At 62.4% G+C, this 52,378-nt stretch carries 52 protein-coding genes and 1 tRNA gene; 45 read left to right on the top strand and 8 right to left on the bottom strand.

Features of this window, described 5'->3' with window-relative positions:
• The 3 genes from EBS11_RS19715 to EBS11_RS19705 all read right to left on the bottom strand — a co-directional run.
• On the bottom strand, positions 1 to 1,630 hold a 1,630-nt coding region (locus EBS11_RS19715; RefSeq protein WP_290605564.1), incomplete at its 3' end, for a DUF3106 domain-containing protein.
• Between the two features lie 2 nt (positions 1,631 to 1,632).
• Positions 1,633 to 2,037, bottom strand: coding sequence for a DUF3619 family protein (locus EBS11_RS19710; RefSeq protein ID WP_290605563.1), 405 nt, complete (start codon positions 2,035 to 2,037; stop codon positions 1,633 to 1,635).
• The gene (locus EBS11_RS19705; protein ID WP_290605561.1) at positions 2,034 to 2,603 is read right to left on the bottom strand and encodes an RNA polymerase sigma factor; all 570 of its coding nucleotides are present in this window, start codon (positions 2,601 to 2,603) and stop codon (positions 2,034 to 2,036) included. Before EBS11_RS19705 ends, EBS11_RS19710 begins: the two co-directional genes overlap by 4 nt.
• Positions 2,604 to 3,099: 496 nt before the next feature.
• Here EBS11_RS19705 and EBS11_RS19700 point away from each other — a divergent pair, with 496 nt between their 5' ends.
• From EBS11_RS19700 to EBS11_RS19660, 9 genes are all read left to right on the top strand, one after another.
• Positions 3,100 to 4,851, top strand: a complete 1,752-nt coding sequence (locus EBS11_RS19700) for an acetolactate synthase 3 catalytic subunit (RefSeq protein WP_290605559.1) — start codon at positions 3,100 to 3,102, stop codon at positions 4,849 to 4,851.
• 2 nt (positions 4,852 to 4,853) lie between these two features.
• Positions 4,854 to 5,345: an acetolactate synthase small subunit gene (gene ilvN, locus EBS11_RS19695; RefSeq protein ID WP_010399754.1), complete on the top strand. Its 492-nt coding sequence runs from the start codon at positions 4,854 to 4,856 to the stop codon at positions 5,343 to 5,345.
• 74 nt (positions 5,346 to 5,419) lie between these two features.
• Entirely contained in the window at positions 5,420 to 6,436 is a 1,017-nt protein-coding gene (gene ilvC / locus EBS11_RS19690; protein ID WP_086136408.1) for a ketol-acid reductoisomerase, read from the top strand.
• 427 nt (positions 6,437 to 6,863) lie between these two features.
• Complete coding sequence (locus EBS11_RS19685) at positions 6,864 to 7,685, top strand: alpha/beta hydrolase (protein WP_290605571.1); 822 nt, start codon at positions 6,864 to 6,866, stop codon at positions 7,683 to 7,685.
• Between the two features lie 223 nt (positions 7,686 to 7,908).
• Entirely contained in the window at positions 7,909 to 9,147 is a 1,239-nt protein-coding gene (locus EBS11_RS19680; protein ID WP_290605556.1) for an MFS transporter, read from the top strand.
• 207 nt (positions 9,148 to 9,354) lie between these two features.
• Entirely contained in the window at positions 9,355 to 10,110 is a 756-nt protein-coding gene (locus tag EBS11_RS19675) for an SIMPL domain-containing protein (RefSeq protein ID WP_290605555.1), read from the top strand.
• 172 nt (positions 10,111 to 10,282) lie between these two features.
• Entirely contained in the window at positions 10,283 to 11,038 is a 756-nt protein-coding gene (locus tag EBS11_RS19670; protein WP_290605553.1) for an SIMPL domain-containing protein, read from the top strand.
• A gap of 156 nt (positions 11,039 to 11,194) precedes the next feature.
• Positions 11,195 to 12,046, top strand: a complete 852-nt coding sequence (gene pssA / locus EBS11_RS19665; protein ID WP_290605551.1) for a CDP-diacylglycerol--serine O-phosphatidyltransferase — start codon at positions 11,195 to 11,197, stop codon at positions 12,044 to 12,046.
• A 47-nt stretch (positions 12,047 to 12,093) separates the two neighbouring features.
• A complete protein-coding gene (locus EBS11_RS19660) occupies positions 12,094 to 13,638 on the top strand; it encodes a 2-isopropylmalate synthase (RefSeq protein WP_290605549.1) in 1,545 nt (514 codons plus the stop codon).
• A 91-nt stretch (positions 13,639 to 13,729) separates the two neighbouring features.
• On the opposite strand, the gene bamE is transcribed toward EBS11_RS19660, so the two are convergent.
• Complete coding sequence (gene bamE / locus EBS11_RS19655; RefSeq protein WP_290605547.1) at positions 13,730 to 14,227, bottom strand: outer membrane protein assembly factor BamE; 498 nt, start codon at positions 14,225 to 14,227, stop codon at positions 13,730 to 13,732.
• Positions 14,228 to 14,411: 184 nt separating this feature from the next.
• On the opposite strand from bamE, the gene rpsO reads away from it, so the two are divergent.
• From rpsO to EBS11_RS19485, 34 genes are all read left to right on the top strand, one after another.
• Positions 14,412 to 14,681: a 30S ribosomal protein S15 gene (gene rpsO, locus EBS11_RS19650; protein WP_010399743.1), complete on the top strand. Its 270-nt coding sequence runs from the start codon at positions 14,412 to 14,414 to the stop codon at positions 14,679 to 14,681.
• A 233-nt stretch (positions 14,682 to 14,914) separates the two neighbouring features.
• Positions 14,915 to 17,032 carry a polyribonucleotide nucleotidyltransferase gene (gene pnp, locus EBS11_RS19645; protein WP_290605544.1) on the top strand — a complete coding sequence of 706 codons (2,118 nt, stop codon included), beginning with the start codon at positions 14,915 to 14,917 and terminating at the stop codon, positions 17,030 to 17,032.
• Between the two features lie 204 nt (positions 17,033 to 17,236).
• Entirely contained in the window at positions 17,237 to 17,911 is a 675-nt protein-coding gene (locus tag EBS11_RS19640) for a hypothetical protein (RefSeq protein ID WP_290605542.1), read from the top strand.
• Between the two features lie 8 nt (positions 17,912 to 17,919).
• On the top strand, positions 17,920 to 18,219 hold the full coding sequence (locus EBS11_RS19635) for a hypothetical protein (RefSeq protein WP_290605540.1): 300 nt from the start codon (positions 17,920 to 17,922) through the stop codon (positions 18,217 to 18,219).
• A 116-nt stretch (positions 18,220 to 18,335) separates the two neighbouring features.
• Complete coding sequence (locus tag EBS11_RS19630) at positions 18,336 to 20,288, top strand: methyl-accepting chemotaxis protein (protein ID WP_290605539.1); 1,953 nt, start codon at positions 18,336 to 18,338, stop codon at positions 20,286 to 20,288.
• A 151-nt stretch (positions 20,289 to 20,439) separates the two neighbouring features.
• The gene (locus tag EBS11_RS19625) at positions 20,440 to 20,655 is read left to right on the top strand and encodes a hypothetical protein (protein ID WP_290605538.1); all 216 of its coding nucleotides are present in this window, start codon (positions 20,440 to 20,442) and stop codon (positions 20,653 to 20,655) included.
• 177 nt (positions 20,656 to 20,832) lie between these two features.
• Positions 20,833 to 21,594 (top strand): DUF2807 domain-containing protein, encoded by a 762-nt coding sequence (locus tag EBS11_RS19620; protein WP_290605537.1) that lies wholly within the window; start codon positions 20,833 to 20,835, stop codon positions 21,592 to 21,594.
• Between the two features lie 65 nt (positions 21,595 to 21,659).
• Positions 21,660 to 22,268, top strand: a complete 609-nt coding sequence (locus EBS11_RS19615) for a tetratricopeptide repeat protein (protein WP_290605569.1) — start codon at positions 21,660 to 21,662, stop codon at positions 22,266 to 22,268.
• Positions 22,269 to 22,338: 70 nt separating this feature from the next.
• Entirely contained in the window at positions 22,339 to 23,319 is a 981-nt protein-coding gene (locus EBS11_RS19610; RefSeq protein WP_290605535.1) for an NAD(P)H-quinone oxidoreductase, read from the top strand.
• Between the two features lie 72 nt (positions 23,320 to 23,391).
• The gene (tpiA, locus tag EBS11_RS19605; protein ID WP_290605533.1) at positions 23,392 to 24,141 is read left to right on the top strand and encodes a triose-phosphate isomerase; all 750 of its coding nucleotides are present in this window, start codon (positions 23,392 to 23,394) and stop codon (positions 24,139 to 24,141) included.
• Positions 24,142 to 24,169: 28 nt separating this feature from the next.
• A complete protein-coding gene (secG, locus tag EBS11_RS19600) occupies positions 24,170 to 24,571 on the top strand; it encodes a preprotein translocase subunit SecG (RefSeq protein WP_035820525.1) in 402 nt (133 codons plus the stop codon).
• Positions 24,572 to 24,762: 191 nt separating this feature from the next.
• Positions 24,763 to 24,847: transfer RNA gene (locus EBS11_RS19595), tRNA-Leu, on the top strand.
• Between the two features lie 177 nt (positions 24,848 to 25,024).
• Complete coding sequence (locus EBS11_RS19590; protein WP_092796969.1) at positions 25,025 to 25,384, top strand: NADH-quinone oxidoreductase subunit A; 360 nt, start codon at positions 25,025 to 25,027, stop codon at positions 25,382 to 25,384.
• Positions 25,385 to 25,387: 3 nt separating this feature from the next.
• Complete coding sequence (locus EBS11_RS19585) at positions 25,388 to 25,864, top strand: NADH-quinone oxidoreductase subunit B (protein WP_010399733.1); 477 nt, start codon at positions 25,388 to 25,390, stop codon at positions 25,862 to 25,864.
• Positions 25,865 to 25,881: 17 nt separating this feature from the next.
• Complete coding sequence (locus tag EBS11_RS19580) at positions 25,882 to 26,475, top strand: NADH-quinone oxidoreductase subunit C (RefSeq protein WP_290605529.1); 594 nt, start codon at positions 25,882 to 25,884, stop codon at positions 26,473 to 26,475.
• On the top strand, positions 26,475 to 27,728 hold the full coding sequence (locus EBS11_RS19575; RefSeq protein WP_010399731.1) for an NADH-quinone oxidoreductase subunit D: 1,254 nt from the start codon (positions 26,475 to 26,477) through the stop codon (positions 27,726 to 27,728). Before EBS11_RS19580 ends, EBS11_RS19575 begins: the two co-directional genes overlap by 1 nt.
• A gap of 12 nt (positions 27,729 to 27,740) precedes the next feature.
• Positions 27,741 to 28,220 carry an NADH-quinone oxidoreductase subunit NuoE gene (nuoE, locus tag EBS11_RS19570; protein WP_034779513.1) on the top strand — a complete coding sequence of 160 codons (480 nt, stop codon included), beginning with the start codon at positions 27,741 to 27,743 and terminating at the stop codon, positions 28,218 to 28,220.
• Entirely contained in the window at positions 28,217 to 29,512 is a 1,296-nt protein-coding gene (gene nuoF / locus EBS11_RS19565) for an NADH-quinone oxidoreductase subunit NuoF (RefSeq protein WP_010399729.1), read from the top strand. Before nuoE ends, nuoF begins: the two co-directional genes overlap by 4 nt.
• A gap of 22 nt (positions 29,513 to 29,534) precedes the next feature.
• Positions 29,535 to 31,868 carry an NADH-quinone oxidoreductase subunit NuoG gene (nuoG, locus tag EBS11_RS19560; RefSeq protein ID WP_290605525.1) on the top strand — a complete coding sequence of 778 codons (2,334 nt, stop codon included), beginning with the start codon at positions 29,535 to 29,537 and terminating at the stop codon, positions 31,866 to 31,868.
• Positions 31,868 to 32,950: an NADH-quinone oxidoreductase subunit NuoH gene (gene nuoH, locus EBS11_RS19555; protein WP_290605524.1), complete on the top strand. Its 1,083-nt coding sequence runs from the start codon at positions 31,868 to 31,870 to the stop codon at positions 32,948 to 32,950. Before nuoG ends, nuoH begins: the two co-directional genes overlap by 1 nt.
• A gap of 14 nt (positions 32,951 to 32,964) precedes the next feature.
• The gene (gene nuoI, locus EBS11_RS19550) at positions 32,965 to 33,453 is read left to right on the top strand and encodes an NADH-quinone oxidoreductase subunit NuoI (RefSeq protein ID WP_010399726.1); all 489 of its coding nucleotides are present in this window, start codon (positions 32,965 to 32,967) and stop codon (positions 33,451 to 33,453) included.
• Positions 33,454 to 33,519: 66 nt separating this feature from the next.
• Positions 33,520 to 34,152 carry an NADH-quinone oxidoreductase subunit J gene (locus EBS11_RS19545; protein ID WP_076567084.1) on the top strand — a complete coding sequence of 211 codons (633 nt, stop codon included), beginning with the start codon at positions 33,520 to 33,522 and terminating at the stop codon, positions 34,150 to 34,152.
• Positions 34,149 to 34,457: an NADH-quinone oxidoreductase subunit NuoK gene (gene nuoK, locus EBS11_RS19540; protein WP_290605520.1), complete on the top strand. Its 309-nt coding sequence runs from the start codon at positions 34,149 to 34,151 to the stop codon at positions 34,455 to 34,457. Before EBS11_RS19545 ends, nuoK begins: the two co-directional genes overlap by 4 nt.
• Before the next feature lie 46 nt (positions 34,458 to 34,503).
• A complete protein-coding gene (gene nuoL, locus EBS11_RS19535; RefSeq protein WP_290605518.1) occupies positions 34,504 to 36,603 on the top strand; it encodes an NADH-quinone oxidoreductase subunit L in 2,100 nt (699 codons plus the stop codon).
• Between the two features lie 29 nt (positions 36,604 to 36,632).
• Positions 36,633 to 38,132 (top strand): NADH-quinone oxidoreductase subunit M, encoded by a 1,500-nt coding sequence (locus EBS11_RS19530; RefSeq protein WP_290605516.1) that lies wholly within the window; start codon positions 36,633 to 36,635, stop codon positions 38,130 to 38,132.
• Positions 38,133 to 38,148: 16 nt separating this feature from the next.
• Positions 38,149 to 39,651, top strand: a complete 1,503-nt coding sequence (gene nuoN / locus EBS11_RS19525; protein ID WP_290605514.1) for an NADH-quinone oxidoreductase subunit NuoN — start codon at positions 38,149 to 38,151, stop codon at positions 39,649 to 39,651.
• Between the two features lie 3 nt (positions 39,652 to 39,654).
• On the top strand, positions 39,655 to 39,978 hold the full coding sequence (locus tag EBS11_RS19520; protein ID WP_290605513.1) for a DUF2818 family protein: 324 nt from the start codon (positions 39,655 to 39,657) through the stop codon (positions 39,976 to 39,978).
• A 175-nt stretch (positions 39,979 to 40,153) separates the two neighbouring features.
• Positions 40,154 to 40,711: an NUDIX hydrolase gene (locus EBS11_RS19515; RefSeq protein ID WP_290605511.1), complete on the top strand. Its 558-nt coding sequence runs from the start codon at positions 40,154 to 40,156 to the stop codon at positions 40,709 to 40,711.
• Positions 40,711 to 41,415, top strand: coding sequence for a hypothetical protein (locus EBS11_RS19510; protein ID WP_365955775.1), 705 nt, complete (start codon positions 40,711 to 40,713; stop codon positions 41,413 to 41,415). Before EBS11_RS19515 ends, EBS11_RS19510 begins: the two co-directional genes overlap by 1 nt.
• A 12-nt stretch (positions 41,416 to 41,427) precedes the next feature.
• Complete coding sequence (ispD, locus tag EBS11_RS19505) at positions 41,428 to 42,153, top strand: 2-C-methyl-D-erythritol 4-phosphate cytidylyltransferase (protein WP_290605509.1); 726 nt, start codon at positions 41,428 to 41,430, stop codon at positions 42,151 to 42,153.
• Positions 42,150 to 42,653 (top strand): 2-C-methyl-D-erythritol 2,4-cyclodiphosphate synthase, encoded by a 504-nt coding sequence (gene ispF / locus EBS11_RS19500; RefSeq protein ID WP_290605507.1) that lies wholly within the window; start codon positions 42,150 to 42,152, stop codon positions 42,651 to 42,653. The genes ispD and ispF overlap by 4 nt, the downstream gene beginning before the upstream one ends.
• Positions 42,654 to 42,822: 169 nt before the next feature.
• The gene (locus tag EBS11_RS19495) at positions 42,823 to 44,862 is read left to right on the top strand and encodes a hypothetical protein (RefSeq protein ID WP_290605506.1); all 2,040 of its coding nucleotides are present in this window, start codon (positions 42,823 to 42,825) and stop codon (positions 44,860 to 44,862) included.
• A 114-nt stretch (positions 44,863 to 44,976) separates the two neighbouring features.
• Positions 44,977 to 46,152, top strand: a complete 1,176-nt coding sequence (locus tag EBS11_RS19490; protein WP_290605504.1) for a PQQ-dependent sugar dehydrogenase — start codon at positions 44,977 to 44,979, stop codon at positions 46,150 to 46,152.
• 58 nt (positions 46,153 to 46,210) lie between these two features.
• Positions 46,211 to 46,513 carry a hypothetical protein gene (locus EBS11_RS19485; protein ID WP_290605502.1) on the top strand — a complete coding sequence of 101 codons (303 nt, stop codon included), beginning with the start codon at positions 46,211 to 46,213 and terminating at the stop codon, positions 46,511 to 46,513.
• A gap of 13 nt (positions 46,514 to 46,526) precedes the next feature.
• On the opposite strand, the gene EBS11_RS19480 is transcribed toward EBS11_RS19485, so the two are convergent.
• On the bottom strand, positions 46,527 to 47,762 hold the full coding sequence (locus EBS11_RS19480; protein WP_290605500.1) for an MFS transporter: 1,236 nt from the start codon (positions 47,760 to 47,762) through the stop codon (positions 46,527 to 46,529).
• Between the two features lie 96 nt (positions 47,763 to 47,858).
• On the opposite strand from EBS11_RS19480, the gene EBS11_RS19475 reads away from it, so the two are divergent.
• On the top strand, positions 47,859 to 48,479 hold the full coding sequence (locus EBS11_RS19475; protein WP_290605498.1) for a TetR/AcrR family transcriptional regulator: 621 nt from the start codon (positions 47,859 to 47,861) through the stop codon (positions 48,477 to 48,479).
• Between the two features lie 18 nt (positions 48,480 to 48,497).
• On the opposite strand, the gene EBS11_RS19470 is transcribed toward EBS11_RS19475, so the two are convergent.
• A complete protein-coding gene (locus EBS11_RS19470; protein ID WP_290605496.1) occupies positions 48,498 to 48,827 on the bottom strand; it encodes an MmcQ/YjbR family DNA-binding protein in 330 nt (109 codons plus the stop codon).
• Between the two features lie 523 nt (positions 48,828 to 49,350).
• On the opposite strand from EBS11_RS19470, the gene EBS11_RS19465 reads away from it, so the two are divergent.
• Positions 49,351 to 50,007: a CCXG family PEP-CTERM protein gene (locus EBS11_RS19465; RefSeq protein ID WP_290605494.1), complete on the top strand. Its 657-nt coding sequence runs from the start codon at positions 49,351 to 49,353 to the stop codon at positions 50,005 to 50,007.
• Positions 50,008 to 50,104: 97 nt separating this feature from the next.
• On the opposite strand, the gene EBS11_RS19460 is transcribed toward EBS11_RS19465, so the two are convergent.
• Positions 50,105 to 51,094 (bottom strand): FHA domain-containing protein, encoded by a 990-nt coding sequence (locus EBS11_RS19460; RefSeq protein WP_290605493.1) that lies wholly within the window; start codon positions 51,092 to 51,094, stop codon positions 50,105 to 50,107.
• Positions 51,091 to 52,378 (bottom strand): serine protease (locus tag EBS11_RS19455; RefSeq protein WP_290605491.1); only part of this gene is annotated, 1,288 nt, incomplete at its 5' end. The genes EBS11_RS19455 and EBS11_RS19460, both read right to left, overlap by 4 nt.

Genomic DNA, 52,378 nt, shown 5'->3' with positions numbered 1-52,378 from the left:
CCTTGATCACGGGCACCACCAGGCCGTTGGGCGTGTCGGCCGCAAAACCGATGTGGTAGTACTGCTTGTAGATCAGCGCATCGCCGTCCAGCGAGCTGTTGAACTCGGGGAACTTCTTGAGCGCAGCCACGCAGGCCTTGATGCCCGACTTCTCGTTCTCTTTATTGGTAGAGACGCGGAAAGCTTCGAGGTCGGTGATGTCGGCGTCGTCGTGGTTGGTGACGGCCGGAATCATGACCGCATTGCGCAACAGGTTGGCACCGCTGATCTTCTTGATGCGGGACAGCTCCTTGCGCTCAATCGGGCCGAACTTGGCAAAGTCCACCTTGGGCCAAGGGATCAAGCCCAAGCCGGTGCCATCATTGCTGCCGGAAGCCTTGGCTTGCGCCGCAATGGCCAGCGTTTGCACTGCACCGCTCATCACGGAACGGGTGAAGCCTTGCACGTCCGCCTCGGTGATACGGCCCTTGGGACCGGAACCCTTGACTTCGTTCAAAGGCACACCCAGTTCGCGGGCGAACTTGCGCACAGAAGGCGATGCATGGGGCAAACCGAGCGTGGTGCCACCGGGCGCGTGGGCTGGCACAGCCAATGCAGCAGGCGCTGCCACGGCAGCAGCCACAGGTGCCGGAGCTGCAACGGGAGCAGCAGGTGCGGCAGCGACCGCTGCGGGGGCCGCAGCTGGCGCTGGTGCGGCACCAGCCACACCTTCCAGAATCACCACCAAGTCACCGATGTTCACGGTGTCACCCAGCTTGACCTTGATTTCCTTCACCACACCGGCGGTGCTGGAAGGAATCTCCATGGAAGCCTTGTCCGACTCCACGGTGATCAGGCTCTGCTCCACCTTCACGGTGTCGCCGACCTTGACCAGCAGTTCGATGACAGCCACGTCCTTGAAGTCGCCGATGTCAGGGACGCGCACTTCCACCGGGCCGGATACAGCAGGCGCCGCTGCCGGTGCGGGCGCCAGGGCAGGCGCAGCCACGGCGGCAGGCGGAGTGGCGGCGACGGGCGTGGCGGGTGCCATGGTCACGGCCGGCTTGCTCGTGTTGGAATTGATCGCCGGCACTTTTTCCAGCGGTTTTTTCGGCACCAGTTCCGTTGCGAGTTTTTTCTTTTGATCTTCCGGCAACTGCTGGTACTGCTCCCATTGCAACGTTTTTTGACCTGGATCAATCTTCTTCGCGCGCGCGTAGTTTTCGCGCACGAGGCGGCGTTGCTCCGGCGTCAGCTTGATCCACTCGCGCATGCGTTCGTGCACGCGGGTCTGCTCGTCCGGCGTCATGGAGGCAAAGCGGTTGGCGATATCGAGCCATTTCTGCTTGCGCAGGGGTTCGAGCTTGTTCCATTCGCCCGCCAGCGGCTGCAGGGCTGCCTGCTGCGCGCGCGACAGCTTGTTCCAGGACGGGTTGTCGCTGGCCTTGGGCGGCATGCCGCCCTTGCCCGCCGTGCGGGGCGAACCGGGCTTGGCGGCCGGGGCCGGAGCTGCCGCGGCGGCGGGCGCCGCCGTCACGGGCGGGGCGGCGGGAGCGGCATGTTCGCCCATCCAGGCGGCGCCGGCCAGGGCGCAGGCGCCCAGGCCGATGCCGGCGGCGAACCAGCCAGTGCGTTTGCTGATGCGCGCCATGCTTATTGCTCGCGTTTCGTCAGGTAGGCGTTGAAGCCATGGTCCATATAGGCTGACAGCGGCAATTCGTCCGACAGCACGGCAGCGTCGATTTCTGCCAGTTCGGCAATATGTTGTTCCTGCTCAAACTGATAGATGCCCACCATGCCGCCGACCAGCAGTACCAGCGGGATGATCACGCTCATGCGGCCCAGCCACGACAATGGCTGCGAGAAGAACTGGCTGGCGATGCCGGCGAAGACGTTTTCGCGCGCGGCCACGGCGACGGGCGCATCGGCCTTCTTGCGCGACAGGGCCAGCTTGCGTGCCGCTGCCAGGCGATCGGTGGCCGAGGCGGGCAGGTCGTCGAGTTTTTCGTTCAGTGCATGGCGCACTTTGTAAGCGAAATTGAGATCGTCGGTATTCATAATTTTATTCCCTTGGCTTTCAGCGATTCGGCGAGCGTGTGGGTAGCTCTGGAGCAATGTGTTTTCACGCTACCTTCGGAGCAACCCATCGCCTCCGCTGTTTCAGCCACATCCATGTCCTGCCAATAACGCATGAGGAAGGCTTCGCGTTGACGCGCCGGCAGTTTTTGTACCTCTTCATCAATCAAATCAAGGATTTGCGCGCGTTCGACCTGATCGGCCGAAGATTCTGCGGCGCTGCTGCCCTGTTCCGATTCATAAGTATCAAGTAATTCAAAATCTTCATGCTCGTCGCCCGCGGGTTTCATGCCGGAAAACAGGCTGACCCAGGTATTGCGGACTTTTTCACGGCGGAAATAGTCGAGTATGGTGTTCTGCAAGATGCGCTGAAACAGCATCGGCAGTTCGGCGGCCGGCTTGTCGCCGTATTTCTCGGCCAGCTTGATCATCGCATCCTGCACGATGTCGAGCGCCGATTCATCCTTGCGGACCGCGTAGGCGGCTTGCTTGAAAGCGCGCCGCTCGACATTTTCTAGAAAGTCGGATAATTCTTTGTCTGTTGCCATGCGGTATGGGGTGATCTAGCGGCTGCGGGTGCGGTGGGCGAAATGGGGCGGGTATGCTTTTTGCAACCCTGAGCATGCTAGCAAAAAATGTGCGTTTCCGCATGGTTTTTGCACCGCGTGTGAGCAAAAAGGGCTTTTGATTGACATTTTCCTTGACCATAATGGTGCGACGCGATAACGTATGGGACGCTTTGAACACCCCAAAGCCCTATGGTCAGGTCGCGACCGGCACACAACGCCATCCCGCGGCAAGACGCGCTTTCATTTGTAGGCAGTTTGTTCTAACCCGCGCCACAAGCGCGAGCGGTTCGTCCAGGCGCCACAGAAACTCCGGCCAAACGAGTTGCGTTAAGCGTTGTTTTGTAAGGTATCTATGGGTGCCCAAAGAAATGCCGTGACCGCATGAAAAGGGAAGCAGGAGCACTGTCGCGCACAGCGAACTTCGTCAGGAAAGAACATCCGATCAATCTCCAATGGACCTTGAAAGGAATGTTTCATGAATACCGAAGCTAGGGGACCTGCAACAGGTTCCGCAACAGGACCGATCACGGGCGCAGAAATTGTCGTGCGCTGTCTGGCTGAAGAGGGCGTCGAGCACGTCTTTGGATACCCGGGCGGAGCCGTACTCTACATCTACGACGCCATCTTCCAGCAAAACAAATTCCAGCATATCCTCGTACGCCACGAGCAGGCCGCGATCCACGCCGCCGATGCCTATTCGCGCAGCTCGAACAAGGTCGGCGTCGCCATCGTCACGTCCGGTCCGGGCGTCACGAATGCCGTCACGGGCCTGTCGACCGCCTACATGGACTCGATTCCCATGGTGGTGATCTCCGGCCAGGTGCCAAGCCACGCCATCGGCCAGGATGCGTTCCAGGAATGCGACACGGTCGGCATCACTCGCCCCGTCGTCAAGCACAACTTCCTCGTCAAGGACGTCAAGGACCTGGCGGCGACGATCAAGAAAGCTTTCTTCATCGCCCGCACCGGCCGTCCGGGACCCGTGCTGGTGGATATCCCCAAGGATATCAGCATGCACAAATGCCATTTCGACTATCCTAAGGAAGTCGAGATGCGTTCCTACCGTCCCGTCGACAAGGGCCACTCGGGCCAGATCCGCAAGGCCGTGCAGCTGCTGCTGCAAGCCGAACGTCCGATGATCTACACGGGCGGCGGCGTCATCCTGGCGCATGCGGCTCCCGAGCTGAACAAGCTGGTCGACCGCCTCGGTTTCCCGTGCACCAACACCTTGATGGGACTGGGCGGCTACCGCGCCTCGAGCGAGCAGTATGTCGGCATGCCCGGCATGCATGGCACCTATGAAGCGAACATGGCGATGCAGAACTGCGACGTGCTGATCGCCATCGGCGCCCGTTTCGATGACCGCGTGATCGGCAACCCGAAACATTTCGCCTCGCATCCGCGCAAGATCATCCACGTGGACATCGACCCCTCGTCGATCTCCAAGCGTGTGAAAGTCGATATTCCCATCGTCGGTAACGTCAAGGACGTGCTGATCGAGTTCCTCGCGCAGCTCGACGCGGCCGAAGCCAAGCCGAACGTCAACGCACTCTCGAACTGGTGGAAGCAGATCGCCGAATGGCGTGGCCGCGAATGCCTGAAATACCCGACGTCCGACCTCGTCATCAAGCCGCAGGCGGTGGTGGAAAAGGTATTCCAGATCACCAAGGGCGACGCCTTCATCACCTCCGACGTGGGCCAGCACCAGATGTGGGCCGCACAATATTATGGTTTCGACAAGCCGCGCCGCTGGATCAATTCCGGCGGCCTGGGCACCATGGGTGTCGGCTTGCCGTATGCCATGGGCGTGCAGATGGCCAATCCGGACGCCACCGTGGCCTGCATCACGGGCGAAGGCTCGATCCAGATGTGCATCCAGGAGCTCGCCACGTGCAAGCAGTATCACCTGACGCCGAAGATCATCATGCTCAACAACCGTTTCCTCGGCATGGTGCGCCAGTGGCAGGAGATCGATTACGGTTCGCGCTATTCCGAGTCGTACATGGATTCGCTGCCCGACTTCGAGAAGCTGGCCGAAGCGTATGGCCACGTGGGCATGAAAATTGAAAAACCGGGCGACGTCGACGGCGCCCTGAAAGAGGCGTTTGGCATGAAAGACAGGCTGGTATTCATGAACTTCATTACTGACCAGGCCGAGAACGTGTGGCCAATGGTGAAAGCCGGCAAGGGCCTGTCCGAAATGATGCTCGGCTCGGAGGACCTGTAATCATGCGCCATATTATTTCTGTCTTGCTGGAAAACGAAGCGGGCGCCCTGTCGCGCGTGGTGGGCCTGTTCTCGGCACGCGGCTACAACATCGAAACACTGACCGTGGCGCCGACGGAAGACTCGACCCTGTCGCGCATGACCATCGTCACCAGCGGCTCGGACGACATCATCGAGCAGATCACCAAGCACCTCAACCGTCTGATTGAAGTGGTGAAGGTGGTGGACCTGACCGAAGGCCAGCATATCGAACGCGAGTTGATGCTGATCAAGGTCCGTGCCGTGGGCAAGGAGCGCGAGGAAATGAAGCGCACCGCCGACATCTTCCGTGGCCGCATCATCGATGTCACCGAAAAGACGTACACGATCGAGCTGACCGGCAACAAGGTCAAGCTGGACGCGTTCATCGATTCGATCGACCGCGCCGCCATCCTGGAAACCGTCCGTACGGGCGGTTCCGGCATCGGCCGCGGCGAACGCATCCTCAAAGTATAAAAATATAAGCAGCTCTACGCGGCCCTGGCGCCGCATTTAAAACAACAACGCATCATCAAATTATAGGAAATACCATGAAAGTTTTTTACGACAAAGACGCTGACCTCTCCTTGATCAAAGGCAAAAACGTGGCCATCATCGGCTACGGCTCGCAAGGCCACGCGCACGCGCAAAACCTGAACGATTCGGGCGTCAACGTCACCGTCGGCCTGCGCAAGGGCGGCGCTTCGTGGACCAAGGTCGAGCAAGCGGGCCTGAAAGTGGCGGAAGTGAACGATGCCGTGAAAGCGGCCGACGTCATCATGATCCTGTTGCCAGATGAAAACATCGCCCAGGTCTACAACGAAAACATCGCCCCGTTCGCCAAGCAGGGCGCCGTGCTGGCCTTCGCCCACGGCTTCAACGTGCATTATGGCCAAGTCGTGCCACGCGCCGACCTGGACGTGATCATGGTTGCGCCGAAAGCCCCGGGCCACACCGTGCGCGCCACCTACACCCAGGGCGGCGGCGTGCCCCACCTGATCGCCGTGTACCAGGACAAGTCGGGCATCGCCCGCGATATCGCCCTGTCGTACGCCTCGGCCAACGGCGGCGGCCGTGCCGGCATCATCGAAACGAACTTCCGCGAAGAAACCGAAACGGACTTGTTCGGCGAACAGGCCGTGCTGTGCGGCGGCGCCGTGGAACTGATCAAGGCCGGCTTCGAAACCCTGACGGAAGCGGGCTACGCGCCGGAAATGGCCTACTTCGAGTGCTTGCACGAACTGAAGCTGATCGTCGACCTGATCTATGAAGGCGGCATCGCCAACATGAACTACTCGATCTCGAACAACGCCGAATACGGCGAATACGTGACCGGTCCGAAAGTCGTCACCTCGGCCACCAAGGATGCGATGCGTCAATGCCTGAAAGACATCCAGACGGGCGAATACGCGAAGAGCTTCATCCTGGAAAACAAGGCAGGCGCACCGACCCTGATCTCGCGCCGCCGCCTGACGGCCGAGCACCAGATCGAAGAAGTGGGCGCGAAACTGCGCGCCATGATGCCTTGGATCGCCAAGAACAAGATGGTCGACCAGTCGAAGAACTAAAAATCTGCGGCGCGGCGCGATTTGCGGCCTGCGATGCCTGCTGTACCAAAGTACAGCAGCGCTTCCTGGTCACAAGGCGTCGCCGCTCGTTACGATTTTTATGTGGCAGCTTTGCCTGCCCATCATATGCAAGCCAGGTTTCCATAACGGAACCTGGCTTTTTTGTTGCAGGCGGCCGCTTCCGGCGTGCCGCGCATTGATATATATTGGATTTTTATCAATGCTGCGCGATAGCACCGCGTGGCGGTGTTACCCTGATGACTGCCGGTTTCGGCACCATCTTGATCAGGAGGCGCACGTGTACACGATAGCCCTGGCTTCGCTCCCGGCTCGTCTGCTGGGCCTGTTTCTGAGCACCGTACTGACCTTGTTTTCCTTTGGCAATGCGCAGGCGGGCGTGCCCGCCTATCCCAAGACCTTCAAGACCATGGACATCGCCACCGCCGACGGCGTGATCCACGTGCGCGTGGGTGGTTCCGGCCCGGCCGTGCTGTTGCTGCACGGTTTTGGCGATACGGGCGACATGTGGGCGCCGCTGGCGGCGGCACTGGCCGGCGAGCACACGGTAGTGGTGCCCGACTTGCGCGGCATGGGCCTGTCCTCGCGTCCTGCCGGCGGCTACGACAAGCGCACGCAGGCGGCCGACATGCGTGCCGTGCTCGACAAGCTGGGCATCGACCGTGCCGACGTGGTGGGGCACGATATCGGCACCATGGTGGCGTACGCGTATGCGGCCCGCTATCCGGACAAGACGGAACGGCTGGTGGTCATGGATGCGCCCTTGCCCGGCATTCCGCCGTGGGAACAGATCGTGCGCAGTCCGCAGCTATGGCATTTCTCGTTTGGCGGCCCCGATGCCGAGCGCCTGGTGACAGGGCGCGAACGCATCTACCTGGACCGCTTCTGGAATGAATTCGCCGGCACGCCGGCCAGAATCGACGAGGAAACGCGGCGCCATTACGCCAGCCTGTATGCGCGCAAGGGCGCCATGCATGCGGCCTTCGCGCAATTTCTGGCGATACCGCAAGATGCCGACGACAATCTGCGCTCGATGGCGAGCAAGCTGACCATGCCCGTGCTGGCGATCGGCGGCGCCAAGTCCTTCGGCGCCAACGAGGCGGTGGTCATGCGCAATGCCGCCAGCAACGTGACGGAGCTGGTCATCCCCGATGCGGGACACTGGCTGATGGAAGAGCAGCCGGCGGCAACGGTCAACGCCGTCCAGGCCTTCCTGCGGCGCGGCAAATAGGGCGCGGCCGCGGCGGTACCGGAAACCAGGTTTCGCACGCAAACCTGGTTTTTTCTTGCCCGCACGCTTTTCGTCCGCCTCCTATATAATCCCGCCCTTCCTTTGCAGTTTCACATGGACTGCATCTGTTTCGGTATCTGCCGACCGCAACGCGCATCACCGCTTTCGTAGCACGCCAGGCGCTGTTTTTTACTGAGCCGCCTGCGCCACCAGAAGGACTCCTATGACTGACCGTTTTACCGCCACAGTGCCGCCATCGGCCGCTGTTGCAGCGCCCATTCCTCAACGCCTTCCCGTCCTGGCCTTGCTGGCCCTGGCCATGACGAGTTTTATCGCCATCCTGACGGAAACCTTGCCGGCCGGCCTGCTGCCGCAGATCGCCCAGGGCCTGGGCATTTCCGAAGTCATGACGGGCCAGCTCGTGACCGTCTACGCCATCGGTTCCATCCTGACGGCCATTCCCCTCACGGCGCTGACGAGCGGCTGGCGCCGGCGCAACGTGCTGCTGCTGGCCATCGGCGGCTTCCTGGTGTTCAATACGGTGACGGCCCTGTCGCCGCATTACCTCCTTACCCTCGTTTCCCGTTTCCTGGCCGGCATGGCCGCCGGGCTGGCCTGGGGGCTGATGGCCGGCTATGCGCGCCGCATGGTGTCCGTGGAACAGCAGGGCAGGGCGATGGCCATTGCCATGATCGGCACGCCGCTGGCCCTGTCGCTGGGCGTGCCCCTGGGTACCCTGATGGGTGGCGTGCTGGGCTGGCGCAGCATCTTCGGCATCATGTCGGGACTGGCCGTGGTGCTGATCGCCTGGGTATTGCTGGCCGTGCCCGACTATCCGGGGCAAAAGAATGGCGAGCGCCTTTCCATCCGGCAAGTGTTCATGACGCCGGGCGTGCGGCCCATCCTGGCCGTCATCGTGGCGTGGATGCTGGCGCATAACATTTTATATACCTATATCGCGCCTTTCCTGGCCCCGTCCGGCCTGCGTCCGCGCGTCGACCTCGTGCTGCTCGTGTATGGCGTCGGATCGCTGGCCGGCATCTGGCTGGTCAGCCAGCTGATCGACCGCTGGCTGCGTACCCTGGTGCTGGGCTGCATCGCCGCGTTTGCCCTCGTGGTGGTGGCGCTGGGGCTGGCCATGGAGTCGCCGGCCGTCATCTATGCCAGCATGGCCATCTGGGGCATCACCTTTGGCGGCGCGGGCACCCTGCTGCAGACGGCGTCGGCGGACGCGGCCGGCGACGGCATGGACGTGGCGCAGGCCATGGTGGCGACCATCTGGAACGTGGCCATCGCGGGCGGCGGCCTGGCGGGCGGCATGCTGCTCGATGGCTATGGCGCAGCGTCCTTTCCGTGGGCCATGCTGGCCCTGCTGCTGGTGGCGCTGGCCATCGCCTGGCGCGCACGCCGCTACAGTTTCAAGCCGGGCCGCCGCAGCGGCGGCGTGGTCGCGGGACATTGATATCAATGTTATATAAAATAACGTTGTTATTAAAATGTGAGCAGATGTGACTGGCTGGCGCATTTTGTGACGATTTGTTAATTTGCGCCACGGGAATTTGTGAGGCGTTAGAATCTACACAGTTTGACAAGTTTCTCAAGCGAACGAGGCGGCGCATGCCGCCCCCTTCCTTGCTGTCAGCCATATTAACCACCTAGGAGTACCCCCATGACCGTGATGAAATCCGTCCTTGTTGCCGCCGCAGCCACCGTTGCCCTGAGCGCTCAAGCCCAAACCTTGCCGACCACCGGCACCCTGGTGGTCGTTCCCGCGTTTGGCGAAGTCAAGCATGTCAATGACCAGGTCGTCGCCACCCTGGCCGTCGAAGAACAGGACAAGGACAAGGCTGCCGCCGCGTCGAGAGTCAACCAGAAGATGAACAAGGGCATCGCCATCGTCAAGCAGGCAGACCCGAATGCCGCACTGAAATCGTATGGCTACTACACCTATCCCGTGTACCCGGAAGAGCGTCCGCTGCCGGCCGGCGCCGTGGCCAAGCCCCGCCTGCCGACGGCCTGGCGCGTGGGCCAGTACCTGGAAGTGACGACGGCCAACCTGACGGCCTTGCCGAAAACCGTGTCCGCTGCGCAAGGCGTGCTGACCCTGAACGGCTTGAACTTCGGCCTGAAGCCGGAAACCATCCGCAAGCTCGACGATGAGCGCATCGCCGCCACGTATAAAAACCTCAATGAACGCGTGGCCGCCATCGCCAAGGCCATGGGCCGCAACGTGTCGGAGGCCGTGCTCGATACGGTGGACTTCGAAGGTTCGGGCAACTATGCCAACGAAAGCCGTCCTGCCGCCGCCCCCATGATGATGCGCAGCGCCAAGATGTCGGACGACAGCGCCGTCGCCGAACCGAGCTTCGAACCGGGCGAAACGACGCTCGACATGCGTGTCGTCGGCAAGGTGAAATTCAAGTAATGCCCGTGTGACCTTTCCCGCGCGCCGCTCCATGCGGCCGCGGCGGCGCGGTGCCGTGATCCTTGCGACATAGCAAACTTCCCCGCGCTAGAATACCCAGCTAAAAAGCCATGCCGCTGCCGCTTGTACCGGGCGCGGCATGCGTTTCGTAAAAATTCCCTAGGAGAAATAAATGACCGTCATGAAATCGATGCTGGCTGCGGCCGTCGCGACCCTTGCCCTGAGCGCCCAGGCCCAAGCCTTGCCCACGTCCGGCACCCTCGTGGTGGTGCCGGCGAACGGCGAAGTGGTGCATGCGAACGACCAGGTGACCGTCACCCTGGCCATCGAAGAGCAGGACAAGGACAAGGCCGCCGCCGCCTCGCGCGTGAACCAGAAGATGAACCAGGGCGTGGCCATCGTCAAGAAGGCCGACCCGCAAGCCGTGCTCAAGACCCAGGGCTACTACACGTATGCCGTCTACCCGGAAACGGCACCCTTGCCGCCAGGCAGCGTCGCCAAGCCGCGCGTGCCGACGGGCTGGCGCGTAGGCCAGTACCTGCAGGTAACGACGACCAATCTGGCCGCCTTGCCGAAAACGGTATCGGCCGCGCAAGGCGTGCTGACCCTGAACCGCCTCAATTTCGGCCTGGCGCCCGCCACCATCCGCAAGCTCGACGATGAACGCATCGCTGCCGCCTACCGGAACCTGAACGAGCGCGTGGCGGCCATCGCCGGCGCCATGGGCCGAAGCGTCAATGACGCCGTCATCGATACCATCGATTTCGAAGGGTCGGGCAACTATGCACAGCGCGTCAACGTGACCGGCGCGCGCGCCATGAGCGCCGATACGATGGCGTATGGCGGCAGCCAGGTGGCCGAACCGAGCTTCGAGCCGGGCGAAACCACCTTGAACATGGGGCTGGTGGCAAAAATCAAGTTCAAGTGATCCTGTGAATGGCCTCAACGTTGCCAAGCTTGCTCCATCGCACTTTTCTTTGGCGGTGGCTCCTCTATAATGGCAACAGCGGCGGGCGCATGACGTAGTCGCCATGCGCCCGCCATCTGGCACCGATACCCCGCAGTACACAAGATATGGAACAACATGGCAAACTTCCCCCGTCGTAGAGGCAAGAACGGCACCCCCGCAGCATCCAAAGCTTCCCGCTTCAGCAAATTCGTGCGCCAGCCGGTGGCCGATGGCGCGGGCAAGAAAACCTTGCGCCGCCGCGGCATCTATCTGTTGCCGAATGCCTTCACGACGGCAGCCCTGTTCTGCGGCTTCTACGCCATCGTCATGGCCATGAACCAGAAATTCGAACACGCGGCCTGGGCCATCTTCATCGCCATGATCCTCGACGGCCTCGACGGCCGCATCGCGCGCCTGACGAATACGCAGAGCGAATTCGGCGCCCAGTACGACAGCCTGTCCGACATGGTGTCCTTTGGCGCCGCGCCGGCGCTGGTGATCTATGAATGGTCGCTGCGCGGCATGGGCAAGCTGGGCTGGCTGGCCGCCTTCGTCTACTGCGCCGGCGCCGCCCTGCGCCTGGCCCGCTTCAACACGAACATCGCCGTCGTCGACAAGCGCTTCTTCCAGGGCTTGCCCAGCCCGGCGGCGGCGGCCATGGTGGCCGGCTTCATCCTGCTGATGAACGACCTCGAATTCGCCGGCAACCAGCTGGCCTGGGTATCGTGGACGATCGCCCTGTTCGCGGGCCTGACCATGGTCACCAACGTGCCGTTCTACAGCTTCAAGGATGTCAATTTCCGCAAGTCCGTGCCCTTCATCGTCGTATTCCTGCTGGCACTGTTCTTTGCGCTCATTTCCATCGACCCGCCGAAAGTGCTGTTCCCCATCTTTGTGACCTATGGCCTGTCCGGCTATGCCGTGTTCTTCTGGCGCATGGCGAAGGGCAAGCCCGTCAGCATCATCCAGACGGACCCGGAGCACTGACAACCCCCGGGCCGGTAGCCACTTCTTTCCACCAGCGAGGAGCAGCCATGACAAACAGCAACCGGCTCATCATTTTTGACACCACCCTGCGCGACGGCGAGCAATCGCCGGGCGCTTCCATGACGCGCGAGGAAAAGCTGCGCATCGCCCGGCAGCTCGAGCGCATGAAGGTCGACGTGATCGAGGCGGGCTTCGCCGCCGCCTCGCAGGGCGACTTCGAGTCGATCCGGGCGATCGCCGGCGCCGTGCGCGAATCGACCATCTGCTCGCTGTCGCGCGCCAACGACCGCGACATCGCCCGCGCCGCCGAAGCCCTGCAGCCGGCCGAACGCAAGCGCATCCACACTTTCATCGCCACCTCGCCCCTGCACATGCAGATGAAGCTGCGCATGACGCCCGAGCAAGTTCTATTGCAGGCGCAGAACGCCGTGCGCTACGCGCGCCAGTTCACGGACGATATCGAATTCAGCCCCGAAGACGGCAGCCGCTCCGACGAGGATTTCCTGTGCCGCGTGCTCGAAGCCGTCATCGCCGAGGGCGCCACCACCATCAACTTCCCCGACACGGTGGGCTACGCCGTGCCCGAGATCTTCGGCAATACCATCAAGCGCTTGCGCGAACGCATCCCGAATGCGGATAAAGCCATCTGGTCTGTCCATTGTCATAACGACCTGGGCCTGGCCGTGGCCAATTCCCTGGCCGGCGCCATGATCGGCGGCGCGCGGCAGATCGAGTGCACCATCAATGGCCTGGGCGAGCGGGCCGGCAACACGGCGCTGGAAGAAGTGGTGATGGCCCTGCGCACGCGCGCCGCCTATTACAACCTGACGGTGGGCATCGATACGACGCAAATCGTGGCGGCATCCAAGATGGTGTCGCAGATCACGGGCTTTGCCGTGCAGCCGAACAAGGCCGTCGTCGGGGCGAATGCCTTCGCGCACGCGTCCGGCATCCACCAGGACGGCATATTAAAGGCGCGGGAAACGTATGAAATCATGCGCGCCGAGGACGTGGGCTGGACGGCGAACAAGATCGTGCTGGGAAAACTCTCGGGCCGCAACGCCTTCAAGCAGCGCCTGCACGAGCTGGGCATCGCCCTGGAATCGGAGGCGGAAGTGAACGCCGCCTTCATCCGCTTCAAGGAGCTGGCCGACCGCAAATCCGAGATTTTCGACGAGGACATCATGGCCCTCGTCAGCGAGGAACAGCAGGCGCAGGAGAGTGAGCACTACCGTTTTATTTCACTGACGCAGCAGTCGACGACGGGCGCCGTGCCGCGCGCCCGCGTGGAGTTTCTCGTCGGCGGCGCGCAGCGCAGCTGCGAAGGGGAGGGCGACGGCCCCGTCGATGCCACCGTCAATGCCATCGAAAGCGCGGCCGCCAGCGGTGCGGAACTGGTCTTGTTCTCCGTCAATGCCATCAGCACGGGCACGCAGTCGCAGGGCGAAGTGACGATGCGCCTGTCGCGCGACGGACGCATCGTCAACGGCGTGGGCGCCGACCCGGACATCATCGTCGCCTCGGCCAAGGCGTATCTGTCGGCGCTCAACAAGCTGCACGCGAAGGATGAGCGCATCGACCCGCAGCCGTAGACGCGCCGCCGGATTCAAGCCAGGTGCTCCTCGGCCGCAAATCGCTGCCGCCCGCTACGGTGTCGTCATGCGCCGCTGCGCCGGTCATATGTCAGCGGAAGAAGCGCCGCTCCTCCTTGTCCGGGTCGGGCCCGTTGAGCATCATGCGCACGATGCCGTCCTGGTCGAAATGCACGTGCATCATGGAATTCCAGACGCCCGATTCCTTGTAGCGGTAGGACCAGACCTGCAGTTTCGGGATGGCCAGGTAGGACTTTTCCGCCGGGCGGCCCAGGAGGTGCAGCACGTCCTGCTGCGTCGAGACGCCCACCTTGATGCGTGCAAAGCCCGGCGCGTCGAGCACTTGCTCGTAAGAAATTAACTTCTCGTCGGGGCCGAAGCGGGCCATGTAGGTGGCCTGGCCATACGGCCCCGTGGCGTATTCCAGTTCCGTTCCCGTGGGTAGCTGGTAGACATTCGTCGGGCGGCCCAGGCGCGCCTCCACGGCGGCGCGCGATTCGCCCGGCAGCGGCGGCGGGACGTTCCAGCTGGCGCAGCCGGCCAGCAAGGTCAGCAGCAGTGGTGTTGCTAATTTGAGCATGTTTTTCATGTTTATCCTCCTGAAATGCAGGAAAATCCTATCATGCGCCGAGAAAAGCCCGCACGGCAGGATACAGGCGGGCTTTTTTCCGATATACTTGCGCGTCTGGTTGGAAGCACGGCCAGTATTTTAATAATCGTAGTTCACGGTGGATAGGGTTCAGACTCTGTGCACCGCATGTGAAAGGTTTATCATGACAGTAGAAAACATCAACAAAGCCGCTATCATCGCGGACAACGCACGTGGTCAAAACGACACCGGCTCCCCTGAAGTGCAAGTTGCACTGCTGACGGCTCGCATCAACGAACTGAACGGCCACTTCAAAGCCCACTCGAAAGACCACCACTCCCGCCGCGGCCTGATCATGATGGTCAACCGTCGTAAGAGCCTGTTGTCCTACCTGAAGGCTAAAGACGCTACCCGTTATCGCGACCTGATCGCTAAACTTGGTCTGCGCAAGTAATTTTTGCCGTACAAGGTTTATACAGAAATGCCTGCGCCAGTTCGCTGACGCGGGCATTTTGTCATTTGAATTCCGGATTTATGTCGGCAAGTGACGTATTCTCTTGCTGATTTCATGTTTTAGAAGCAATGTAGCAAAGGTGGTAACAAGTAAAGGCAGCATTTTTACGCCGCCTGTGGTGAGGTGAACGACAGCCCCTGAAAATCTGTCGGCAATTAGAAAAGGGATACCCCATGTTTAACAAAGTTACGAAAACCTTCCAGTACGGTCAACATCAAGTGACCCTGGAAACCGGCGAAATCGCACGTCAGGCATCCGGCGCAGTGCTGGTGTCGATCGAAGATACCGTCGTTCTGGCAACGGTGGTGGCACGCAAAGATGCCAAGCCAGGCCAGGATTTCTTCCCTTTGACGGTTGATTATGTCGAAAAAACCTATGCTGCCGGTAAAATCCCGGGCGGTTTTTTCAAGCGCGAAGGCCGTCCTTCCGAAAAAGAAACACTGACATCCCGTCTGATCGACCGTCCTATCCGTCCGCTGTTCCCGGAAGGCTACCTGAATGAAGTGCAAGTCATCATTCACGTGCTGTCGGTCAACCCGGAAATCGATCCGGACATCGCCGCCATGATCGGCGCATCGGCCGCCCTGTGCGTGTCGGGCGTGCCTTTCAACGGCCCGATCGGCGCCGCGCGCGTCGGTTACGCCAACGGCCAGTACATCCTGAACCCGACCGTCCAGCAACTGAAAACGTCGCAAATGGACCTGGTGGTCGCCGGTACCGAAACGGCCGTGCTGATGGTCGAATCGGAAGCGCAGCAGCTGTCCGAAGAAATCATGCTGGGCGCCGTGGTGTTTGGCCACGACCAAATGAAAGTCGTCATCGACGCGATTCACGACCTGGTGCGTGACGGCGGCAAGCCGGAAGTGGAATGGGCGCCTGCGCCGAAAAACGAAGTACTGATCGCCCGCGTCGCGCATTTCGCCAACGCCAAGATCAATGACGCGTATCAAACCAAGGACAAGCAGGAACGCACGGCCAAGCTGAAAGCGGCGACGTCGGAAGTGATCGCCGACCTGACGGCCGAAGCGGCTGCCAACGGCGGCGCGTCGATCGACAGCGCGGAAGTGAACAACATCCTGTTCGACATCGAAGCGAAGATCGTGCGTACGCAGATCCTGGACGGCGAGCCACGCATCGACGGCCGCGACACGCGCACCGTGCGTCCGATCTCGATCCGCACCAGCGTGCTGCCACGCACCCACGGTTCGGCCCTGTTCACGCGCGGCGAAACGCAGGCGCTGGTCGTCGCAACCCTGGGCACCGCCCGCGACAGCCAGAAGATCGATGCACTGATGGGCGAATTCACCGATTCGTTCATGCTGCATTACAACATGCCTCCGTTCGCCACCGGCGAAACGGGCCGCGTCGGTACGCCGAAGCGCCGCGAAATCGGCCACGGCCGCCTGGCAAAGCGCGCGCTGATCGCCGCCCTGCCAGCCGCTGAAGAGTTCAGCTACTCGGTGCGCCTGGTATCGGAAATCACGGAATCGAACGGTTCCTCGTCGATGGCTTCCGTGTGCGGCGGCTGCCTGGCACTGATGGACGCCGGCGTGCCGATGAAAGAACACGTGGCCGGTATCGCCATGGGCCTGATCAAGGAAGGCGGCAAGTTCGCCGTGCTGTCCGACATCCTGGGCGACGAAGATCACCTGGGCGACATGGACTTCAAGGTAGCCGGTACCCGCAACGGTATCACGGCGCTGCAGATGGACATCAAGATCATGGGCATCACCAAGGAAATCATGCAAGTGGCACTGGCGCAAGCCAAGGAAGGCCGCGAGCACATCCTGGGCGAAATGCAAAAAGCCATGCCGCACGTCAAAACCGAACTGTCCGATTTCGCACCGCGTCTGATCACCATCAAGATCAACCCGGAAAAAATCCGTGACGTGATCGGCAAGGGCGGCGCCGTGATCCGCGCGCTGACCGAAGAGACGGGCACCCAGATCGACATCAGCGACGAAGGCGTGGTCACCATCGCTTCCGTCGACGCTGCTGCCGGCCAGGAAGCCAAGCGCCGCATCGAAGAACTGACGGCATCCGTCGAAGTGGGCAAGACCTACGAAGGCACCGTGCTGAAATTGCTGGACTTCGGCGCCATCGTGCAAGTCATGCCAGGCAAGGACGGCTTGCTGCACATCTCGCAGATCGCCAACGAGCGCGTCAACGCCGTGGCGGACTACCTGAAAGAAGGCCAGCTGGTGCGCGTCAAAGTGCTGGAAACGGATGACCGCGGCCGCCTGAAACTGTCGATGAAGGCTGCCGAAGGCAACGAAGCGCCAGCCGCTTAAGTCAGCTTGAATGCGGCGTTCGCCGCATGCTCAAAAACCGCCAGCGCGCAAGCCCTGGCGGTTTTTTTATGCGCTGCGTTTGCGCTGCATCGAAGCGCGGCCAGGCCGGTGCACCGGCCTTGATGCAGCTCGCATCGGCCGCTGCCGCGCTCTGTAGATTCGGAAGGGGATCTTCCCCCGACGAGTCTTTCAAGGAGATGCAGCATGCGCACATTCTGCGGGCTGGCCGCCGCCTTTCTGTTTGCCGTCGCGCCCGGTATCCGGGCGCAGCCCGACAACGCGCCCACGCCGGTGCCGCTGCCGATTCCCATCGCCGCCGCGTCCACGGCCATGCCGCCGCAGGACCTCGACGCCCTGCGCGCCGTGCATGCGCGCGAAATCAACGACCTCAGCACTTTCAAAACGGCGGGCTTGCAGCGCGACGCCATCGACCCCTATCTCGACAGTGCGGCGGGCCGGCAATTCCTGCGCGAACTGCGCGCCGCCGATCTCTATGCGCGGGCCGTCGAACAGCTGGCCTCCGGCAGTACCTTGCCGCAGCTGCAAGCCATGTCGGCCGCGCTCGTGAAAATCGTGCCGCACGGCCAGAGCGTGTCGCCGTATTCGCCGTATTTCACCACCAGCGCGCAGCTGCAGCAGGTGGCGGGCCAGTGCGCCAGCCTGGCCGACTGCTTCGGCTTGCCCTTGAAGAGCGAGGCGCCGCTGTATGATGTGTATCAAGTCATGCCCAAGGGCACCGTCACCGTGTTCGTCAGCCAGGTGGCGCCGACGGAAGAGCTGGGCGGCCTGGTGCGGCGCCGTGGCGGGGCGCAGCAGTATTTGCTGCCGAACCGCAGCCTGTGGTCGGCGCCCGTGCTGGTGGGCACCATCAAGAACTAGGAGGGAATATGGATCAGTCGCGCCTGCAAGCCTGTACTGCTGAACTGCAGCAACTGCTGGCGCGCCTGGCGAGCGCCGATGGGGAAGTGGCCGATTTGCGCAGTGCGCTCGAACCCCTGCTGGCCCTGGCGGGCAGCGGCGCCCTGGCCACGCCGCTGGCCTGGGGCGATATCCCCGGCGGGCGCTATTTCACGGAAGGCGGCTTGCGCCGGTACGCCGACCTCGAGCAGGCGTTTGCGCGCTTCCGCATCGAGGCGACGGGCGGCGCAGCGCCGGCCCTGCGCAAGCTGCGCGGCGAGGATGCCTAGACAGATGGTATCAATTGTTGTTTCTGGGTAATTGATAGTCAGTATTGCTTGACGACAAAATCTTATTCATCGACCATGGCGCATCCCTCCCGATTTCCTTTTTTATTGGATGCACCATGTTGTCCTCCCTTAAGGCGCGGCTGATCGCCATTGCCGTTTCCATCGTCGTGCTGGCCATGCTGGCCGTCGCTATCGCCAACTTCTTCACCACGCGCTCCAGCACCCTGGCCGCGCTCGACACGCAGATGCTGCAGCTGTCGCACAGCCACGCCACGGCCATCGCCGAATGGTTGCGTTCCAAGCAGGCCGTCGTGGCTTCGCTCAAGCAGGGCGCCACGGCGGCCGATCCGCTGCCGGCCCTGAAGGCGGCCGAGCAGGCGGGCACCTTCGACATGGCGTATATCGGCTTTGCCGACAAGCATGCCGTGTTTTCGCAGGAACGCCAGCGCGCGGCCGACTACGATCCCACGGCGCGGCCCTGGTACAAGCAGGCGGCCGCGGCGGGCGGTCCCGTCATCACGCCGCCGTACATCGGCGCCAGCACGGGCAAGCTGGTGGTGACGTTTGCCGAACCGCTGGGCGGCAAGGACAGCGTGGCGGGCGTGCTGGCGGCCGACGTGATGATGGACGCGGTGGTGCAGAACGTCGCCTCGATCAAGCCCACGCCCGCAAGCTACGGCTTTCTCGTCGATGGCGGCGGCAAGATCATCGCCCACCCCGATGGCAAGCTGACCTTGAAGCCGCTGGCCGAGCTCGATGCGGGCCTGAGCGCGCAGGCGCTGGCCGATATCGAAAAGAGCGGCGACGGCGCGGCCATCCGCCTGGACGGGCGCGATGGGATCTTGCACGTGAGTAAGGTGCCGGGCAGCGACTGGCTGCTGGCGACCGTGCTCGATCGCGCGGAAGCGACGCAGGCCCTGAGTTCCATGCTGCGCGCCTCGGCCCTGACGGCCCTGCTGGTGCTGGTCCTGGCCGCCGCCGTCCTCAGCGCGCTGGTGGCGCGCGCCCTGCGCCGCCTGGGCCTCGTGCGCGATGCCATGGAAGCGATCGCCACGGGCGACGGCGACCTGACCAGCCGCCTCGACGCCCAAGGCACGGACGAGCTGGCGCAGATCGCCAAGGCGTTCAACTTATTCGTGGAAAAGATCGCCACCGTGCTGGTGCAGATCCGCAGCATCAGCGCCCTGGTGCGCAGCGAGTCGGCCGACATCGCCGCCGGCAATGCGGACCTGTCCTCGCGCACGGAAGCGCAAGCGGGCGCGCTGGAAGAGACGGCCAGTTCGATGGATGAACTGACGTCGACCGTGAAGCAGAATGCGGAAAATGCGCATGCGGCCAACGAACTGGCCGTGTCCGCTTCGGAAGTGGCGGCCAAGGGCGGCCGGGTGGTGCAGCAGGTGGTGGGCACCATGGCGGGCATCCAGGAAAGCTCGCGCAAGATCGTCGACATCATCGGCGTGATCGACGGCATCGCCTTCCAGACGAATATCCTGGCCCTGAACGCGGCCGTCGAGGCGGCGCGCGCGGGCGAGCAGGGCAGGGGCTTTGCCGTCGTCGCGTCCGAGGTGCGCAACCTGGCGCAGCGCTCCGCCGGTGCGGCCAAGGAAATCAAGGAGCTGATCGGCGACTCGGTGGAGAAAGTGGATGCGGGCGGGCGCCTCGTCGACGAGGCGGGGCAGACCATGGATCAGGTGGTGGCGTCGGTGCAGCAATTGACCGCCATCATGAGCGAGATCACGGTGGCCAGCCGCGAACAGAGCGCCGGCATCGGCGAGATCAATACGGCCGTCACGCACATGGATACCATGACGCAGCAGAACGCCGCCCTCGTCGAGCAGGCGGCGGCCGCCGCGGAAAGCCTGCAGGAGCAGGCCGTGGACCTGGCGCAGGCCGTCGGCATGTTCCGCCTGGGCGATGCGGTCGCGGCCGCGACACCGGCGGCCGTGACGCGCCTCAAGGCGAAGCCGGCCGCCCCTGCCCGCGTGCCCCATGCGCCGGCCCGCGCACTGTCGCCGGCCAGGCCGGCCAAGGCGGCCAAGTCCGGCGCCGACGAGTGGGAAGAGTTTTAAAGTTTCCACTGGAAATGCACGTCTATCCGCGTTTTTGTCAGGCCAGCCTGCCAAAAGCGCAGTTCGTCGCAATCGGCGTGTCGGCCGGGGACGGTATGGCTATAGTGACACCATACCGCAAGCCCACAGCCAGACACCCGAGGAGAACAACATGAGCGTCGCTAAAAACATGGAAATCATTGCCGTTGCCGCCGCCATCCTGGTCAGCGCCAGCTGCTACGCCATCGCGCCAGCCGCGCCGGCCCTGCAAGTGGCCAGCGCCACGGTCACCCAGGCCGCCCCGGCCGGCAAGGCCGCCATGTCCATGCACGTGGTGCAGGTCAAGGCCAAGCGCCTGAGCGCCGCGGAAAAAGCCCGCTTCGCATAAGACCGCTGTCAACACCTGCTGCGCGTGCCGATCTGCGGCCGCCCGCTACGGTTTGGTCAGGCGTCAAAGTGATTGTCAGCCATTTTCCGCGCTGCTAGAGTACCAGGCGTGATGCAATGCCGGTCGCCCCGGGCGGGCGGCCAGACAGATAAAAACAAGATACCGAGGATGCACTACATGAAAAAGACACTGCAACTGGCGCTGCTGTTGCTGGCGACACTGGGCCTGGCGCGCGGCGTGGCCGCCGAGACCCGCCTGCTGGAAATGCGCACCATCGATGCCCGCGTGGTGCGCGTCAAGCTCGATGGCGTGATGGAGGTGCGCATCCGCCAGGGCACCGTGCCCTCGCTGAGCATCACGGCAGACAAGCGCTACATCGCCGACGTCAGCACGGCGCAAAGCGGCGACACCCTGCACATCGAGACGGAAGTGCGCGGCTTCAAGCTCAATCCTGCGTCGATCCGCGCGGAACTGGTCTTGCCGAACCTGCGCGAACTGAGCTCCGAAGGCTTCGGCAGCACGGACATCACGGGCTTCACGGGCGAGGAACTGACCCTGTCGCTGGAAGGGGCGGGCAGCATCAAGGTGGTCGGCGACTACCGCAAGCTCAATGCCAGCCTGGGCGGCGTGGGCAGCATGCAGATCTGGGTCGGCAACAACGAGAGGGCGGACCTGGACCTGCAGGGCGCCGGCTCCGTCGTGCTCGGCGGCCGCGGCCGCCTGCTGAAAGCCAGCCTGGGCGGCCTGGGCAGCCTGAATGCGAAGCAGTTCGAGGCCGATGCCGTCAACCTGGAATTGAGCGGGTTGGGCAACGCCACGGTCAACGCCCACACGAATGCCAGGCTGAACCTGAGCGGACTCGGCTCGGTGGTGGTGTACGGCAAGCCGGCCAACCGCGATGTCAGCGTCGATGGCCTGGGCAAGGTCAGCTGGAAGTAAGCGCGGCCAAGCCTGGGTATTTTCAGGCTGGATAAGAAAAAGCAGTGAGACTACATCCCAATCCGATGAAAAAACTGATCATTACATTATGCATGCTGTGTGTCATACAGCTACCCGCGCGGGCCGGCTTCGTCGAAGGTGCCAGTGCCTACAACAACAAGAACTACGCCCTGGCCTACAAGGAAATCTTGCCCTTGGCCAAGGCCGGCAATGCCGATGCCCAGCACTTGCTGGGCTTGATGTATTACATGGGGCGGGGCTTGCCGCAGGATTACAAGCAAGCCATGTTCTGGCACCGCAAGGCGGCCGAGCAGGGCAAGGCCGACGCCCAGTACGTGGTGGGCGCCATGTATTACACGGGCAATGCCGTGCTGCAGGACCACAAGCAGGCCGTGGGCTGGTTCCGCAAGGCGGCCGAACAGAATCACGCGGAAGCGCAGCAGGTGCTGGGCCTGATGTACCGCTACCACATGGGCGGCGTGCAGCAGGATAACGTCATCGCCTACATGCTGTGGAACCTGGCGGCGGCGAACGGCAATGCGAATGCGGCCGACCAGCGCGCCGCCGTCGTGCGCAAGATGACGCATGAGCAGGTCGAGGAGGGCCAGGCCCTGTCCGCCAAGTGGAAGCCGGGCACCCCCTTGCCGCGGCAATCGAAAACGGGCGGCGGCTGACGGGCGGTGGTCTGCAAGGGCGGGCGGCTTGGCGTACAATCGCCGTTTTCCCCCTTGAAAGAGTCCCGCCATGCGTGCAGTTGCCATCAGCCAGCCCGGTCCCGCCGACGTTTTGCAGGTTGTCGAATGTCCCGTCCCCGCCTTCAAGGCGGGTGAACTGCTGATCAAGGTGCACGCGGCCGGCATCAACCGTCCCGACGTGCTGCAACGCCTGGGCAAGTATGCGCCGCCGGCCGGCGCATCCGACTTGCCGGGCCTGGAAGTGGCGGGCGAAATCGTCGATGGCGATTTCACCGGCACGGCATTCAGGAAGGGCGACCTGGTCTGCGCGCTGGTGCAGGGCGGCGGCTATGCCGAATACTGCGCCGCGCCCGCCGGCCAGTGCCTGCCCTTGCCCCAAGGCTTGACGGCGCTGGAAGGCGCGTCCCTGCCGGAAAACTTCTTTACCGTCTGGAGCAATGTCTTCGACCGCTGCGCGCTGGCCGACGGCGAAACCCTGCTGGTGCAGGGCGGCACGTCGGGCATCGGCGTGACGGCCATCCAGCTGGCGGCGGCCCTCGGCCACCGCGTCTTCGCCACGGCGGGCAGCGACGAGAAGGCGCGCGCCTGCGAGGCGCTGGGCGCCGAACGGGGCATCAATTACCGCACGGAAGATTTCGTTGCCGTCGTCAAGGAATTGACCAATGGCAAGGGCGTCGACGTCATCCTCGACATGGTGGGCGGCGACTACCTGCCGCGCGAGATCGCCTGCCTGGCCGACGATGGCCGCATCAGCCTCATCGCCGTGCAGGGCGGCACCAAGGCGGAACTGGACCTGGGTACCTTGCTGCGCCGCCGCCTGACGGTGACCGGTTCCACCCTGCGTCCCCGTTCCGTTGCGTTCAAGGCCGCCATCGCGCAGCAGTTGCGCGCGACCGTCTGGCCCCTGATCGAGGCGGGCAAGGTCAAGCCCGTGATCTACAAAACTTTCCCATTGGAAAAAGCCAACGAGGCGCATGCGCTGATGGAAGCGAGCACGCACGTGGGCAAGATCATGTTGCAAGTTGCCTGAAACGGGGCACTGCCTGTTTGACCGGCATCGGTGCTGGAGTTAGAATGACGGGTTATTAGAATTTAGGCTACTATGCGTCGCAAACTCGTCGTCGGAAATTGGAAAATGAACGGCAGTCGCACCTCGAACGCGGTGTTATTGTCTGAAATAGTTGCTGGTCTGGCTGCCTCGGGCGCCGCCAGCGCCGTCTGTGTGCCTGCGCCGTATCTGGCGCAGTGCCAGGCGCAATTGGCAGGCTCGGCCCTGGCCTGGGGCGCGCAGGACGTGTCGGCCCATGCGGGCGGCGCGTACACGGGAGAAATCTCGACCGCCATGCTGCAGGATTTCGGCTGCAGCTATGTGGTGATCGGGCATTCCGAGCGCCGCGCCTACCACGGCGAGAGCGATGCGCAGGTGGCGGCCAAGACGGTTGCCGCGCTGGCGGCAGGCATCACGCCTATCGTCTGCATCGGCGAGACGCTGGCGCAGCGCGAAGCGGGCCAGACCGACGCCGTCGTGGCGCAGCAGCTGGGCGCCGTGCTGGCGGCCATCGCCGCCGACGACGTGGCGAAACTGGTGCTGGCCTATGAACCGGTCTGGGCCATCGGCACGGGCAAGACGGCCACGCCGCAGATGGCGCAGGACGTGCATCAGGTATTGCGCAGCCAGCTGGCGGCAAAGAATGCGGTAGCGGCCGCCGGCGTGCAGATCCTGTACGGCGGCAGCATGAAGCCGGAGAACGCAAAAGAATTGATGGCGATGCCGGATATCGATGGCGGTCTGATCGGTGGAGCAGCATTGAAGGCGGCGGATTTCCTGGCAATTATTCACGCCGCTGATTGAATTAATTTAAACTGAGAATGGAATTGCAATGAACATGATGTTCAATCTGGTAGTGGTGGTACAGGTTATTTCGGCATTGTCGATTATCGCGCTGGTGTTGCTGCAGCACGGCAAGGGCGCCGACATGGGGGCCGCCTTCGGTTCGGGCGCCTCGGGCAGCCTGTTCGGTGCGACGGGTTCGTCGAACTTCATGTCCAAGTCGACGGGCGTTGCCGCCGCGATCTTCTTCGGCGCCACTCTGGCCCTGTCGCTGATGGCGAACCAGCGCGCCACCACGGTAGGCGGCGGCGTGATGGACAAGGTCGTCAAGCCAGTGCCGGTCACCGGCGCGGGCGCGATCCCGACGACGGTGCCTGCGGCCCCGGCTGCCAGCGCTCCGGCGGCGGCAGCTCCCGTTGCCAGCACCCCGGCCGGCGCGATTCCGAAGTAATTCTGTATCAGCTCGATACCTCATCGAGAGTAATTCTCATTACGGGCAGATTATTGCTCAATGTTTTAGCAGTGCGGCAGGAAAAAATCGTGGCGCGCTGGAAGATGTAAAAATTTATCGTTTTTATCTGTGTTTTGATGCATTTGTGCATTAACTTTAGCGGCAAAGCAGAGTAGAATACGGGCCTTACCGCCGACGTGGTGAAATTGGTAGACACGCTATCTTGAGGGGGTAGTGGCGAAAGCTGTACGAGTTCGAGTCTCGTCGTCGGCACCAGAAATCAGAAGCCAGCAACGGCGCACGAGCCATGGCTCGTACAAAGTTGCTGGCTTTTTTTACGAGGATGTGTCGTTCGATCCTGGTCTTAGCTTTGATTGGGGTCGTGCGTTAGATACGCTGCAAATGATCGCAGCGTCCTCATTTAACCGATCGTTCAATATAAGCTTATCAATCGTGAACCTCGAAAATTACTTCCCCGTCCTGCTGTTCATTCTTATCGGCCTTGGTGTCGGTATCGCTCCCCAGCTCCTGGGGCGCCTGTTAGGTCCTAACAAGCCTGACGCAGCAAAACTCTCCCCGTACGAATGTGGCTTTGAAGCATTCGAAGACGCGCGCATGAAATTCGATGTGCGCTACTATCTGGTCGCAATCCTGTTTATTTTGTTCGATCTGGAAACGGCATTCTTTTTCCCATGGGGCGTTGCAATGCGCGACCTGGGCTGGGCCGGTTTCGTCACGATGATGGTGTTCATCGCTGAATTCGTGGTCGGATTTTGGTACATTTGGAAGAAAGGTGCCCTTGACTGGGAATAAGCCATGGCTATTGAAGGCGTATTAAGCGAAGGTTTCATCACCACCTCGGCCGACAAGCTGATCAACTGGGCGCGCACCGGGTCTATGTTCCCGATGACGTTCGGTCTGGCCTGCTGTGCGGTCGAAATGATGCATGTGGGCGCAGCCCGCTACGATATGGACCGTTTCGGCGTCGTGTTCCGTCCGTCGCCGCGTCAGTCCGACGTCATGATCGTTGCCGGTACCCTGTGCAACAAGATGGCGCCGGCCCTGCGCAAGGTCTACGACCAGATGGCAGAGCCACGCTGGGTCATCTCGATGGGTTCCTGCGCCAATGGCGGCGGGTACTACCATTACTCCTACTCCGTGGTGCGCGGCTGCGACCGCATCGTGCCCGTCGACGTGTATGTGCCTGGCTGTCCTCCGACCGCTGAAGCCTTGCTGTACGGCATCATGCAGTTGCAGAACAAGATCAAGCGTACCAGCACGATCGCACGCTAACCGGGCCGCTTCAGATTATGACAACACATTTAGAAGTATTGCAAAACGCCCTCGGCACTGCCCTGGGCGAACGCGTTAGCACGACCGTTACCCTGGGCGAAGTCACCTTGCTGGTCAAGGCGGAAGACTACCTGGGCGTGATGCAGACCCTGCGCGACGATCCGACCCTGCATTTCGAGCAATTGATCGATCTGTGCGGCGTCGACTACTCGACCTACGGCGATGGCAGCTGGGATGGCCTGCGTTACGCGGCCGTTTCGCATTTGCTGTCGGTCAAGCACAACTGGCGCGTGCGCGTGCGCGTGTTCGCACCGGACGACGACATGCCGCTGCTGCCATCCGTGGTGGGCATCTGGCGTGCCGTCAACTGGTACGAGCGCGAAGCATTCGACCTGCTGGGCATCCTCTTCGAAGGCCACAACGACTTGCGCCGCCTGCTGACCGACTACGGTTTCATCGGCCATCCGTTCCGCAAGGATTTCCCCGTCTCCGGCTATGTCGAGATGCGTTACGATCCGGAACAAAAGCGCGTGATTTACCAGCCCGTGACGATCGAGCCGCGGGAAAACGTGCCGCGCGTGATCCGCGAAGAACATTACGGGATGAAATAATGGCTGAGATTAAGAACTACACCCTGAACTTTGGGCCGCAGCATCCGGCCGCGCACGGCGTGCTGCGCCTGGTGCTGGAGATGGATGGCGAAGTCATCCAGCGTGCCGACCCGCATATCGGCCTGCTGCACCGCGCTACCGAGAAGCTGGCCGAACAGAAGACCTATCTGCAATCCGTGCCGTACATGGACCGTCTCGACTATGTGTCGATGATGTGCAATGAACACGCCTACGTGATGGCCATCGAAAAGATGCTGGGCCTGGAAGTGCCCCTGCGCGCGCAATACATCCGCGTCATGTTCGACGAGATGACGCGTATCCTGAACCACCTGATGTGGCTCGGTACCCACGCGCTGGACGTCGGCGCCATGGGCCCGTTCCTGTATTGCTTCCGCGACCGCGAAGACCTGTTCGACGCCTACGAGGCAGTGTCGGGCGCGCGCATGCACGCGGCCTACTACCGTCCGGGCGGCGTGTACCGCGACCTGCCGGACGCGATGCCGCAGCACAAGGCTTCGATCATCCGCAACGCCAAGGCGATTTCCAAGCTGAATGAAAACCGCCAGGGTTCCCTGCTGGACTTCATCGAAGACTTCGCGCGCCGCTTCCCGAACTCGGTGGACGAGTACGAAACCTTGCTGACCGACAACCGTATCTGGAAACAGCGTACCGTCGGCATCGGCGTCGTCTCGCCGGAAGATGCGCTGGCCATGGGCTTCACGGGCGCCATGCTGCGCGGCTCGGGCGTGCAGTGGGATTTGCGCAAGAAACAGCCGTACGAAGTGTACGACCTGATGGATTTCGACATTCCTATCGGCACCAACGGCGACTGCTACGACCGCTACCTGGTCCGCGTGGAAGAGCTGCGCCAGTCGAACCGCATCATCAAGCAATGCGTGGAGTGGCTGCGCAACAATGAAGGTCCTGTCATGACCAGCAACCGCAAGGTGGCGCCTCCGGGCCGCGTTGACATGAAGACCAACATGGAATCCCTGATTCACCACTTCAAGCTGTTTACGGAAGGTTTCCACGTGCCGCCAGGCGAGGCCTACAGTGCCGTGGAACACCCGAAGGGCGAGTTCGGCGTGTACCTGGTGTCCGATGGCGCCAACAAGCCGTACCGCATGAAACTGCGCGCGCCAGACTACGCCCACTTGCAGTCGCTCGATGAGATGGCGCGTGGGCACATGCTTGCCGACGCCGTGACCATCATCGGTACGCAAGATATCGTGTTCGGCAGTATTGACCGCTAAGAGGCAAAAAGTATGTTGTTATCAGAGCAATGCTATAAGAAAATTGACCGCGAGCTGGCCAAGTACCCGGCCGACCAGCGTCAATCCGCCGTCATGGCCGCGCTGGCCCATGCCCAGGATGAACTGGGCTGGCTGGCGCCGGAAACCATGAAGGAACTGGCCGATTACATCGGCATGCCGGCTATTGCCGTGCAGGAAGTGGCCACGTTCTACAATATGTACAACGTGAAGCCCGTGGGCAAGCACAAGATTACCGTGTGCACCAACCTGCCATGCGCCCTGTCGGGCGGCGTGCGCGCTGCAGACTACCTGAAGCAGAAGCTGGGCATCGATTTCCGCGAAACCACCCCTGACGGCCAGTTCACCCTGGTTGAAGGCGAGTGCATGGGTGCGTGCGGCGATGCGCCTGTCTTGCTGGTCAGCAATAAAACCATGTGCAGCTGGATGTCGAACGAGAAAATCGACGCCATGCTGGAGGAACTCAAGAAATGACGTCACTCCACAACCGCCATATCGATCCATTGATCCTGAAGGATCTGGATGGCAAGAACTGGCATTTGCAAGATTATGTGAACCGCGGCGGCTATTCGGCCCTGCGGCGTATCCTGGAAGAGAAAATCACGCCGGAACAGATCATCGCCGACCTCAAGGCTTCGTCCTTGCGCGGCCGTGGCGGCGCGGGTTTCCCTACCGGCCTGAAGTGGAGCTTCATGCCGCGCCAGTTCCCGGGTCAAAAATACCTCGTCTGCAATACAGATGAAGGCGAACCGGGCACTTTCAAGGACCGCGACATCATTCGTTACAATCCCCATGCGCTGATCGAAGGCATGGCCATTGGCGCGTACGCGATGGGCATCACCGTGGGTTATAACTACATCCACGGCGAGATCTTCCAGGAATACCTGCGTTTCGAAGAAGCGCTGGAAGAGGCGCGCGCCGCCGGTTTCCTGGGCGACAAGATCATGGGCAGCGAGTTCTCGTTCCAGTTGCACGCGCACCATGGTTATGGCGCCTACATCTGCGGCGAAGAAACGGCCCTGCTGGAGTCGCTGGAAGGCAAGAAAGGCCAGCCGCGCTTCAAGCCGCCTTTCCCTGCCTCGTTTGGCCTGTACGGCAAGCCGACGACGATCAACAACACGGAAACCTTCGCGGCCGTGCCATTCGTGCTGAACATCGGTCCAGAGAAATACCTGGCGATGGGCAAGCCGAACAACGGCGGTTCGAAGATCTTCTCGATCTCGGGCGACGTGGAAAAACCGGGCAACTACGAAGTGCCGCTCGGCACCCCGTTTGCGACCCTGCTGGAACTGGCAGGCGGCATGCGCGGTGGCAAAAAGATCAAGGCCGTGATCCCTGGCGGTTCGTCCGCTCCGGTGATCCGCGGCGACATCATGATGCAGACCGACCTGGACTACGACTCGATCGCGAAAGCCGGTTCGATGTTGGGTTCGGGCGCCGTCATCGTGATGGACGAAACACGCTGCATGGTGAAGGCGCTGGAACGCCTGTCCTACTTCTACTTTGAAGAATCGTGCGGCCAGTGTACGCCTTGCCGTGAAGGCACAGGCTGGATGTACCGCATGGTGCATCGCATCGAGCAGGGGCAGGGTCGTCCAGACGACCTGGACATGCTCAACTCGATCGCCGACAACATCCAGGGCCGCACCATTTGCGCGCTGGGCGATGCGGCTGCCATGCCGGTACGGGCCTTCATTAAGAATTTCCGTGAAGAATTTGAATATCATATCGAGCACAAGCATTGCCTAGTGCCCGCATATATCTAAGCTGCGTCAGGTAACGATCACCATGGTTGAAATCGAAATAGACGGCAAAAAAGTCGAAGTCCCTGCTGGTAGCATGGTGATGGACGCCGCCAACAAATTGGGAACCTACATTCCGCACTTCTGCTATCACAAGAAATTGTCGATCGCAGCGAACTGCCGCATGTGCCTGGTCGAAGTGGAAAAGGCGCCGAAGCCTTTGCCCGCTTGCGCGACCCCGGTCAGTGCCGGCATGATCGTGCGCTCTTCCAGCGATAAAGCTGTGCAGGCGCAAAAGTCGGTCATGGAATTCTTGCTGATTAATCACCCGCTCGACTGCCCGATCTGCGATCAGGGCGGCGAGTGCCAGTTGCAAGACTTGGCAGTGGGCTACGGCAAGAGCGAATCGCGCTACAAGGAAGACAAGCGCGTCGTCACGCCGAAGGAAGCCGGTCCGCTGGTGTCCATGCAGGAAATGTCGCGCTGCATCCAGTGCACCCGCTGCGTACGCTTTGGCCAGGAAGTGGCCGGCGTGATGGAGCTGGGCATGATCGGCCGCGGCGAACACTCGGAAATCGTGTCCTTCGTGGGCCAGTCGGTCGACTCCGAACTGTCGGGCAACATGATCGACCTGTGCCCGGTCGGCGCGCTGACGTCGAAGCCGTTCCGCTACAGCGCCCGTACGTGGGAACTGTCGCGCCGCAAATCGGTCAGCCCGCATGACGGCCTCGGTTCGAACCTGATCGTGCAAGTGAAAGCTGGCAAGGTCAAGCGCGTACTGCCGCTGGAAAACGAAGCCGTCAACGAATGCTGGATCTCGGACAAGGACCGTTTCTCGTACGAAGCGCTGGACAGTGCCGAACGCCTGACCTCGCCGATGCTGAAGCAAGGCAACGAGTGGAAGGAAGTCGATTGGCAGACCGCGCTGGAATACGTGGCGCACGGTTTGAAAAATATCAAGCACGAGCATGGCGCCGACGCCATCGCCGCGCTGGCCACGCCGCATTCGACCGTCGAAGAGCTGGTCCTGCTGCAGAAAGTCGTCCACGGCCTCGGTTCCGAGAACGTCGACTTCCGCCTGCGCCAGACCGACTTCGCGCTGGACGCGAACGTCAAGCCATGGCTGGGCATGCCGATCAACGAATTTGGCCAGATCAAGCGCGCCTTCGTCATCGGTTCCTTCCTGCGCAAGGATCACCCGCTGCTGGCGACGCGCTTGCGCGCCTCCGTCAAGGGCGGCGCCAAGCTGTCGATCCTGCACGCCTCCGACGATGATCAGCTGATCACCATCGCCAACAAGATGATCGCCGCGCCGAGTGACTGGCTGGCGGCCTTGTCGGAAGTGGTCGTCGCTGTTGCTAAAGCGAAAGAAATCGCCGCACCAGCCGGTTTCGAAGCGGTTGCCGCTTCGGACGTGGCCGTTGCCATCGCCGCCAGCCTGATGGCCGGCGACAACGGCGCCGTGCTGCTGGGTAATGCGGCAACGCAACACCCGCAAGCGTCGCAACTGCATGCTGCCGCGCAATGGATCGCCGAACAGACGGGCGCCAAGCTGGGTTACCTGACGGAAGCGGCCAACACGGTCGGCGCGCACCTGGTCGCCAAGCCGCGCGCCAACGTGCAAGCTGCCTTTGCCGCGCCGAAAAAAGCCTACGTGCTGTTGCACGCCGAGCCGGAACTCGATAGCGCCAATCCACAGGCGGCCCGCGCCGCCCTGGACAAGGCCGAGATGGTCGTGGCGATGTCGGCCTTCAAGCATGGCATGGATTATGCCGACGTCTTGCTGCCGATCGCTCCGTTCGCTGAAACCTCGGGCACCTTCGTCAACTGCGAAGGCCGCGCGCAAAGCTTCAACGGCACCGTGAAACCGCTGGCGGAAACCCGTCCGGCCTGGAAAGTGCTGCGCGTCCTGGGCAACATCCTGGGCCTGGCCGGTTTCGACTACGACACTTCCGAAGCGATCCGCGACGAAGCGTTCGGTGCCGGCGTGACCGACCTGTCGGCACAGCTGAACAACATCGCCAGGAACGCGCCGGAAGCGGCGACGTACGCTCCGGCTTCGCCTGCGCTGCAACGCATCGCCGACGTGCCGATCTACTTCGCCGACGCCCTGGTACGCCGCTCCGAACCGCTGCTGCGCACGGTCGATGGCGCCGCGCCGCAAGCCCATCTGTCGCCAGCATTGGCCGAAAAGCTGGGCATCAAGGCCGGCGACAAGGTCAAAGTGGCGCAAGGCTCCGGCAGCGCCATCCTGGTGGCGGCACTCCATGCCGGCCTGCCAGCCAATGTGGTCAAGGTGTCGGCGGCGCATGCCTCGACGGCTAGCCTGGGCGGCATGTTCGGTGACATCACAGTTGAAACAGCAGAGGGGAAAATCTGATGGCTCTGCCTGAATTTGTAAACGTCATCAACAACGGCGGCAAAGAACTGCTGGGCGGTAGCTGGCCATTCTTCTGGACCCTGATCAAGATCGTCTGCGTGCTGCTGCCGCTGATGGGCCTGGTTGCCTACCTGACCTTGTGGGAACGCAAACTGATCGGCTGGATCCAGATCCGCGTCGGCCCGAACCGCGTGGGCCCGCTGGGCTTGCTGCAACCGATCGCCGATGCCCTGAAACTCTTGTTCAAAGAGATCATCATCCCGTCCAAGGCCGCCAAGGGCCTGTTCGTGATCGGCCCGATCATGACCATCATGCCGGCCCTGGCCGCCTGGTCGGTCGTGCCCTTCGGTCCGGAAGCCGTGCTGGCCAACGTCAACGCAGGCTTGCTGATGCTGCTGGCGATTACCTCGATGGAAGTCTACGGCATCATCATCGCCGGCTGGGCCTCGAACTCGAAGTACTCGTTCATGGGCGCCATGCGCGCTTCGGCACAGATGATCTCGTACGAAATCCCGATGGGCTTCGTGATGGTCATCGTGCTGATGGTTTCGGGCAGCCTGAACTTCATCGACATCGTCGGCGGCCAGCAAATCGGCTTCTTCGCCGACAAGGGCGTGAACTTCCTGTCGTGGAACTGGCTGCCGCTGCTGCCGATGTTCGTCATCTACCTGGTGTCGGGCCTGGCTGAAGCCAACCGTCACCCGTTCGACGTCGTCGAAGGCGAGTCGGAAATCGTGGCCGGCCACATGGTCGAGTACTCGGGCATGGCCTACGCCATGTTCATGCTGGCCGAATACGCCAACATGATCCTGATCGGCGCCCTGGCTTCGATCATGTTCCTCGGCGGCTGGTCCGCACCGTTTGCCTTCCTCGAGTTCTGGGGCGGTTTCGGCGGCTTCTTCTGGCTGTTTGCAAAAACCTTCTTCATCGTGTCGGTGTTCATCTGGGTGCGCGGTACTTTCCCACGCTACCGTTATGACCAGATCATGCGCCTCGGTTGGAAAGTGTTTATCCCGTTGACGCTGGTCTACCTGGTCTTCGTCGCTGCCTGGATGCAGACATCCTGGAATATTTGGAAGTAAGAGAGTGCATACGAATGGATAAGGTAAAAGATTTCTTCAGCAGCCTCTTGTTAGGCGAGCTGATCAAGGGCATGGCGCTGACAGGCAAGTACATGTTTTCGCGCAAGATCACGGTGCAATTCCCGGAAGAGAAGACACCGATCTCGCCGCGTTTCCGTGGCTTGCACGCGCTGCGCCGCTACCCGAACGGCGAGGAACGTTGCATCGCCTGCAAACTGTGCGAAGCGGTTTGCCCGGCGATGGCCATCACGATCGAATCGGAACAGCGTGACGACGGTTCGCGCCGCACCACGCGTTACGATATCGACTTGACCAAGTGCATCTTCTGCGGTTTCTGCGAAGAGTCCTGCCCGGTCGATTCGATCGTCGAGACGCAAATCCTGGAATACCACGGCGAGAAACGCGGGGATTTGTATTACACGAAAGAGATGTTGCTGGCCGTGGGCGATCGTTATGAAAATGACATCGCCGCTGCGCGCGCCGCCGACGCACCTTATCGCTGATGGATGCGCCGCAGCTGAGAAGCTGCGGCGCGCCCCTCGTTCATCTGTACGTCTATTGGGTTTTTTATGGACTTTAAAACAATTTTGTTTTACGCCTTCGCGCTGATTCTGATCATAGCGGCGACACGCGTCATCACGGCCCGTAATCCGGTCCACGCAGTACTGTTCCTGGTACTGTCCTTCTTTTCCGCAGCGGGCATCTGGATGCTGCTGCAAGCTGAATTCCTGGCCATCGTGCTGGTATTGGTGTACGTCGGCGCCGTGATGGTGCTGTTCCTCTTCGTCGTCATGATGCTCGATATCAATATCGACCGCATGCGCGAAGGCTTCTGGGGCTATCTGCCACTGTCCGTCACGGTGGGCGTGATCATCGTGCTGGAAATGGCGGCCGTCCTGTGGCACGGTTTCCGCAACTTCGCGCCGAGCATCGCTCCCGTGAACGTCAACCTGGGCGGCACCAAGGAACTGGGCCTGTTGATCTACACCAAATATGTGTTCGCTTTCGAGATCGCTGCCGTCGTGCTGCTGGTGGCCATCGTTGCCGCAGTTGCTTTGACCCTGCGCAAACGCAAGGACACCAAGCATTTTGCTCCGGGCGATGCGGTACGCGTCAAGCGCAACGACCGCCTGAAGATCATCAAGATGGACGCGGTCGTCGAGCGTCCTGCAGCTGAGCCGGAAGTTAAGGAGGCACCATGACATTATCGCTCACACATTTTCTGGTCCTGGGCGCGATCCTGTTCGCAATCTCGATCATCGGTATTTTCCTGAACCGCAAGAACATCATCGTATTGCTGATGGCAATCGAATTGATGCTGCTGGCGGTGAATATGAATTTCATCGCGTTCTCCCATTTCATGGGCGACGCGGCCGGTCAGATCTTCGTTTTCTTCATCCTGACGGTTGCCGCCGCTGAGTCGGCTATCGGTCTGGCTATTCTGGTGGTGATGTTCCGTAATCTGGATACCATCAACGTCGAAGACCTGGACAGCCTCAAAGGCTGATGTTTTTCAGACTCGATCTCTCGAATAATAACGATTAAGGTTCATCATGGCGGGGCAACTCCTCAACCCTAACCTCCTTCTTGCCGTACCGCTGGCGCCGCTGGCCGGTGCCGCGATTGCAGGCTTGCTTGGCACCCAGTTCCTGGGTAATTTGGTCGGACGCAAGACGTCGCATACCGCGACGATCCTGGGCGTACTGATTGCATTCATCCTGTCCGTGCAGACATTGCTGGCAGTGATGGATGGCGCGACATTCAATGGCACGATCTATAACTGGATGACGATCGGCACCCTGAAGATGGAAGTGGGCTTCCAGATCGATTCGCTGTCGGCGATGATGATGTGCGTGGTCACCTTCGTCTCCCTGATGGTGCATATCTACACGATCGGCTACATGAAGGACGACGAAGGCTACAACCGCTTCTTCGCCTACATCTCGCTGTTCACATTCTCGATGTTGATGCTGGTCATGGCCAACAACTTCCTGCAGCTGTTCTTCGGCTGGGAAGCCGTGGGCCTGGTTTCCTACCTGCTGATCGGTTTCTGGTACCAGCGTCCGACGGCCATCGTGGCCAACATGAAGGCTTTCCTCGTCAACCGCGTGGGCGACTTCGGCTTCATCCTGGGCATCGGCCTGCTGCTGGCCTTCGCCGGCACCATGAACTACCAGGAAGTGTTCGCCAAGAAAGACGAACTGGCGTTGCTGACGATGCCGGGCACCGACTGGGCCCTGCTGACCGTGGCCTGCATTTGCCTGTTCATCGGCGCGATGGGCAAGTCGGCGCAGTTCCCCCTGCACGTGTGGCTGCCTGACTCGATGGAAGGTCCTACCCCGATTTCGGCACTGATCCACGCCGCGACGATGGTGACGGCCGGTATCTTCATGGTCTCGCGCATGTCGCCGCTGTTCGAACTGTCCGACACGGCACTGTCCTTCATCCTGGTGATCGGTTCCATCACGGCACTGTTCATGGGCTTCCTGGGCATCATCCAGAACGACATCAAGCGCGTCGTCGCTTACTCGACCCTGTCGCAGCTGGGCTACATGACCGTGGCGCTGGGTTCGTCCGCGTACTCCGTGGCCGTGTTCCACCTGATGACGCACGCATTCTTCAAGGCACTGCTGTTCCTGGGCGCCGGTTCCGTCATCATCGGCATGCACCACGACCAGGACATCCGCAACATGGGCGGCCTGCGCAAATACATGCCGATCACCTGGATCACTTCCCTGATCGGTTCGCTGGCCCTGATCGGCACGCCGCTGTTCTCCGGTTTCTACTCGAAAGACAGCATCATCGAAGCCGTCGAAGCGACGCACATCTGGGGCGCTGGCTTTGCCCAGTTCGCCGTGCTGGCTGGCGTCTTCGTGACCGCCTTCTACTCGTTCCGCATGTATTTCCTCGTCTTCCACGGCAAGGAGCGTTTCGGCCAGGCGCATGCGCACGGCCATGACGACCATCACGCACCGAAAGCGGCCCATGGCGCGCACGGCGATGCGCATGACGATCATCACGAAGAGGAAGAGGACGACCACGGCCACCATGGCCTGGAACCTGGCCAGAAGCCGCATGAATCCCCGTTCGTCGTGTGGTTCCCGCTGGTGATGCTGGCGATCCCTTCCTTGATCATCGGCTACCTGACGATCGGCCCGATGCTGCATGGCGATTTCTTCAAGGGCGTGATCTTTGTGGGCGAAAACCATCCAGCAATGGAAGAGTTGTCGCATGAATTCCACGGCGCAATGGCGATGGCCATCCACGGCCTGTCGACGGCACCGTTCTGGCTGGCATTGTCCGGCGTGGTGGCAGCCTACTACTGCTACATGGTCAACCCGCGTGTACCGGCCTGGTGCTTTGCCAAGTTCCACGCGATCCACACCCTGCTGGACAACAAGTACTACATGGACAAGTTCAATGAAGTCGTGTTCGCCGGCGGTGCCCGCTTGCTGGGTAATGGCCTGTGGAACTTCGGTGACAAGAAGCTGATCGACGGTTTCGTCGTCAATGGCAGCGCCAAGGTCGTCGCCTGGCTGTCCTCGCTGTCGCGAGTGTTGCAGACCGGCTACATCTATCACTATGCATTCGTGATGATCCTGGGCGTGCTGGGCTTCCTGATCTATTTCCTGCCATTCTGGCCCGCTAAGTAAGCTGACCTGATAAAAGAATACTGAGAACCATGATGCAGTCTACGATTTCTACACTACCTCCTTACCTGAGTCTGTCGATCTGGGTGCCGATCATTTGCGGCGTCCTGGTCCTGGCTCTCGGCCGTGACAGCAAAGCGGGCTTTACCCGCTGGCTTTCGCTGGCTGGCGCCGTGCTCAGCATGCTGTGCACCTTGCCGCTGATTCAACATTTCGACAACGCCGCCCACGGCATGCAATTCGTCGAAAAGTCGCCCTGGATTGAAACCTTCAATATCTGGTACTCGCTGGGTATCGACGGCCTGTCCCTGTGGTTCGTGCCGCTGACGGCGTTCATCACCGTCATCGTTGTCATTTCCGCATGGCAAGTGATCGAGAAGCGCATCGCCCAGTACATGGGCTCCTTCCTGATCCTGTCGGGCCTGATGATCGGCGTGTTCTGCGCGCTGGACGGCTTGCTGTTCTACTTCTTCTTTGAAGCAACCCTGATCCCGATGTTCATCATCATCGGTATCTGGGGCGGTTCGAACCGCGTGTACGCGTCGTTCAAGTTCTTCCTGTACACCTTCTTCGGTTCGCTGCTGACCCTGGTTGCCATCATCTACCTGCGCAATGTGTCGGGCACCTTCGATATCCTGGCCTGGCATGCGTTCAAGCTGACGATGAACGAACAGATCTTCATCTTCCTGGCCTTCCTGATGGCGTTTGCCGTCAAGGTGCCGATGTTCCCCGTCCACACGTGGTTGCCGGACGTCCACGTGGAAGCGCCAACGGGCGGTTCCGCCGTGCTGGCCGCCATCATGCTGAAACTGGGCGCCTACGGCTTCCTGCGTTTCTCGCTGCCGATCACGCCGGACGCCAGCCACTACCTGTCGGGCTTCATGATCACCCTGTCGCTGATCGCCGTGATCTACATCGGTCTGGTTGCCCTGGTGCAAACCGACATGAAAAAACTGGTCGCCTATTCGTCGATCGCGCACATGGGCTTCGTCACCCTGGGCTTCTTCATGTTCAACGACATCTCGGTGCAGGGCGGTATCGTGCAGATGGTGTCGCACGGCTTCATCTCCGGCGCCATGTTCCTGTGCATCGGCGTGCTGTATGACCGCATGCATACCCGCAACATCGCCGACTACGGCGGCGTCGTGAACCGCATGCCGAAATTTGCCGCCTTCTTCGTGCTGTTCTCGATGGCCAACTGCGGTCTGCCAGCGACCTCCGGCTTCGTCGGCGAGTTCATGGTGATCCTGGGCGCGGTGAAGTTCAACTTCTGGATCGGCCTGCTGGCTGCAACGGCACTGATCTGGGGCGCGGCGTACTCGCTGTGGATGGCCAAGCGTGTGGTGTTCGGCAAGATCAAGAACAAGCACGTGGCTGAATTGACCGATATCAACAAACGTGAATTCTTCATGCTTGCTGTACTGGCCATCGCCGTGCTCGTAATGGGTCTGTACCCAGCCCCGTTCACCGACACGATGCAAACTTCGGTTGCTGACCTGCTGCAGCATGTCGCCACCAGCAAGTTGCCTTAAATAGAAGACCGATAACATGACTAATGCACCTAATCTGGTACCGCTGTACGCGGAAATCTTTCTGCTGATCGCCACGTCGGCGCTCTTGCTGATCGATATGTTCTTGCCTGCGGCGAAGCGTTCGATCACCTATGCGCTGTCCCTGCTGACCTTGGCCGGCTGCGCCTTGCTGACCGTGGGCGACTTCAACGCGGGCACCACCGTCTACACGTTCCATAACATGTTCGTGTCGGACCCGATGTCGCAGCTGCTGAAACTGTTCTCGTACGGCGCCGTGGCACTGACCCTGATCTATTCGCGTGCCTACGCTACCGACCGCAGCATGCTGTCGGGTAACCTGGGCGGCGAGTTCTACGTGCTGGCCCTGTTTGCACTGCTGGGCCAGATGATCATGATCTCGGCCAACAACTTCCTGATCATCTACCTGGGTCTGGAACTGATGTCGCTGTCGCTGTACGCGCTGATCGCCTTGCGCCGTGACAATGCCAAGGCCACGGAAGCGGCCATGAAATACTTCATCCTGGGCGCGCTGGCTTCCGGTTTCATGTTGTACGGTATCTCGATGCTGTACGGCGCCTCCGGCACCCTGGACTTGAGCGAAGTGCGCGTGGCCCTGGAAAACGGCAAGACCAACGGCACCATCATGGTCTTCGGCCTGGTCTTCCTCGTTGCCGGCCTGGCCTTCAAACTGGGCGTCGTGCCATTCCACATGTGGGTGCCTGACGTGTATCAAGGTTCGCCGACGGCCGTGACCCTGCTGCTGGGCGGCGCGCCGAAGCTGGCCGCGTTTGCCATCACCCTGCGCCTGCTGGGCGAGGGCCTGCTGCCGATGGCGCATGACTGGCAGCAAATGCTGCTGGTGCTGGCCGTGATGTCGCTGGCCATCGGTAACTTCACCGCCATCGCGCAAACGAACCTGAAGCGCATGCTGGCGTACTCGACCATCGCGCAAATGGGCTTCGTGCTGCTCGGTCTGCTGTCCGGCACCATGGACGCGCCGAACAACACCCTGAACGCGGCTGGCGCAGCCACCGCCTACGGCGCCTCGATGTACTACGTCATCACCTACGTGTTCACCACCCTGGGTACCTTCGGCGTGATCATGTTGCTGGCACGCAATGGTTTCGAAGCGGAAGAACTGGCCGACTTCAAGGGCCTGGGCAAACGCAGCCCGATTTTCGCGCTGGTGATGACCCTGTTCATGTTCTCGCTGGCCGGCGTGCCGCCGCTGATGGGCTTCATGGCCAAGTACTCGGTGCTGGCATCGGTATTGGCCACGGGCCAGCTGTGGCTGACCATCGCCGCCGTGCTGTTCTCGCTGATCGGCGCCTTCTACTACCTGCGCGTCGTGAAAATGATGTGGTTCGACGAGCCGACCGACAGCAATGCGCTGGTCGTGCATGGCGACATGCGCGTCGTGCTGGCCCTGAACGGCGTGTTTGTCCTGGCGCTGGGCGTGATGCCTAACAGCATCCTGGCTGCCTGCGCGACGGCCATCACCAAGACCCTGGCGTCCTGACCGATGGATGTCACCGTCTCGAGCTGGCTGGTGATCGCCCTGGGCATCCTGGGCGCCAACCTGCCATTTCTCAACGAGAAGCTGTTTGCCGCCGTGCCCTTGAAAAAGGCCGCGCCGGCGGAGCAGGGCTGGCGCAAGCCGCTGGCACTGCGCCTGCTGGAGATGGTGATCCTGTATTTCATCGTCGGCGCCGTCGCGTTCGCGCTCGAAGCGCGCATCGGCAACGCTTTCCCGCAGACGTGGGAGTTCTACGCCATCACGGGATGCCTGTTCCTCGTGCTGGCCTTCCCGGGATTTGTCGCACGCTACCTGCGCAAACGGCGCTAGAACGCTGACCAAACCTGCTGCGCGTCGCGCTTTGCGGCCTGCGATGCTCACTGTGCTCAAGCACAGTTCCGCTTCTCAGCCACAAATCACTGCCGCTCGCGACGGTTTTGTCAGTGTTCTTCCCCTCCGAAAGCGGCGCCTCTGGCGCCGTTTTTTTATTGAGTAAAGGAATTCCATGGATACGAATCTGATTGAAACCAAAGTGGATGGCGAGCTCGTCTACCAGGGCGGCTTCCTGCGCGTGCAGCGCGACCGTGTCGCCCTGCCTGACGGCAAGATCACGGCGCGCGAATTCGTCCTGCACCCGGGCGCCGTCGTCATCCTGCCGCTGCTCGACGATGGCACCGTGCTGATGGAGCGCCAGTACCGCTATCCGCTCGGCCGCGTCTTCATCGAGTTCCCGGCAGGCAAGATCGACGCGGGCGAGTCGCACCTGGCCTGCGCCCGGCGTGAACTGCTGGAAGAGACGGGCTACACGGCGACCGACTGGCAATTCGTCTCCACCATCCACAATGCCATCGCCTATTCCGACGAGCACCTGGAACTGTTTTTGGCGCGGGGACTCGTGGCAGGCGAACGCCAGCTCGACGAAGGCGAGTTCCTGGAAACCTTCACGGCCACCGTGCCGCAGCTGCTGGACTGGGTCAGGGACGGCACCATCACGGACGTGAAGACCGTCATCGGCATCTTCTGGCTCGACAAGATTACCAGCGGCGCCTGGCAGGCGGCTTGATGCAGCGCATGCGCACGGCGATCTTCCTGCTGCTGGCCCTGGCCAGCCTGGGTGCGCACGGCGCTGCGCGCACGCCGTTCCAGGTGCGCTGCGAAGACACGATCAGCAAGACGGTGTCCGTGCTGACGGCGCAGCAGAACGGCTACAGCATCGACACGCATCTGCCCTACAAGGCGCTGACAGTGATGAAGGGCACGGCGCGGGCGAATACCTGGGTGCTGGGCCTGACGAAGACGGATTCGCAGGTGCAGATCGGCCTGGCCGGCCCCCTGCTGCAGGATCCCGCCAGCGGCTACGAATGCGTGGCGCCGCAGATCAGCGTGAAGATTACCTACGCGCCCGTGGTGATCTACATCGGCCGCGAGTTTGCCCCCGGCACTTGCGCGTATGATGAGATACTCGCGCACGAGCTGCGGCACATGAAGACCTATATGGAGCATTTGCCCCGCGTGGAAAAGACCGTGCGCGCCGCGCTGGCCAGGCGCTTCGAGGCGCGTCCCCTGTATGCGCCCAGCGGCACGGCGAAGGCGGCGCTGGCGCGCGAGATCGATACGGGCTGGCTGCCCTACATCAAGGCGGAAATGCGCAAGGTGGAAGTCTTGCAGGCGGCTATTGATTCTCCGCAAGAATATGCGCGCCTGGGCAAGGCGTGCAAAGGCGAAATCCAGAACATCCTGGCGGGCAAGACAGCGCCCGCCAACTAGACAAGGAATGGCATGACCGCAGCACCGAACACCGTCCGTTATTTTGCGCTGATCCCTGCCGCCGGCGTGGGCGCGCGCATGGAGGCGGGCAGTCCCAAGCAATATCTGCCCATCGCGGGCAAGCCCATGCTGCGCCACGCGCTCGACGCCTTCATCGCCAGCCCCCTGATCGCGCATACCTATGTCGTCGTCAGCGCCGACGATGGCGTGATTGACACGGTCGTCCCGGGGCAGGGCGTCACCGTGCTGCGCTGCGGCGGCGCCACGCGCATGGAAAGCATCCTGAATGGCTTGCAGGCCATGCACGGCGGCATCGATGCCCGCGACCAGGTGCTGGTGCACGATGCCGCCCGCCCCGGCCTGACGCCGGCGCTGATCGAAAAACTCATCATGGAAGTGGGCGCGCATCCGGCCGGCGGCCTGCTGGCCTTGCCCGTGGTCGATACCGTCAAGCGGGCAGGGCCGGGCGCCATCTCGGCGCAGACGGTGCCGCGCGACGGCCTGTGGCTGGCGCAGACGCCGCAGATGTTCAGCTATGCCCTGCTGCACCGGGCCTTGTCCGAAGCGCCGGATCCGCACGCCATCACGGACGACGCCAGCGCCGTCGAAGCGCTGGGTCTGGCACCGAAGCTGGTCGAAGGCCACCCGCGCAACCTGAAGGTGACCCTGCCGCGCGACATCCAGACGGCCGAACTGTATTTGTCCCACCCTTGTACCCTGAACAGAAAGACCGCATGACGACCACCACCACTCCCGTACTCCCGTTCCGCATCGGCCAGGGCTATGACTGCCACGCGCTGGTGGAGCACCGCGACCTGATCATCGGCGGCGTGAAGATTCCCCATCACCTGGGCCTGCTGGGCCACTCCGACGCCGACGTGCTGCTGCACGCGATCACGGACGCGCTCTTCGGCGCCGCCGCCCTGGGCGACATCGGCCGCCATTTCCCCGACACGGACGCGCAATTCAAGGGCGCCGATTCGCGCACCCTGCTGCGCGAAGCCGCGCGCCGCGTGCAGGCGACCGGTTATGTCATCGGCAACATCGACGCCACCATCATCGCCCAGCGCCCGAAGATGGCGCCGCACATCGCCGCCATGTGCGCCAACGTGGCCGAGGACCTGGGCGTGACTCTGGGCCAGGTCAACATCAAGGCGAAGACGAACGAGAAGCTGGGCTACCTGGGCCGGGAAGAGGGCATCGCGGCCGAAGCCGTGGCCTTGCTGCTGCGCGCCTGAGGCGGCGGGCGGTAAATATTGCTGATTTTCAATGATTTCTGTGAATTAATATTTCCAAAGTGAAATTTGGTGAAAATTTAACGTTGTTGTCATGATAATATGCGTGCGCTTTTTAGACGCGACAAGACGTCATCTTTCTAACCACGGGAATATTAGAGAACGGAATCATATGAAGAGTCGTATGCAGGGGCCGGCATTGCGCTGGCTGGGCGCCAGTCTGCTGGCCATGGCCATGCTGGCCGGATGTGGCGGCGGAAGCGGCAATGATGGCAGCGTCGTGACGCCGCCCGCGGCCGTCGTGCCGCAGCCCGCCATCCTGTTTGCCGGCGCCGTGTCAGCGGCGGCCGAAGGCGCCGACGCCATCGGCACCATGGGTGCGCCCATCGAACTCGATGCGAGCGGCAGCAAGGATAGCGATGGCAATACCTTGACCTTTGCCTGGAGCATCGTCTCCAAGCCGGCGGACAGCGCGCTCAAGCTGGACGCCGCCAGCGCGGCCAAGCTCAACTTCCAGGCCGACGTGCTGGGAACGTATGTCTTCAAGCTGCGCCTGGCCAATGGCAAGGGCGGCTCGGTCGACAAAAATGTCACGGTACTGGTCAATAACCGGGTGCCGAACGCCGTCGTGGTGGTCAATGCCACCTTCACGGCGCAGCCGGTCGTCAAGCCAGCCATGGCCATATCGGTGGGCTCCGGCATCGTCCTCGACGCCACGGGCAGTACCGATGCGGATGGCGACAAGGTCACCACCACGTGGGAATTGATGCAGAAACCGTCCGGCAGCGCGTCCGTGCTGTATGCCACAGGTCAAACGGCCCGTTTCTCGCCGGATGTGCTGGGCCTGTACATCGTGCGCGCCCGTGGCGCGGACGGCAAGGGTGCCTATGCCGAGACGGTGTACCAGTTCGACGCCAACAACAGCTTGCCGACGGGCGTGATCCAGGGCACGGTGGCCGTCGTCAGCCGCAACAATCAAACGGTTCCCGTCGGCCAGCCGGTGGTGACCAGCGGCATCCTCAGCTATGACGAGGGCGGCGCGAAATTGAGCTACGCCTGGGCGGTGGACAGCCGGCCTGCCGGTTCCGTCGCGACGCTGGGCGCCGCCACGGCTGCCATACCGTCGTTCACGCCGGACGTGGCCGGTGCTTACGTGCTGTCGCTGACGGTGAGCAATGGCCGCCAGACAGCGGTCGCCTACCTGAAACTCAATGCCGTCACCTCGACCTCGAGCGTGCTCGCGTTGCCGTTCAAGCCGCTGGACATGCGTTACAGCGTGGCGACCGACCGCCTGATCGCCATCACGGCCGAGCCGAACGCCATGAAAGTCATCAATCCGGTCGATGGCGCCATCACCAGCATCGATCTGCCGACGACGGTCAAGGCCTTCAATCTGAGCCCGGATGGCAAGCTGGCCGGCGTGCTGCATGATGGCGTGGTCAGCCTCGTGGACCTGGTCGCCGGCACCGTGCTGAAGTCGACGGGCACCGGCGGCACGCAGACGGAAGTATTCGTCACCAATGACGGCGTGGTCTTCCTCTCGGGCCAGACGCTGTCTTCCTCGGCGCGCCCGGCGGTCGCCGTCATCAATGCCCGCACGGGGCAGGCTTTGCCTGCGCTCGATTTCAGCGCCGGCGGCGGCTTCTACGGCGTCCTGCGCGGCGCGTTCGCCGTATCGAAGAGCAAGGTCTTTCTCGCGCCGGCTGGCAGCTCCAGCCTCTCGTACTTCACCTTCGATCCGCAAACGAATGCCATCCTGACCAGCGGCAATGTTTATAGCGATTACTACATGACGTCGCCGCTCTTCCTGTCGCCGAAGGAAGATCTGCTGTTTTCTGCAAATGGTACGTATTTCAATACCGAAACGCTGAAATATGTGGGGCGCTTCATCCTCGGTATCGGCAACAGCGGTCAGACCAACGCCATGCTGTCGATGAGCTATTCGCCTACCACGGCAGAAGTGCTGCTGATGGAAAGCTCGCTTGATTACGTTTCTTCGGGCTACGATACGACGTACCAGACCAGCTACAAGAAATATACCGGCGAATTGCTGTTCCCTGCAGGCAGCGTCAGCCTGCCCGTGATCGGCGGCGAAGCCAGCTATGGCCTTGGCGTCTTCCATACATCGGCCGGCGAGTCGCTCGCGGTGGTGCAGACGGGCGGCGCGCAGAAGGGTTACGCGCGCGCCAAGTACTACCTCGTGTATCGCTGATCGCATGCAAACGGCGGCGCGTCCGCCGTGCAAGATGTGATATTTTAGAAGGCGGCGGGATGGTCGACACCATCCCGGCCGCCTTTTTTCATAGCCGACACAGGAGAATTCGGGATGCTCATCATCAAGCGCACACGCCTTGCCACCGCACTGTTGCTGGGGGCCTTCGCGGCATCGGCCATGCCCGCCCACGCCGAACTGGCCGCCACGGGCGAGCCGCCGGCCGCGCGGCAGGCCTGGAAAGCCGAGACGGTAGCCGAGGGCGTGCGCCAGCCGTGGGGCATCGCCTGGCTGGGCGAGGGGCGCGCGCTGGTCACCAGCAAGCAGGGCAGCTTGCATTTGCTGAATGGAAAGACTTTTACCGACGTGGCGCTGGAAGGCATGCCGGCCGTCTTCACGGGCGGGCAGGGCGGCCTGCTCGATATCGTGCTGCACCCGCAGGATGCCAACAAGCCGAATCCGCGCGTCTACATGACGGTGTCGACAGGCACGAATGACGCGAACCGCACGACCCTCGTGCGCGGCGTGTTCGACGGCAAGAAAGTGACGGGCATCCAGACCCTCTTCAAGGTATCGACCGACAAGAGCGGCGGCCAGCACTTCGGTTCGCGCCTGCTGTGGCTGCCGGACGGCACCCTGCTGATGAGCGTGGCCGATGGCGGCAATCCGCCCCTGCGCATCGGTGACCGCCTGGCGCGCGAGCAGGCGCAGAACCTGGCCACGCACCTGGGCTCCATCCTGCGCCTGACGGAAGACGGCAAACCGGCGCCCGGCAATCCGCTGGCGGCCAAGGGCGCCCTGCCGGAAATCTGGTCGTATGGCCACCGCAATGTGCAGGGCCTGGCGCTCGATCCCGCTTCTGGGCGCGTGTGGGCCACGGAACACGGCCCCTACGGCGGCGACGAGCTGAACCTGGTGGTGGCGGGCGGCAACTACGGCTGGCCCCTGCAAAGCTATGGCGCCGACTACAAGACGCATGAACCCGTCGGCAAGCACGAGGTGGCGGGGATGATCAATCCGAGCGTGGCCTGGGTGCCGTCGCCGGCGCCGTCGGGCCTGGCCGTGTACACGGGCGACAAGATTGCCGCCTGGCGCGGCAGCATTTTCAGCGGCGGTCTGGCGGCGCAGGACATCCGCCGCATCGCCGTCGATGCGCAGGGCAAGGTGACGGGGCAGGACCGCCTCGCCATCGGCGCGCGGGTGCGCGACGTGCGCCAGGGACCGGATGGCTACCTGTATGCGCTGACGGATGAAGTCAACGGGCGCTTGCTGCGCATCGTGGCGCAGTAACCCGCCAGGCGCCATCTTCGCTTAAGATGGCGCCTTTATTTCAAGACAAGGTGGCGGCATGGCCCGTGATACTTATGCATACCGGCACGTTGCCGTCGAATCGCGCACCATTCATGGCCGCGTGGAAATCCGCCCCGTGCCGGGCCAGGCCTTTTCGCCCGAGCTGGCCGTGCAGTGCTCGCGCCGCCTGGCCGACCTGCAGCGCTACCCGCTGGGCAGCCGTTTTTTACTCTTCGCCAAGCTGACGGACCGCCTGGGCGGCACGCCCTTCCTGTATGCGTATCACGGCGACGCGGATGTGGTGATGACGCCGGCCGAAGTGACGAAATTCCTCGGCGAATTCCGCCGCGGCCGCATCTGACGGGGCCGGCTTCCTAGGCTTCGCAGGCGGCGCCCGCGTCCGCCTTGGCGGCGGCCCGTGGCTTGCCAAAGAGCGCGACCGTCAGCGCGCAGCCGAGGGCGAACAGGCCGCCCAGCACCATCGCGCTGGGCACACCCAGCCGGTCGACGGACATGCCGCCCAGCAGGGCGCCCGAGGCCAGCGATACCTGCACGATGGCAACGAACAGCGCGCTGCTGCCTTCCATCAGGTGCGGCGCCGCCTTGAACATCCACGTCTGCACGGCGATCGGCATGGCGCCGAAACCGAAGCCCCAGATGGCCACCAGCAGCATGGCGGTGAGCGCATGGCTGCCCAGCGCGGCCAGCGCCAGGGTGGACAGTCCCAGCACGGCGCCCGTCACGAGCAGCGCGGCCCGTTCGTGGCGCCCGGCCGCCCAGCCGCCGACGAGGTTGCCGATGAAGCCACACGCGCCGTACACGAGCAGCATGGCGCTGACGGTGCCGGCCGCCAGGTGCGATACCTGCGTGAGGAAGGGCGCGATATACGTGTAGGCAGCGAACTGGCCCGTGAACAGCATGGCCGTGGCGATCAGTCCCAGGCGCGCCTTGCGGATGCCGAAGATCATCGGCAGCTGGCGCAGGCGGATGGCCTGCGTGGGCGGCAGCTTGGGCAGCAGCAACAGCTGGCCGATGAAGACCAGCACGGCGATGGCGCTGGCCGCGCCGAAGGCCACGCGCCAGCCCACCAGTTCGCCCACGAGGGCGCCGGCCGGCACGCCCGCCACCGTGCCCAGCGAGACGCCGGCAAAGATGATGGACATGGCGCGCGACGCGTGCTGCGGCGCCACCAGGCGCGGGCCGATGGCGCTGCCGATGGCCCAGAAGCCGCCCACGCCCACGCCCAGCAGGGCGCGCCCCAGCAGGATCCAGCCGTAGGAGGGCGCCAGCGCCACGAGCAGGTTCGACGCGACCAGCAGCGCCGTCAGGGCCAGCAGCACGATGCGGCGGTCCAGCCGGCCCGAGCCGATGGTGACGCCGATGGCGGCGAACGCGGCGACGATGCCGGGCGTGGTGATCATCAGTCCCGCCTGGCCCTTGCTGATGGCCAGTTCGGCCGCCATGGCGGGCAGCAGGCCCACGGGCAGGAATTCGGACGTGACGAGGGCGAAGGCGCCGATGCCGACGGACAGCACGGCCAGCCAGGGCGCCACGGTGGTATCGTCGCCGGTGGCGGCCGGAGCGGAGGGGGAAGCGGGTGGTGTTTGCATGGTGAAAATCCTGAAAGACGGGTCTAGTGTTTTTAACCGGTCGGTATATAATCAGGGCAGGCAGACAGTGTTGTCAATAATTTTTTACCGAACGGTATGAAACAAGATAAAAAAGAAGACGCGGCCAGGGCGAAAACGGGCCGGCCCCGCACGTTTGATGCGGACGAGGCGCTCGATTGCGCCATGAAGGTGTTCTGGGAAAAAGGCTATGAAGGCAGTTCGCTGCCGGAACTGACGAAAGCCATGGGCATGAACCGGCCCAGCCTGTATGCCGTCTTCGGCAACAAGGAGCAATTGTTCCACAAGGCGCTGGAGCGCTACAGCGACACGCGCATGCGGTTTTTCGACGCGGCGCTGGAGCAGCCGACGGCGCGCCTGGTCATCGAAGCCTTGCTGACGCAATATGTCGATGCGCAAACCATGCCGGACGGCCCGCATGGCTGCATGGGCGTGAATGCGGCGCTGGCATGCAGCGACGATGCCTTGCCGATCCGCGATGAATTGTTTGCGCGCCGCCTGCGCGGTGAAATCAAGCTGCGCGACCGCTTGCGGCGCGCCAGGGACGAGGGCGACCTGCCCGCCGATTCCTGTCCCGAGCAGCAGGCGCGCTTCGTCGTCACCCTGTCGCAGGGCATGGCCATCCAGGCGGCCGCCGGCGTCTCGCGCGAACAGCTGCACCAGATGGTGGCATTGTTGTTGCGCAACTGGCCCCTGTAGCGCGCCGCCCCGTCCGGGTCAGCCGATGGTCCTGGCCAGGTCGCTGGGGGCCTTGCGCCGCCAGGCGGCCGTCAGGGCGGCGGCCAGCATGTCCAGTTCGGCATCGGCCAGGCGCACCGTGATGCCGGCCAGGCGCTCGCCCCACCACAGTTTTTCGCAGCCGGCCGGGGTGATGACGGTGGCGATATGCGCCGCTTCCGCATCGAGCAGCACGTTGATGTGCTCGTCGTCGGGCAGGGTGGCAAAGATCTTCCCGCCCACGCGGAAGGCCGGACGGTCGTGGTGTTCTTCCTCGGTGGTGTCGGGAAACGACAGTGCCAGATAGCGCAGTTCTTCCAGGTCGACCATTTCCTCTTTCCCCCCTCATGGACAGATAGTAGCGTGTATGCATTTTGCCATGCTGTTTCACCGCGTGGTGCAGCGGCGTGCGAAAAGAAATGCGCGCAATGCGACAGTGGCCTGGCCGTTTGTGGTGCTCGCGCGACACGCCGCCCCCTGGGAATGCCGCGGCACGGGGCGCAGCATAGGGGCGCGCGGGGGAATTTTTTCGTGCCGGTTCTTGATTGCTAGAAAAATATCTTTCATGGCAAAAAGAAAAATACTTTTCTTATGGGGAAATTAAGATAGAATAGCTTCATCGTCTTGCCTGACCCGTCAACTGTCTGGCTTTGTCCCGGGAACCCGACCCCTTTCCAGGACGCTTGGCTGCCGCCATGGCACCAGGTCCGCGCCGTACTGCGGAAGCTCACGCCACCGACCGCTCATCTTTGCAATCTTTAGCGCGCTACGCCGACACGCCTCAATGCAGCGTGTATTCAGCCCAAGCGCCTGCCTGCTGCGCCCACTGAATACTTACTTATTGGATACCATCATGAAAAACTTGCCTAAAATTGCCCTGTCCCTCATCGCCGTCGGCGTGTTTGCGCAGGCGAACGCCAGCACCATCACCCTGTCCACGGGCTTTTCCGATGCCAGCGCACAAGCGTCGGCCGCCGCCTACGCCGCCGTGGTGAACGCCGCCGTGGCCGCGCCGGGCGCGGGCTACGGTTCGACGACGATTGCCAGCTATGACAACGTCAACAACAGCAGCCTGTTCGGCAGCAACACGAACATCGCCTTCAAATCCGTCATCAACTTCGGCGTCAGCGCCACGGACGCGGGCGCCTGGAGCTTCCGCAGCGGCGTCGATTTCGGCAAGGGCGGCGCCCTGTTCCTCGACGGCGTGGCGCTGGACGTGAAGAGCAACGACATGTGGTGGGCAGGTAACTACAACAATGCCAGCCAGTTCCTCAGCGGTTCGGGCTCCCTGGCGGCCGGCAACCATACCCTGACCATCTATGGCTTGGAAGGCTGCTGCGATGGCGGCCAGCAAGTGCAGTTCAAGGCGGGCAACAGCAATTTCGCCAGCTTTGCCGCCAATGACGGCCTGGTCTCGGCCGTGCCGGAACCGACCACCTACGCCATGCTGCTGATCGGCCTGGGCTTGCTGGGCTTTACGGCACGCCGCAAGCAGGAAGCCAAGTTCTAAGTCGCCGCGTCCGCCGCGCCCCTGGCGGCGCAGGACGTAAAAAAGCCCGCCGGTCCGCAAGGACCCGGCGGGCTTTTTGCATGGCGGGCCACGATGCCTATTCGTCGCCGTCGCCTTCGCTGTCGTCGTCCGCGCCGCCCTTGGCCGACTTGCCCCGTTCCGTATCGACGCCTTGCTGCAGGCTGGCCGCCTCCTGGAAGAACGTGGCCGTCGCATGGTTCGGACTCAGGCGCAGTGCCGGCGGGTAGAGCACGGACATGTAGGGTTCGTCGGCCAGGCGGCCGCTGATCTGCAGGTTGCTCAGCAAGATCAGGGTCGAGCCGATGATGGCCAGCACCACGGCGACGAGGGCGAAGCGGCGCGGATGCTGCGGCTTGATCGTGCACAAATGGAAGTAGATCATGGCACAGACAATGACGATGAACATATGCCGTCCATAGCGCGTCAGCACTTCCAGCGACAGCGCGTAGGCCGCCATGCTGCTGCCCAGTTCCCACACTTCCATGGCCAGCAAGCCGCAGCCGATGATGAACAGGTGGCGGCCGAAACGCGCCGTCTGGCCGAACAGGCGGTTCGCCACGGCCCAGATCGACGCCCATATGAGGCCGGCGCCCACTGCGTAGGCGATGATCATCAGGTAGGCAATCGGATCGAAGGCTTCCGCGTCGCTCAGCCAGTTGCTGAAGGCGGCCGAGGCGCCGATCATGGCCAGGCCCGCCACGGCGGGGCGCAAGCCCTCCCAGTCGTGCATGGTGGTGTCGCTCAGTTCGGGCGCCACCGGATGGTCGCTGGAGCGCACGCGCAGGCGCGTATGGCCCAGGCGCACGACGCTGTCGCCGTGCAATGCCACCTGCAGCTGCCGCTGGCCGCGGTGGATCACGCCGTTGTGGCTGCCCAGGTCGCGCAGCAGCAGGCCGCCGGCGCCGTCGTCCTCGATGACGGCATGCGCGGCGGCCGTGTGCGCGTCGTCGAGGATGAAGTCATTGTCATAGCCGCGGCCGATGCGGATCGGCAGGGTGGCTATGCGCTGGCGCTGCTGCACATCGCCATTCTCGGCGAGGATTTCGAGGTAGTAGGGCGGCTTCATGGCTGGCGTGCGCCGGTGGGCGATGGCGTGCGCGACAGCGCTTCGAGGAAGGCGCGGGTGACGCGCATGCCGTTGGCGTAGGACACGCCGCGCGCGTCGATGCGGCTTTGCAGGTTCATCAGTGGCTCATCGGTGCTGGCGGCCAGCAGGGCAAAATCGTACAGGCCGGTAAACTTGCGGTAGGCGCGCACGCACATGACGGCGCGCAGGGGCAGGGTCTTGTTCTTGACGAACTGCTCGATGCAATGGGGGCCCGTCAGGTTGGCGCTCTTGTAGCTGCCGAAGCTTTCATTCTTGAACGAGGTGCTGGCCAGCTCGGCAAAGCGCAGGGCGCCCAGTTCGCTGCTGCGCAGGAATTCATGGCGCATCGATACTTGCCCCGTCTGCAGGGCGCCGGAAATGAAGATGGCCGATTCCATGGCGCAGCTGGTGTTGTCAATCGTGTAGGGCTTGTCGGATTTCACGTTGGAGCGGCCCCAGCAGCGCATCTGGTCCGATTCGCGCACGGGCACGCGGTATGGTCCCATGGCTTTCAGGCTCAGGGGCTGGTCCAGCAGGCGCGCCAGCATCACGTCCTGGTGCGCCAGCAGCTGCGCCGTCACCAGCGGCTTGAAGTCCTTCGGCGGCTTGCCCTGTTGCGCCACCTTGGCCAGCAACTGCTGGGCGTAGCGGGCCGGCACGAGGAAGCTGACCAGTTCGCCATCGAGGCGCTTCGACACGTTCACGCCGGCCACGTCGCCATTCGCCGTGACGCTGGGGCCGCCGCTCATGCCGGAATTGATCGGTCCCGTAAACATCAGCTGGTCATAGAAGCTGCGCGTGACGACGCCGTTGTACGACCCTTCCGAGATGGCGAAGCCCAGGTCCAGCGGATTGCCCATGGAATACAGGTATTGGCCCTGCGTCAGGGGCGCCAGCTGCTCCGGCATCTTGAAAAAGCCCGTGCCGTGGCGGTTCACGCGCAGCACGGCCAGGTCGTGCAGCACGTCGACGGCCAGCAGTTCCACGTTGCCCCGCTGGCCGCCCGTATCGACCCACTCGCCCACGTAGGTATCGGGGTCGAGGGCGAATTGCGACACGACGTGGTAGTTGCTCACCACCAGGTCGCCCGTGCCGATCAGGAAGCCCGAGCCGACGGAGGATTGCGTGCGGCCGTTTTTCAGCAGCACGCGCACCTGCAGGATGTCGGCGCGCGCGGCCGTGTACAGCTTTTGCGCGGCGGAGGATGGCGGCGGCAGGGCGGCGTGTTCGGTAGCGGCGGGCGCGGCGGTGGCCGGCGGCGGC

The sequence above is a fragment of the Janthinobacterium sp. genome, assembly GCF_009923995.1.
Classification (GTDB): Bacteria; Pseudomonadota; Gammaproteobacteria; order Burkholderiales; family Burkholderiaceae_D; genus Janthinobacterium.
The sequence above is the reverse complement of the archived record's forward strand: the minus strand, read 5'-3'. Positions and strand labels throughout refer to the sequence as shown.

Coding starts and splice junctions, on each gene's coding strand:
- ispD (WP_290605509.1), top strand. CDS start 41,428: ATGACCGCAGCACCGAACACCGTCCGTTATTTTGCGCTGATCCCTGCC.
- EBS11_RS19615 (WP_290605569.1), top strand. CDS start 21,660: ATGAAAAAACTGATCATTACATTATGCATGCTGTGTGTCATACAGCTA.
- EBS11_RS19510 (WP_365955775.1), top strand. CDS start 40,711: ATGCAGCGCATGCGCACGGCGATCTTCCTGCTGCTGGCCCTGGCCAGC.
- nuoF (WP_010399729.1), top strand. CDS start 28,217: ATGACGTCACTCCACAACCGCCATATCGATCCATTGATCCTGAAGGAT.
- EBS11_RS19610 (WP_290605535.1), top strand. CDS start 22,339: ATGCGTGCAGTTGCCATCAGCCAGCCCGGTCCCGCCGACGTTTTGCAG.
- tpiA (WP_290605533.1), top strand. CDS start 23,392: ATGCGTCGCAAACTCGTCGTCGGAAATTGGAAAATGAACGGCAGTCGC.
- EBS11_RS19670 (WP_290605553.1), top strand. CDS start 10,283: ATGACCGTCATGAAATCGATGCTGGCTGCGGCCGTCGCGACCCTTGCC.
- EBS11_RS19585 (WP_010399733.1), top strand. CDS start 25,388: ATGGCTATTGAAGGCGTATTAAGCGAAGGTTTCATCACCACCTCGGCC.
- nuoE (WP_034779513.1), top strand. CDS start 27,741: ATGTTGTTATCAGAGCAATGCTATAAGAAAATTGACCGCGAGCTGGCC.
- ilvC (WP_086136408.1), top strand. CDS start 5,420: ATGAAAGTTTTTTACGACAAAGACGCTGACCTCTCCTTGATCAAAGGC.
- nuoH (WP_290605524.1), top strand. CDS start 31,868: ATGGCTCTGCCTGAATTTGTAAACGTCATCAACAACGGCGGCAAAGAA.
- nuoK (WP_290605520.1), top strand. CDS start 34,149: ATGACATTATCGCTCACACATTTTCTGGTCCTGGGCGCGATCCTGTTC.
- pnp (WP_290605544.1), top strand. CDS start 14,915: ATGTTTAACAAAGTTACGAAAACCTTCCAGTACGGTCAACATCAAGTG.
- EBS11_RS19465 (WP_290605494.1), top strand. CDS start 49,351: ATGAAAAACTTGCCTAAAATTGCCCTGTCCCTCATCGCCGTCGGCGTG.
- EBS11_RS19685 (WP_290605571.1), top strand. CDS start 6,864: ATGGACATCGCCACCGCCGACGGCGTGATCCACGTGCGCGTGGGTGGT.
- EBS11_RS19710 (WP_290605563.1), bottom strand. CDS start 2,037: ATGAATACCGACGATCTCAATTTCGCTTACAAAGTGCGCCATGCACTG.
- ispF (WP_290605507.1), top strand. CDS start 42,150: ATGACGACCACCACCACTCCCGTACTCCCGTTCCGCATCGGCCAGGGC.
- EBS11_RS19575 (WP_010399731.1), top strand. CDS start 26,475: ATGGCTGAGATTAAGAACTACACCCTGAACTTTGGGCCGCAGCATCCG.
- bamE (WP_290605547.1), bottom strand. CDS start 14,227: ATGAAAAACATGCTCAAATTAGCAACACCACTGCTGCTGACCTTGCTG.
- EBS11_RS19495 (WP_290605506.1), top strand. CDS start 42,823: ATGAAGAGTCGTATGCAGGGGCCGGCATTGCGCTGGCTGGGCGCCAGT.
- EBS11_RS19625 (WP_290605538.1), top strand. CDS start 20,440: ATGAGCGTCGCTAAAAACATGGAAATCATTGCCGTTGCCGCCGCCATC.
- EBS11_RS19620 (WP_290605537.1), top strand. CDS start 20,833: ATGAAAAAGACACTGCAACTGGCGCTGCTGTTGCTGGCGACACTGGGC.
- ilvN (WP_010399754.1), top strand. CDS start 4,854: ATGCGCCATATTATTTCTGTCTTGCTGGAAAACGAAGCGGGCGCCCTG.
- nuoG (WP_290605525.1), top strand. CDS start 29,535: ATGGTTGAAATCGAAATAGACGGCAAAAAAGTCGAAGTCCCTGCTGGT.
- EBS11_RS19475 (WP_290605498.1), top strand. CDS start 47,859: ATGAAACAAGATAAAAAAGAAGACGCGGCCAGGGCGAAAACGGGCCGG.
- EBS11_RS19460 (WP_290605493.1), bottom strand. CDS start 51,094: ATGAAGCCGCCCTACTACCTCGAAATCCTCGCCGAGAATGGCGATGTG.
- nuoI (WP_010399726.1), top strand. CDS start 32,965: ATGGATAAGGTAAAAGATTTCTTCAGCAGCCTCTTGTTAGGCGAGCTG.
- rpsO (WP_010399743.1), top strand. CDS start 14,412: ATGACAGTAGAAAACATCAACAAAGCCGCTATCATCGCGGACAACGCA.
- EBS11_RS19470 (WP_290605496.1), bottom strand. CDS start 48,827: ATGGTCGACCTGGAAGAACTGCGCTATCTGGCACTGTCGTTTCCCGAC.
- EBS11_RS19660 (WP_290605549.1), top strand. CDS start 12,094: ATGACAAACAGCAACCGGCTCATCATTTTTGACACCACCCTGCGCGAC.
- EBS11_RS19705 (WP_290605561.1), bottom strand. CDS start 2,603: ATGGCAACAGACAAAGAATTATCCGACTTTCTAGAAAATGTCGAGCGG.
- EBS11_RS19635 (WP_290605540.1), top strand. CDS start 17,920: ATGGATCAGTCGCGCCTGCAAGCCTGTACTGCTGAACTGCAGCAACTG.
- EBS11_RS19520 (WP_290605513.1), top strand. CDS start 39,655: ATGGATGTCACCGTCTCGAGCTGGCTGGTGATCGCCCTGGGCATCCTG.
- nuoL (WP_290605518.1), top strand. CDS start 34,504: ATGGCGGGGCAACTCCTCAACCCTAACCTCCTTCTTGCCGTACCGCTG.
- EBS11_RS19515 (WP_290605511.1), top strand. CDS start 40,154: ATGGATACGAATCTGATTGAAACCAAAGTGGATGGCGAGCTCGTCTAC.
- nuoN (WP_290605514.1), top strand. CDS start 38,149: ATGACTAATGCACCTAATCTGGTACCGCTGTACGCGGAAATCTTTCTG.
- EBS11_RS19675 (WP_290605555.1), top strand. CDS start 9,355: ATGACCGTGATGAAATCCGTCCTTGTTGCCGCCGCAGCCACCGTTGCC.
- EBS11_RS19530 (WP_290605516.1), top strand. CDS start 36,633: ATGATGCAGTCTACGATTTCTACACTACCTCCTTACCTGAGTCTGTCG.
- EBS11_RS19630 (WP_290605539.1), top strand. CDS start 18,336: ATGTTGTCCTCCCTTAAGGCGCGGCTGATCGCCATTGCCGTTTCCATC.
- pssA (WP_290605551.1), top strand. CDS start 11,195: ATGGCAAACTTCCCCCGTCGTAGAGGCAAGAACGGCACCCCCGCAGCA.
- EBS11_RS19700 (WP_290605559.1), top strand. CDS start 3,100: ATGAATACCGAAGCTAGGGGACCTGCAACAGGTTCCGCAACAGGACCG.
- EBS11_RS19545 (WP_076567084.1), top strand. CDS start 33,520: ATGGACTTTAAAACAATTTTGTTTTACGCCTTCGCGCTGATTCTGATC.
- EBS11_RS19640 (WP_290605542.1), top strand. CDS start 17,237: ATGCGCACATTCTGCGGGCTGGCCGCCGCCTTTCTGTTTGCCGTCGCG.
- secG (WP_035820525.1), top strand. CDS start 24,170: ATGAACATGATGTTCAATCTGGTAGTGGTGGTACAGGTTATTTCGGCA.
- EBS11_RS19480 (WP_290605500.1), bottom strand. CDS start 47,762: ATGCAAACACCACCCGCTTCCCCCTCCGCTCCGGCCGCCACCGGCGAC.
- EBS11_RS19485 (WP_290605502.1), top strand. CDS start 46,211: ATGGCCCGTGATACTTATGCATACCGGCACGTTGCCGTCGAATCGCGC.
- EBS11_RS19490 (WP_290605504.1), top strand. CDS start 44,977: ATGCTCATCATCAAGCGCACACGCCTTGCCACCGCACTGTTGCTGGGG.
- EBS11_RS19580 (WP_290605529.1), top strand. CDS start 25,882: ATGACAACACATTTAGAAGTATTGCAAAACGCCCTCGGCACTGCCCTG.
- EBS11_RS19680 (WP_290605556.1), top strand. CDS start 7,909: ATGACTGACCGTTTTACCGCCACAGTGCCGCCATCGGCCGCTGTTGCA.